At 70.9% G+C, this 55787-nt stretch carries 56 protein-coding genes (2 of these 56 running past the window's edge); 24 read left to right on the top strand and 32 right to left on the bottom strand.

Going from position 1 to position 55787, the window contains the following annotated elements:
- A protein-coding gene (otsB, locus tag FK268_RS12485) for a trehalose-phosphatase (protein WP_146434405.1) crosses the window boundary here: on the top strand, positions 1–656 show its 3' portion. Its footprint begins 109 nt before the window's first position; only the last 656 of its 765 coding nucleotides appear in the window; the start codon falls outside the window, past its left edge; it ends in the stop codon at positions 654–656.
- Positions 657–715: 59 nt separating this feature from the next.
- Here otsB and FK268_RS12480 read toward each other — a convergent pair whose 3' ends face one another.
- Genes FK268_RS12480 through FK268_RS12470 form a run of 3 tightly spaced genes read right to left on the bottom strand, consistent with a single transcriptional unit; the run spans position 716 to position 3796 of the window.
- Complete coding sequence (locus FK268_RS12480; RefSeq protein ID WP_146434403.1) at positions 716–1561, bottom strand: transglutaminase-like domain-containing protein; 846 nt, start codon at positions 1559–1561, stop codon at positions 716–718.
- Entirely contained in the window at positions 1528–2712 is a 1185-nt protein-coding gene (locus FK268_RS12475) for a L,D-transpeptidase (protein WP_231707049.1), read from the bottom strand. The genes FK268_RS12480 and FK268_RS12475 overlap by 34 nt, the downstream gene beginning before the upstream one ends.
- 10 nt (positions 2713–2722) lie before the next feature.
- Positions 2723–3796: a UDP-N-acetylmuramate dehydrogenase gene (locus FK268_RS12470; RefSeq protein ID WP_146434399.1), complete on the bottom strand. Its 1074-nt coding sequence runs from the start codon at positions 3794–3796 to the stop codon at positions 2723–2725.
- Between the two features lie 24 nt (positions 3797–3820).
- Between FK268_RS12470 and FK268_RS12465 the strand changes: the two genes are divergently transcribed.
- The 6 genes from FK268_RS12465 to FK268_RS12440 are packed head-to-tail and all read left to right on the top strand — an operon-like array spanning position 3821 to position 8909.
- Positions 3821–4348, top strand: coding sequence for a DUF2505 domain-containing protein (locus tag FK268_RS12465; protein WP_146434397.1), 528 nt, complete (start codon positions 3821–3823; stop codon positions 4346–4348).
- Between the two features lie 19 nt (positions 4349–4367).
- On the top strand, positions 4368–4874 hold the full coding sequence (locus tag FK268_RS12460; protein WP_146434395.1) for a DUF2505 domain-containing protein: 507 nt from the start codon (positions 4368–4370) through the stop codon (positions 4872–4874).
- Positions 4875–4877: 3 nt separating this feature from the next.
- On the top strand, positions 4878–5660 hold the full coding sequence (locus tag FK268_RS12455; protein WP_146434393.1) for a class I SAM-dependent methyltransferase: 783 nt from the start codon (positions 4878–4880) through the stop codon (positions 5658–5660).
- A 59-nt stretch (positions 5661–5719) separates the two neighbouring features.
- Positions 5720–6526 carry a carbon-nitrogen hydrolase family protein gene (locus tag FK268_RS12450; protein ID WP_193560279.1) on the top strand — a complete coding sequence of 269 codons (807 nt, stop codon included), beginning with the start codon at positions 5720–5722 and terminating at the stop codon, positions 6524–6526.
- A 17-nt stretch (positions 6527–6543) separates the two neighbouring features.
- On the top strand, positions 6544–7617 hold the full coding sequence (locus FK268_RS12445; RefSeq protein ID WP_158636095.1) for an LmeA family phospholipid-binding protein: 1074 nt from the start codon (positions 6544–6546) through the stop codon (positions 7615–7617).
- Positions 7618–7619: 2 nt separating this feature from the next.
- Positions 7620–8909 (top strand): cytochrome P450, encoded by a 1290-nt coding sequence (locus FK268_RS12440; protein WP_146434387.1) that lies wholly within the window; start codon positions 7620–7622, stop codon positions 8907–8909.
- A gap of 32 nt (positions 8910–8941) precedes the next feature.
- On the opposite strand, the gene deoC is transcribed toward FK268_RS12440, so the two are convergent.
- The gene (gene deoC, locus FK268_RS12435) at positions 8942–9658 is read right to left on the bottom strand and encodes a deoxyribose-phosphate aldolase (RefSeq protein ID WP_146434385.1); all 717 of its coding nucleotides are present in this window, start codon (positions 9656–9658) and stop codon (positions 8942–8944) included.
- 7 nt (positions 9659–9665) lie between these two features.
- Between deoC and purU the strand changes: the two genes are divergently transcribed.
- Positions 9666–10532, top strand: coding sequence for a formyltetrahydrofolate deformylase (gene purU, locus FK268_RS12430; protein ID WP_438695985.1), 867 nt, complete (start codon positions 9666–9668; stop codon positions 10530–10532).
- Positions 10533–10559: 27 nt separating this feature from the next.
- Here the strand turns inward: purU and FK268_RS12425 are convergent, their stop codons facing one another.
- The 5 genes from FK268_RS12425 to FK268_RS12405 all read right to left on the bottom strand — a co-directional run bounded on the left by FK268_RS12425 (position 10560) and on the right by FK268_RS12405 (position 14445).
- On the bottom strand, positions 10560–11612 hold the full coding sequence (locus FK268_RS12425; RefSeq protein ID WP_146434383.1) for an alpha/beta fold hydrolase: 1053 nt from the start codon (positions 11610–11612) through the stop codon (positions 10560–10562).
- A gap of 24 nt (positions 11613–11636) precedes the next feature.
- Entirely contained in the window at positions 11637–11936 is a 300-nt protein-coding gene (locus FK268_RS12420) for a DUF2516 family protein (protein WP_146434381.1), read from the bottom strand.
- Positions 11937–12009: 73 nt separating this feature from the next.
- Positions 12010–12639 (bottom strand): heparin-binding hemagglutinin, encoded by a 630-nt coding sequence (locus FK268_RS12415; RefSeq protein ID WP_146434379.1) that lies wholly within the window; start codon positions 12637–12639, stop codon positions 12010–12012.
- Positions 12636–13016 (bottom strand): helix-turn-helix domain-containing protein, encoded by a 381-nt coding sequence (locus FK268_RS12410; RefSeq protein ID WP_146434377.1) that lies wholly within the window; start codon positions 13014–13016, stop codon positions 12636–12638. Before FK268_RS12410 ends, FK268_RS12415 begins: the two co-directional genes overlap by 4 nt.
- 85 nt (positions 13017–13101) lie before the next feature.
- Positions 13102–14445, bottom strand: coding sequence for a DUF445 domain-containing protein (locus tag FK268_RS12405; RefSeq protein ID WP_146434375.1), 1344 nt, complete (start codon positions 14443–14445; stop codon positions 13102–13104).
- Positions 14446–14495: 50 nt separating this feature from the next.
- On the opposite strand from FK268_RS12405, the gene FK268_RS12400 reads away from it, so the two are divergent.
- Positions 14496–15350, top strand: coding sequence for a polyphosphate kinase 2 family protein (locus FK268_RS12400; RefSeq protein WP_146434373.1), 855 nt, complete (start codon positions 14496–14498; stop codon positions 15348–15350).
- A 140-nt stretch (positions 15351–15490) separates the two neighbouring features.
- Here the strand turns inward: FK268_RS12400 and FK268_RS12395 are convergent, their stop codons facing one another.
- Both FK268_RS12395 and FK268_RS12390 read right to left on the bottom strand, forming a co-directional pair.
- Entirely contained in the window at positions 15491–16720 is a 1230-nt protein-coding gene (locus FK268_RS12395) for a low temperature requirement protein A (protein ID WP_146434371.1), read from the bottom strand.
- Between the two features lie 87 nt (positions 16721–16807).
- Positions 16808–17557 carry an SDR family oxidoreductase gene (locus FK268_RS12390; protein WP_146434370.1) on the bottom strand — a complete coding sequence of 250 codons (750 nt, stop codon included), beginning with the start codon at positions 17555–17557 and terminating at the stop codon, positions 16808–16810.
- 117 nt (positions 17558–17674) lie between these two features.
- Between FK268_RS12390 and FK268_RS12385 the strand changes: the two genes are divergently transcribed.
- Positions 17675–18559 (top strand): LysR family transcriptional regulator, encoded by an 885-nt coding sequence (locus FK268_RS12385; RefSeq protein ID WP_146434368.1) that lies wholly within the window; start codon positions 17675–17677, stop codon positions 18557–18559.
- Positions 18560–18566: 7 nt separating this feature from the next.
- Here the strand turns inward: FK268_RS12385 and FK268_RS12380 are convergent, their stop codons facing one another.
- The 4 genes from FK268_RS12380 to aceA form a co-directional block, all read right to left on the bottom strand.
- Positions 18567–19319, bottom strand: coding sequence for a class I SAM-dependent methyltransferase (locus tag FK268_RS12380; RefSeq protein ID WP_146434366.1), 753 nt, complete (start codon positions 19317–19319; stop codon positions 18567–18569).
- An 18-nt stretch (positions 19320–19337) separates the two neighbouring features.
- Positions 19338–20282, bottom strand: a complete 945-nt coding sequence (locus tag FK268_RS12375) for an NAD(P)/FAD-dependent oxidoreductase (protein ID WP_146434364.1) — start codon at positions 20280–20282, stop codon at positions 19338–19340.
- 73 nt (positions 20283–20355) lie between these two features.
- Positions 20356–21225, bottom strand: coding sequence for a 3-hydroxybutyryl-CoA dehydrogenase (locus FK268_RS12370; protein ID WP_146434362.1), 870 nt, complete (start codon positions 21223–21225; stop codon positions 20356–20358).
- 152 nt (positions 21226–21377) lie between these two features.
- Positions 21378–22670 (bottom strand): isocitrate lyase, encoded by a 1293-nt coding sequence (gene aceA, locus FK268_RS12365; protein ID WP_146434360.1) that lies wholly within the window; start codon positions 22668–22670, stop codon positions 21378–21380.
- Positions 22671–23074: 404 nt separating this feature from the next.
- Here aceA and ramB point away from each other — a divergent pair, with 404 nt between their 5' ends.
- From ramB to FK268_RS12350, 3 genes are all read left to right on the top strand, one after another.
- Positions 23075–24475: an acetate metabolism transcriptional regulator RamB gene (gene ramB, locus FK268_RS12360; RefSeq protein ID WP_146434358.1), complete on the top strand. Its 1401-nt coding sequence runs from the start codon at positions 23075–23077 to the stop codon at positions 24473–24475.
- 76 nt (positions 24476–24551) lie between these two features.
- On the top strand, positions 24552–25076 hold the full coding sequence (locus tag FK268_RS12355) for a carboxymuconolactone decarboxylase family protein (RefSeq protein WP_146434356.1): 525 nt from the start codon (positions 24552–24554) through the stop codon (positions 25074–25076).
- 2 nt (positions 25077–25078) lie between these two features.
- Positions 25079–25429, top strand: a complete 351-nt coding sequence (locus FK268_RS12350) for a VOC family protein (RefSeq protein WP_146434589.1) — start codon at positions 25079–25081, stop codon at positions 25427–25429.
- Positions 25430–25513: 84 nt separating this feature from the next.
- On the opposite strand, the gene thpD is transcribed toward FK268_RS12350, so the two are convergent.
- From thpD to lpdA, 3 genes are all read right to left on the bottom strand, one after another.
- The gene (gene thpD / locus FK268_RS12345) at positions 25514–26386 is read right to left on the bottom strand and encodes an ectoine hydroxylase (protein ID WP_146434354.1); all 873 of its coding nucleotides are present in this window, start codon (positions 26384–26386) and stop codon (positions 25514–25516) included.
- Positions 26387–26546: 160 nt separating this feature from the next.
- Positions 26547–27311, bottom strand: a complete 765-nt coding sequence (locus tag FK268_RS12340) for a DUF4253 domain-containing protein (RefSeq protein ID WP_146434352.1) — start codon at positions 27309–27311, stop codon at positions 26547–26549.
- A gap of 84 nt (positions 27312–27395) precedes the next feature.
- Positions 27396–28778 carry a dihydrolipoyl dehydrogenase gene (gene lpdA / locus FK268_RS12335; RefSeq protein WP_146434350.1) on the bottom strand — a complete coding sequence of 461 codons (1383 nt, stop codon included), beginning with the start codon at positions 28776–28778 and terminating at the stop codon, positions 27396–27398.
- Here lpdA and FK268_RS12330 point away from each other — a divergent pair.
- Genes FK268_RS12330 through FK268_RS12310 form a run of 5 tightly spaced genes read left to right on the top strand, consistent with a single transcriptional unit; the run spans position 28767 to position 33897 of the window.
- Positions 28767–30839, top strand: coding sequence for a prolyl oligopeptidase family serine peptidase (locus FK268_RS12330; RefSeq protein ID WP_269434224.1), 2073 nt, complete (start codon positions 28767–28769; stop codon positions 30837–30839). The two genes, lpdA and FK268_RS12330, sit on opposite strands and share 12 nt — an antisense overlap.
- Positions 30839–31408, top strand: coding sequence for a hypothetical protein (locus FK268_RS12325; RefSeq protein ID WP_146434346.1), 570 nt, complete (start codon positions 30839–30841; stop codon positions 31406–31408). The genes FK268_RS12330 and FK268_RS12325 overlap by 1 nt, the downstream gene beginning before the upstream one ends.
- A gap of 11 nt (positions 31409–31419) precedes the next feature.
- Positions 31420–32841, top strand: a complete 1422-nt coding sequence (locus FK268_RS12320; RefSeq protein ID WP_146434344.1) for an amidase — start codon at positions 31420–31422, stop codon at positions 32839–32841.
- Positions 32838–33152 (top strand): thiamine-binding protein, encoded by a 315-nt coding sequence (locus tag FK268_RS12315; protein WP_146434342.1) that lies wholly within the window; start codon positions 32838–32840, stop codon positions 33150–33152. The genes FK268_RS12320 and FK268_RS12315 overlap by 4 nt, the downstream gene beginning before the upstream one ends.
- A gap of 52 nt (positions 33153–33204) precedes the next feature.
- On the top strand, positions 33205–33897 hold the full coding sequence (locus FK268_RS12310; RefSeq protein WP_231707048.1) for a L,D-transpeptidase family protein: 693 nt from the start codon (positions 33205–33207) through the stop codon (positions 33895–33897).
- Positions 33898–34274: 377 nt separating this feature from the next.
- On the opposite strand, the gene FK268_RS12305 is transcribed toward FK268_RS12310, so the two are convergent.
- The 3 genes from FK268_RS12305 to ppk2 are packed head-to-tail and all read right to left on the bottom strand — an operon-like array spanning position 34275 to position 36971.
- Positions 34275–35114: an alpha/beta fold hydrolase gene (locus tag FK268_RS12305; protein ID WP_146434340.1), complete on the bottom strand. Its 840-nt coding sequence runs from the start codon at positions 35112–35114 to the stop codon at positions 34275–34277.
- Positions 35111–35980, bottom strand: coding sequence for a hypothetical protein (locus FK268_RS12300; RefSeq protein ID WP_146434338.1), 870 nt, complete (start codon positions 35978–35980; stop codon positions 35111–35113). The genes FK268_RS12305 and FK268_RS12300 overlap by 4 nt, the downstream gene beginning before the upstream one ends.
- Before the next feature lie 52 nt (positions 35981–36032).
- A complete protein-coding gene (gene ppk2, locus FK268_RS12295; protein ID WP_146434584.1) occupies positions 36033–36971 on the bottom strand; it encodes a polyphosphate kinase 2 in 939 nt (312 codons plus the stop codon).
- 121 nt (positions 36972–37092) lie between these two features.
- Between ppk2 and FK268_RS12290 the strand changes: the two genes are divergently transcribed.
- Positions 37093–37743: a TetR/AcrR family transcriptional regulator gene (locus FK268_RS12290; RefSeq protein WP_146434336.1), complete on the top strand. Its 651-nt coding sequence runs from the start codon at positions 37093–37095 to the stop codon at positions 37741–37743.
- Positions 37744–37770: 27 nt separating this feature from the next.
- On the opposite strand, the gene FK268_RS24205 is transcribed toward FK268_RS12290, so the two are convergent.
- From FK268_RS24205 to FK268_RS12245, 10 genes are read right to left on the bottom strand one after another with little or no spacing between them, the layout of a single operon-like run.
- Positions 37771–37920, bottom strand: coding sequence for a hypothetical protein (locus FK268_RS24205; protein WP_158636094.1), 150 nt, complete (start codon positions 37918–37920; stop codon positions 37771–37773).
- A complete protein-coding gene (locus tag FK268_RS12285) occupies positions 37911–38240 on the bottom strand; it encodes a hypothetical protein (RefSeq protein ID WP_146434334.1) in 330 nt (109 codons plus the stop codon). Before FK268_RS12285 ends, FK268_RS24205 begins: the two co-directional genes overlap by 10 nt.
- Positions 38237–40015, bottom strand: a complete 1779-nt coding sequence (locus FK268_RS12280) for an ABC transporter ATP-binding protein (RefSeq protein ID WP_146434332.1) — start codon at positions 40013–40015, stop codon at positions 38237–38239. The genes FK268_RS12285 and FK268_RS12280 overlap by 4 nt, the downstream gene beginning before the upstream one ends.
- Positions 40012–41721, bottom strand: a complete 1710-nt coding sequence (locus FK268_RS12275; RefSeq protein ID WP_231707047.1) for an ABC transporter transmembrane domain-containing protein — start codon at positions 41719–41721, stop codon at positions 40012–40014. Before FK268_RS12275 ends, FK268_RS12280 begins: the two co-directional genes overlap by 4 nt.
- 2 nt (positions 41722–41723) lie before the next feature.
- A complete protein-coding gene (locus tag FK268_RS12270) occupies positions 41724–42845 on the bottom strand; it encodes an isochorismate synthase (RefSeq protein ID WP_146434330.1) in 1122 nt (373 codons plus the stop codon).
- Positions 42842–43465, bottom strand: coding sequence for an isochorismatase family protein (locus FK268_RS12265; RefSeq protein ID WP_146434328.1), 624 nt, complete (start codon positions 43463–43465; stop codon positions 42842–42844). The genes FK268_RS12270 and FK268_RS12265 overlap by 4 nt, the downstream gene beginning before the upstream one ends.
- Positions 43462–45117, bottom strand: coding sequence for a (2,3-dihydroxybenzoyl)adenylate synthase (locus FK268_RS12260; RefSeq protein WP_146434326.1), 1656 nt, complete (start codon positions 45115–45117; stop codon positions 43462–43464). Before FK268_RS12260 ends, FK268_RS12265 begins: the two co-directional genes overlap by 4 nt.
- Positions 45114–45863 carry an SDR family oxidoreductase gene (locus FK268_RS12255; protein WP_146434324.1) on the bottom strand — a complete coding sequence of 250 codons (750 nt, stop codon included), beginning with the start codon at positions 45861–45863 and terminating at the stop codon, positions 45114–45116. Before FK268_RS12255 ends, FK268_RS12260 begins: the two co-directional genes overlap by 4 nt.
- 15 nt (positions 45864–45878) lie before the next feature.
- A complete protein-coding gene (locus FK268_RS12250; RefSeq protein ID WP_146434580.1) occupies positions 45879–46814 on the bottom strand; it encodes a methionyl-tRNA formyltransferase in 936 nt (311 codons plus the stop codon).
- A complete protein-coding gene (locus tag FK268_RS12245) occupies positions 46814–48115 on the bottom strand; it encodes a lysine N(6)-hydroxylase/L-ornithine N(5)-oxygenase family protein (RefSeq protein WP_146434322.1) in 1302 nt (433 codons plus the stop codon). Before FK268_RS12245 ends, FK268_RS12250 begins: the two co-directional genes overlap by 1 nt.
- A gap of 117 nt (positions 48116–48232) precedes the next feature.
- Between FK268_RS12245 and FK268_RS12240 the strand changes: the two genes are divergently transcribed.
- Positions 48233–49264 (top strand): iron-siderophore ABC transporter substrate-binding protein, encoded by a 1032-nt coding sequence (locus tag FK268_RS12240; protein ID WP_146434320.1) that lies wholly within the window; start codon positions 48233–48235, stop codon positions 49262–49264.
- Positions 49265–49357: 93 nt separating this feature from the next.
- Complete coding sequence (locus FK268_RS12235; RefSeq protein ID WP_146434318.1) at positions 49358–51181, top strand: HNH endonuclease signature motif containing protein; 1824 nt, start codon at positions 49358–49360, stop codon at positions 51179–51181.
- Between the two features lie 59 nt (positions 51182–51240).
- Here FK268_RS12235 and FK268_RS12230 read toward each other — a convergent pair whose 3' ends face one another.
- Positions 51241–52137 carry a siderophore-interacting protein gene (locus FK268_RS12230; protein WP_146434317.1) on the bottom strand — a complete coding sequence of 299 codons (897 nt, stop codon included), beginning with the start codon at positions 52135–52137 and terminating at the stop codon, positions 51241–51243.
- Between the two features lie 157 nt (positions 52138–52294).
- Here FK268_RS12230 and FK268_RS12225 point away from each other — a divergent pair, with 157 nt between their 5' ends.
- The 3 genes in view from FK268_RS12225 to FK268_RS12215 are tightly spaced (at most 28 nt apart) and all read left to right on the top strand, a layout consistent with a single transcriptional unit that may run on beyond the window.
- Positions 52295–52531, top strand: coding sequence for a phosphopantetheine-binding protein (locus tag FK268_RS12225; RefSeq protein WP_146434315.1), 237 nt, complete (start codon positions 52295–52297; stop codon positions 52529–52531).
- Positions 52528–52728, top strand: coding sequence for an MbtH family protein (locus FK268_RS12220; RefSeq protein ID WP_146434313.1), 201 nt, complete (start codon positions 52528–52530; stop codon positions 52726–52728). The genes FK268_RS12225 and FK268_RS12220 overlap by 4 nt, the downstream gene beginning before the upstream one ends.
- Positions 52729–52756: 28 nt before the next feature.
- Positions 52757–55787, top strand: the 5' portion of a protein-coding gene (locus FK268_RS12215) for a non-ribosomal peptide synthetase (protein WP_146434311.1). Its footprint extends 5525 nt past the window's final position; the window shows 3031 of its 8556 coding nt (coding positions 1–3031); the start codon lies at positions 52757–52759; its stop codon lies off the right edge, out of view.

The raw sequence follows: 55787 nt of genomic DNA, 5'->3' as shown, positions 1-55787 counted from the left end.
CCGCCGCCGCGTTCCCGCTGCCGGGAACCGTTGCGGCGCTGGAGGCGCTCGCCGCGCTGCCCGGGGTGACGGTGGCGCTCGTCTCCGGCCGTGACCGGGCGACGCTGGGGCGGCTGTCCGGGGCCGCGGCGCCCCTGGTGACGGTCGGTAGTCACGGCGCCGAATGGGAGGATGGATTCGAGGGCGTCCTGTCCGCGGACCTCGTGGCGCTGCGCGAGGCGGTGCTGGCAGACCTCACCGCGATCGCCGGGCGGTTCCCGGGCGCGGCCGTGGAGCCCAAGCCGCTGGGCGGCGCGCTGCACGTGCGCAACGTCGTGGATCCGTCGGCCGGGCCGCTCGCGCTGGACGAAGCCCGACGGGGCCCCGCCGCCCGGTCCGGCGTGCACGCCACGGACGGCAAGGCCGTGCTGGAACTGACGGTCCTCGACGCCTCGAAGGGCCGGGCCCTGAGCGTCCTGCGTGAGCGCGAGGGCGCCGACGGGGTGCTCTACCTCGGCGACGACGTGACCGACGAGAAGGCCTTCGCCGTGCTCACCGGCGCCGAGGACGTGTCCGTCAAGGTGGGCGACGGTGCCACCGCCGCCCGCTTCCGCGTGGGCGGCCCCGCGGATGCGCGGGCGGTCTTCGAGCAGCTACTGGCCCTGCGTCGCGCCTGAATCGCGGCACCGTCGTACCGCGGCGCTGAGTCGTCCCCGCGCTGCACCGACGCCCCCGCTCAGGCGATGGGGATCAGGGTGTGCGGGTCGTCGGCGGGGAGTGGAGCAGCGGACTCGGCGGTCACGGTGAGGCGTTCGAACCGGATGGAGCCGCCGTGGTTGTCGAGGAAGGCGATGTCGGCGGCGTCGCGACCGGTGGCGATCCGCACCATCGCACCGCGCGGGGCGAGTCCGGTCCCGTCGAGCACCCACCAGCGACCGTCGACCATGACCTCGGCGACGGCGTGGAAGTCCATCGGATCGCAGCCCGGCGCGAAGACCGCGGTCATCCGTGCGGGCAGCTTGAGGGCGCGCAGCAGCGCGATCGTCAGGTGCGCGTAGTCCCGGCACACACCGGCGGAGGCGAGCAGGGTGTCGGAGGCACCGTCGACAGAGCGGCTGGCGCCGGGCAGGTAGTCGAGGCGCCCCGCCACGAACTCGCGCACCGCCACAGCACGTTGTGCATCCCCGGTCACGCCCGCGAACTGCTTCGCGGCGAACCCGTAGAACCGGTCCACCTCGCAGTACCGGGAGGGCCGCAGGTACAGCGAGCGCAGGTACTCGTCGACGGGCTCGGGTGCCGCGAATCCCGCGACCTCCGCACCGTATTCGAGCAGCACCTTCCCGGGCCCGGCCTCGACGCGGTGGATCCGCCCGCCGTGCGGCCCCACGACCTCGTGGACGGGCAAGGGCGCACCGTCGAGCGTGACGGAGAGCGACTCCTGCACCTGCAGCCCGGGCACCCGCGCGACGGTGGCCTGGTACTCGAGCACCGTGGGCGCGAGGACGGTGCACGCCACTCGCGCGGACATCCTCCGCGCGCCGGGGACCACTAGTTCTTCGACAGCGCCGACATCGATTGCCACGTGGGCCAGTCTAGGGTCCAGTCGTAGATGTCCCCGTCGGCCTCCGAGAGCTGGATGGACGTACCCGTGACCTCGACCGGATCGCCGAAGAGTGCGCTCTGGAAGTAGCGCTGCGCGTCCGCGAGCGAGAGGTTGATGCAGCCGTTGGTGACGTTCGACGCGCCCTGGTTCCCGACGGTCTGCGGGTTGGCGTGGATGAACTCGCCGTTGTTCGAGATCCGCACGGCGTACCGCTCGTGCACGTTGAAGTACCCGGCCGCGGGGTTGGACATGTAGAAGTCCTCGTGCTTCTCGCTGACCACGTGGATGCCGGAACGCGTGACGTTGCGCGGCAGATCACCCTCGCCGTAGGAGCAGGGCAGATCGAGGTACACCTGATCGCCGCGCATCACGCGGATCCGGTGCGACGGGGCCGAGGCCTTGACGATCTGCGAGCGGCCGACCACGAACGAGCTGGTCACGTCGCTGGCGCCGTACTTCCCGTCGCCGTGGTCGAGACCGTAGAGCTTGCCCGTCATGGTGACCTTGGTGCCCGGCGTGTAGTACTCGCGGGGGCGCCAGTGCGCGCGGGAGCCGTTGTCCTCGGGCAGCCAGGCCCACGCGCCCTCGGTGTGCGGGGTCGTGGTCACCTCGAGCGCCTTCTCGACGGCGGCCTTGTCCTGGACGGTGCCGGCGAACTTGAGGATCAGGGGCGCCGCGATGCCGACCTCGGCGTCGTCGGCGATGTTGATCTGCACGGACATCGTGGCGTCGGGCGAGACGACGGAGACCTCCCCGTCGAGGCGCGAGAAGGTACCGCCCTCGCCGTCGGCCGTACCGGACCACCGGTAGGTGGCCCCGAAGCCGAGGGGTTCGGCCGTCGAGTAGGTCACACCGTCGGGCGACGCGGTCAGTTCGACCTTTTTGCCCGACTGCGTGTTGGTCAGCGCGACGCCGGGCCGGAAGGTGCCGCCGCGCACGCGCACGGAGACGGTGTCGCGCGGACCGATCTTCTTGCCCGCCGCGGGCGAGTACTCGAACGTGGGGCCATCAGCCCTGGTCTCGGCGGTGCCGCCGTCCCGGGTGCAGGCGGTCGCGACGACGGCCACCGTCGCCGCTGCACCGCCGAGGAAGGCGCGCCGGCCCAGCGGCGCACGGAAGAAGTCGAACACCTCACGAATTCTAGAGGCGCAGTGGGGGCAGCTCCGAACCCACGAGGACCGGCTCCGGACGGAGCTCGACCCCGAATCGGGCGAAAACCCCATCCCGGACTTCGCCGGCCAGCGCGAGCAGCTCCGCGGTCGTGCCCGTGCCGCGGTTGGTGAGCGCGAGGGTGTGCTTCGTCGACAGCGAGACCCCCGCTCGTCCGCCCGAGTAGCCCTTGCGGAAGCCCGCGCGTTCGATCAGCCAGCCGGCCGAGAGTTTCACCCCGTCGGGCGCGGGGTACTGCGGCGTGCTCTCGCCGGTCGCCTCCTCGATCCGCTGCACCGTCGCGGCGGCGGCCGCCGCCGGCACCACCGGGTTGGTGAAGAAGGAGCCGACGCTCCAGGTGTCGTGGTCGGCCGCGTCGAGGACCATGCCCTTGCTCCGGCGCAACGCCAGGACCTGCTCGCGCGCTTCGGCGGGGTCGACGGTTGCTCCGGGTTCCGCGCCCAGCGCCCGCGCCAGCTCGCCGTAGCGGATGGGGGCGGAGGCACCGTCGGACAGAGCGAACCGCACGCGCAGCACGACGTCGGCGGGGCCGGAGCCGGCCGCGCCGGGCGCCTCGTGCTGCTTGAGGCGCGACGTGCGGTACCCCAGGCCCAGGGTCTCCGGCGCGACCCACGCGGTCTCGCCGGTGGCGCGGTGATAGAGCTCGACGGCGTCGAGCCAGGCCGCGACCTCGACGCCGTACGCCCCGACGTTCTGCACCGGCGTCGCGCCCGCGGAACCGGGGATGCCGGACAGGCACTCGAGCCCGCCGAGCCCGGCGTCGACCGACGCGGCGACGACGTCGTCCCAGACGGCGCCCGCGTCGGCGGTGAGGACGGTCCCGTCGATCGTCACGGCGTCGTGCGCCAGATGGACGACGGTGCCGGCGAAACCCTCGTCGGCGATCACCAGGTTCGATCCGCCGCCGACCAGCAGCACCGGCTCGCCGGCGGCATCGCAGCGGGCGACCGCCTCCGCGACCGCGGCGGCGGACTCGCACCGCAGGTAGGCACGGGCGGGGCCGCCGAGGCGCAGCGTGGTCAGCTCCGATAGCAGTTCAGGCACACCGCAACGGTAACGTGTCTCCTCATGACCACCCGTCTCGAGCGCTCGCTCGATTACGCCACCAGTCCGGCCGCGCTGCACGCCGCGTTCACCGACGATGCGTACTGGCCCGCGCGCGTGGCCGAGGTCGGCGGCGAGGGCGCCCGCGTTGCGGAGCTGACCATCACCGGCGAGGGCGCCGGCCGCTCCGTCCGCGTCCTCGTGGTGCACCTGATCGGCGAGGACAAGCTGCCTCCCGTGGTGACCGCTGTCCGGCCCGGCGGCCTGGAGATCCACCGCGTCGAGGAGTGGGGGCCGTTCGACGGCGGCCGCTGCGAGGGCCGCTTCTCCGCCGACATCCAGGGCGTTCCCGCGCAGCTCTCCGGTACGACGGTGCTCGAGGCCGCGCCCGGCTCGGACGGCGCCACCGCGCGCATCACCGCCGACGGTGAGGCCAGCGTGTCGATCCCGTTCGTCGCGAAGAAGGTCGAGTCGCTCGTCGTCGAGAACCTGCAGGAGCTGATGGAGTCCGAGCGCGACTTCACCTTGGCCTGGATCGCCCAGCGGTCCTGACGCGATAGGCTCAGCCCTCATGGCACGACGTCTCAGCTATTCGGCGCGCTTCCCGTTCCCCGCCGAGGTCTTCTACGACGCGTACTCCACCAAGGAGTACTGGACCGAGAAGATGACCGACTTCCGCAACCTCACGCCGCTCTCCGAGCTCACCGAGTTCGACGTCGACGACGAGGGCATCACGGTGGTCCAGAAGCAGAACCTGCCGCACGAGTACCTTCCGCCGATCGCGCAGGGCGTGGTGAAGAAGGACATGATCATCACCCGCGAGGAGTTCTACGGCAAGTGGGACGGGGAGAGCTCGATCGGCGACTACAAGGCGTCGATCCCCGCGGGCCCCGGCTCGCTCAAGGGTGAGGCCTCGCTATTCAACACCGAGACCGGCTGCACCATGCGCTACACCACCGTGGTGAAGGTCTTCGTGCCCTTCGTGGGCACCAAGCTCGAGCAGCTGATCCTCATCAACCTGGTGGATCTCTTCCGCGCCGAGGCCGAGTACCTCAAGTACTGGGTCGACAAGAACTGACCCGTGCCGCCTGAGGGCCGCATCACCCGCGGCACCACGGGACTGAACCGTCTACGCCGCAGCGACCGCTGGTCCGTGCACTCCCCCGACGTGGTGGCCGCGCTCGGCGGACCGTCGCCGCTCGCCGTCGACGTGGGCTACGGCGCCCGCCCCGACACGACCCTCGAGTGGGCCTCCTGGCTGCGGCGCGTCAACCCCGCCGTGCGGGTGACGGGGCTCGAGATCGACCCCGCCCGCGTGGTACCCGGCCGCGACGGCGTCGACTTCGCCCGCGGCGGGTTCGAGCTCGCGGGCCTGCGCCCGAACCTGGTCCGGGCCTTCAACGTGCTGCGCCAGTACGACGAGTCCGAGGTCGCCGACGCCTGGTCGACGGTCGCCTCGCGGCTCGCGCCGGGCGGGGTCTTCGTCGAAGGCACGTGCGACGAGCTGGGCCGACGGTGCTGCTGGCTCACCCTGGCCGCCACGCCGGCCGGTATCGTGCCGACGCCGCGGACGCTGACGCTGGCCTGGCACCCCGGGTACAGCGAGCACCCGTCGGACCTGGCGGAGCGACTGCCGAAGGCGCTGATCCACCACAACGTCCCCGGTGAGCGCATCCACGCCCTGCTGACGCTCGCGGACCGCTGCTGGGACGAGGCCGCCGGCTACGCGACCTACGGCAACCGCATCCGGTGGCGCGCCGCCGCGACCCTCCTGGCGGAGCGGACCGACGGTGCCGCCTGCGCGCCCCGGCGGCCGGTGCGCGACAACCTGCTCACGGTCGACTGGGGGCTCGTCGCGCCGTAGCCGCTGCGCGATGCGCGACCTATCGAATGCGAGTCAGTAGTGTGGTGCGCATGACATCGCTGACCGTCGCGCTGGCCCAGATCGAGGCCACCACCGACCCGTCGGCCAACGCCGCACTGGTCGAGGACGGACTCCGGCGCGCCGCCGAGGCCGGTGCGCGGCTCGCGGTCTTCCCCGAGGCCACGATGTGCCGGTTCGGGGTCTCGCTGAAGCCGGTCGCCGAGCCCCTCGACGGGCCGTGGGCCACGCGCATCGCCGGGGCCGCGCGGGCCACGGGCGTCCACGTCGTGGCGGGCATGTTCACCCCCGCCGCCGATGGCCGCGTCCGCAACACCCTGCTGTCGGCCTCCCCCGACGGGGTGCGCACCGCCTACGACAAGATCCACCTCTACGACGCGTTCGGCTTCGCCGAGTCGCGCACCGTCGAACCGGGTGATCGCGCGGTCACGGTCGACGTCGCCGGCGTCACCGTCGGGCTGAGCACCTGCTACGACCTGCGCTTCCCCACCCTGTACCAGGCGCTCGCCGACGCCGGCGCCCAGGTGATCGTGGCGCCCGCGTCGTGGGGCGACGGCCCCGGCAAGCTCGACGCCTTCACCACGCTGGCCCGCGCGCGGGCCCTCGACTCCACGACCTTCGTCGTCGCCGTCGACCAGGCGCGACCGTCCGATCCGGAGCCCGGCACCGCGCCGCGCGGCGTGGGCGGCTCGCTCGCCGTCGGGCCCGACGGTGCCGTGCTCGCCTCCGCCGGTGTCGCGCCGGAACAGCTCGTCGTGGACCTGCCGCTCGCGCGGGTCGACGAGGTGCGGGCCGCGCTGCCCGTGCTCGCCAACCGCAGGGACTTCACCGTCGCCACCCAGGGATGAGGAACAATCTAACGCCGATGGATACGAACCCGAACGCCCCGCAGAACCCCGGCCCCCAGAACGGCCCGCAGGATCCGAACCTGACGCGGCCGATCACCCCGGCGGACCGGCAGCAGCAGGTCCCGCAGCAGCCGCAGGCGCCCGCCGCGCAGCAGCCGCAGGGCCCCGGCCCGCAGGACGGCCTGACCCGGCCGATCGAGTCGGCGCAGCGTCCGTCGGGCTCGCACGCGCGGCCTGAGGTCGCGGCCCCCGTCGGCGCCGTGCAGCCGGGCCCACAGGGGCAGCCCGGCCAGCCGCCGGTCCCGCCGACGCAGATCCCGCCCACCGGCCCGTCGGGCCCGGGCGGACAGGGCGGCGGCACGCCGGCCAAGAAGCGCTCCACGGGCAAGCTCATCGGGCTGGCCGCAGCGGGCGTCGTCGCGCTGCTCGTGATACTGCTCGTCGGCTCCGAGCTGTACATCCGCAATCACGTGCAGAACTGCCTCGCCGACAACATCAAGAGCGGCACGAAGGCCAACGACGTCAAGGTGTCCTTCGAGAAGACGCCGATGCTGATCCAGAACGCGAGCGGCAAGATCCCGTCCATCGACATCCAGATCGACGGCATGCAGGGCACCTCGGGCCTGAACGCGCACATCCTGCTCAAGGGTGTCGAGCCCGGCGGTGACAACAAGGTCGACGACGCGACGATCCTCGGCACCTTCACCGCCGAGGGCATCAAGAACAAGGTCTCGCAGGTCCAGGTCCTCACCGACCCGAAGGTCACCCTGAACTCCGCTGCGAACCAGATCGAGGTCAGCGGCACCGCCGTCATCTTCCCGGTCACGGTGAACCTCAAGCCCACCATCAAGGACAACAAGGTGGTGCTCACCGCGAGCAAGGCCTCGATCTTCGGCGTCGGCGTGCCCGACGACCTGGCGCAACAGCTCATCACCGCCGTCGCGGACATCCCCACTCCGAACGGGCTGACCGCCAGCGATCTGAAGATGACCGACGAGGGCATCTCGCTGCGCTACTCCGGCCAGAACGTGAACCCGAAGGACATCGAGAGCGGCTCCGACGTGGGCGCCACCAACTGCTCGGTGGTCTGACGATGCTGCCGGCGGCGCTCGCCACCCGCGTGCGCTGGGGGATCCTGCACGGACTCCCCCGGCGCGCGCTGCCGCGCCGCGCCGAGCGCGGCGACCGGATGGCGCAGATGCTGCTCGGCTACGGCGAGCCCGGCTCGCAGTACGCGGTCTTCGACGCGCTGCGCGCCGAGGGGCCGCTCGTGCGCAGCGAGGTCGGTGCCACCACCGCCGATCACGCGGTGTGCCGCGAGGTGCTGCGCGACCAGCGCTTCGGCACGGTGCAGCCGGCCGACTTCGGCTTCCCGCGAGCGTTGCTCCGCGTGCTGGAGCGGACCGACTTGGAGTTGCCCAACCCCGTCGAGCCACCGTCGATGCTGGTGAGCGAGCCACCGGCGCACACGGCCTACCGGCACCCGATCGCGAGAACCTTCACGCCGCGGTCGATCGAGCAGCTCACCGACCGGGCCCGCACGGTGACCGCCTCGCTCCTCGACGCGATGGCCGACGAGCCCTCGCCCGACCTGGTCCGCGATTTCGCGGCGAAGCTGCCCGTCACCATGATCGGACGCCTCCTGGGGCTGCCCGAGGAGGACGACGAGTACATGCTCGAGTGGGGCGAGGCGGCCGCGCCGCTGCTCGACCCGGGCCTGTCCTGGCCGGTCTACCGGCGCTCGCAGGTCGCGCTCACGGGCCTGCGCGAGTACCTCACCGCGCACTTCGCGCGCGTGCGCAGCGATCCCGACGCCGACCACCCGTTCGCGCTGCTGGCCTCGAGCGGTGAGCTGACGGACCGCGAGCTGATGGCCAATGCGGCGCTGCTCATCGGCGCGGGTTTCGAGACCACCGTCAACCTCATCGGCAACGGCATCGTCGACCTGCTGGCGCACCCGGAGCAACTGCAGGTCCTGCGGGAGCGCCCCGAGCTGTGGCCGAACGCCGTCGAGGAGATCCTGCGCTACTCCAGCCCCGTCCAGCGCACGGCCCGCGTCGCGCGGGAGGACGTGGAGATCGCCGGGTTCGCGATCCCGCGCGGCACGATGGTCTCGCTGCAGCTCGCGGGCGCGAACCGCGATCCGAAGGTCTTCGACCGGCCGCACGACTTCGACGTCACGCGCGCCGAGGCGAAGAAGAACGTGAGCTTCGGCTACGGCATCCACGCCTGCATCGGCGCCGCGCTGGCGCGGATGGAGGCCGCCGTCGCCCTGCCCGCCCTGTTCGAGCGGTACCCCGCCGTCACCCTGTCCGACGGTGCGCGGCACCGCGGGCTGTCCACGCTGTACGGCTACGCCTCGCTCCCCGCGCGCCTGACCTGAGCCGGCGCACCGTCGGGCAGCGGAAGCGGGAGCTACTCCGGGAAGCCCGCCAGGACCGCCCGCGAGCCGGAGAGGCCGAGGCGGTTCGCGCCGGCGTCGATCATCTCCTGCGCGGCCTCGGCGGTGCGGATGCCGCCCGAGGCCTTGACGCCCACGTCGGGCCCGACGGCCGCGCGCATGATCCGGACCGCCTCGGCGGACGCCCCGCCCGACGGGTGGAATCCGGTGGAGGTCTTGACGAAGCTGGCGCCGCCCTTGACGGCGCGCTTGCACACCTCGGTGAGCAGGTCGGCGTCGCCGAACTCGAGCAGCGCGGCGGACTCGACGATCACCTTGAGCACCGGGTCGGCGCCGATGGCCTCGCGGACGGTGAGCACATCGGAGAAGACGCGGTCGAGCTCCCCTGCCAGCGCGAGCCCGACGTCGATCACCATGTCGACCTCGTGCGCGCCCTCCTCGATCGCCATCCGCGACTCGGCGGCCTTGATCAGCGTGTGGTGCTTACCCGAGGGGAAGCCGGAGACGACGCAGGTGCGCGGCGCCCAACGGCCCCCGGCCGCGGCGGCCTCCTGCGCGTCGATCGCGGCGCGCAGCGGCAGCATCGACGGGGACAGGCACACGGCGTACACGCCCAGGTCCAGCCCCTCCTGATAGGCCGCGGCCGCGGCGGTCTCGGTGGCCTCGGGCTTGAGCAGCGTGTGATCGACGAGGGCGGCGACTTCGGAGCGTGTGAGCACGTTTGAGACGATACCGTTCGTGACGCGCTACGTTCTGACTCTGGGCTGCCCCGACACCACGGGCATCGTGGCCCGCATCTCGACCTTCCTCGCCGACGTGGGCGGGTGGATCGTGGAGGCCGGGTACCACTCGGATCAGGACTCCGGCTGGTTCTTCACCCGTCAGGCCGTGCGGGCCGATTCGGTGTCCCTGTCGCTGGAGGAGCTGCGGGAGCGGTTCGCGAGCGAGGTGGCCGCGGAGCTCGGCCCCGAGACCGAATGGCGGTTGACCTCCACCGCGGAGCCGAAGGACATCGTCCTGCTGGTGAGCAAGGAGGGGCACTGCCTGCACGACCTCGTCGGCCGGGTGGCGACGGGCGAGCTCAACGCGCGCATCGCGGCGGTGATCGGCAACCACGAGGATCTGCGCGACTTCGTGGAGCGGCTGGACATCCCGTTCCACCACGTGCCCTTCCCCGGCGCCGGCGAGGACAAGTCGGCGGCCTTCGCGGAGGTCGCGGGACTGACCGATCAGTTCGATCCGGATGCCGTTGTGCTGGCCCGCTTCATGCAGGTACTGCCCGCCGAGCTGTGCGAGGCCTGGGCCGGCCGGGCGATCAACATCCACCACAGCTTCCTGCCCAGCTTCGTCGGAGCGCGGCCCTACCACCAGGCCTTCGCGCGCGGCGTGAAGTTGATCGGCGCAACCTGCCACTACGTCACGGCGGACCTCGACGCGGGTCCGATCATCGAGCAGGACGTCGCGCGCGTGGACCACGCCGACGCCGCGGCCGACATGGTGCTGCGCGGCCGCGACATCGAGAAGGTCGTGCTGGCGCGCGGCCTGCGCTGGCACCTCGAGAACCGGGTGCTCGTGCACGGCCGGAAGACGGTCGTCTTCTCCTGACGCCCGCCTCCGCGGCCCGACGGTGCGCTACTCGGGCGCTCCCGAGGCGACGGGGCGGCCGTCGAGGACGGAGTCCAGCAGCGTGTTCAGCTTCTCCGGCTGTTCGAGCGGCAGCATGTGCCCGGAGTCGCGGATCACGGCGAAACGATCCAGCTGCCCGGCGACGCGGAGCTCACCGGCGATGATGTCGGCGTCCGCGGGCGGCGTGAGGTGGTCGAACTGGCCCACCACGACGGACGTGGGGATGGTGATCTTGCGCAGGCCCTCGCTCACGTCGACGTTCGCGAGGACGTGGCCCCACTCGGCGCGCACGTCCGACGGGCACGAGGCGACCATGTCCTCGGTGTAGCGCACGGCGCCGTAGGAGGCGTAGCCGCACAGCGCGGTGTACCGGATCACGGCGGTGTGCAGGCGGTTGTGCCGCACCCTGACGTTGGCGCCGAGAACCCCGTCGCCGAGCTTCTGGGTGAACCGCGGCGCGACGCGCGGGAGCGCGGCCAGCGGGGTGGCGCCGGCGAACCCGGCGACGGCGTCGCGGGCGTAGGTGGAGACGAGCACCGCGTGGTGGGCGCGCTCGGCGACCTCGGCGGTGTACTTGTCGGCCCAGGCCATGATGGTGATCGCGCCCATGCTGTGCCCCACGAGCAGCGCCTTCTTCCCGGCCGGGACGTGGGCGGCGAGCACCGCGTGCAGGTCGTCGGCGAGCACGCCCGCGGAGAAGGCGAAGGCACCCGCCTCGGACTCGCCGTGGCCGCGCTGGTCGTAGGCGACGACGCGGTGGCCGCGCGCGACGAGGTGCTCGACCTGCCGCGGGAAGTTGGTCAGGTTGCAGGTCCAGCCGTGGATGAGCACGGCGATCGGGCCGTCCTCCGGCCCCCACACCCGGGTGTGCAGGCGGGTGCCGTCACCGGAGACGACGGTGCCGTCCTCGAACGGTCCGTCGTAGTCCTCGATCAGCTTGGCGTTCGCCGGCTCGGCCGGGGACGAGAGCGCGTAGGCCGCGACGCCGGCGGCGATGGCGGCGGCACCCGCGCCGAGAGCACCCGCGGCGCCGACGACGAGCTTCCTGGAGATCTTCATGCGGACAACCTTACTAACTAGAGTTCAATACCGCGGGCGTCGGATTTCGTCGAGCTTCGGCTTCACATCGAGCAGGTACACCAGGATCCCGATCGCCCCGACGACGGTGCCCATGTAGTTCAGCCCGGCCAGCACGAGGAGCAGGCAGAAGACCAGGGTGATCGTCCACCCCTTCTTCGTCCACTTCCCCGCGGCCGTGAAGGCGTCGGCCGGGGCACGGAGCGCGTGGACCAGAACGAAGGCGCCCGTCGCGAGGAGGGCGATCGTGACGATGAGTGACGCGAGCAGGCTCACGGTGTTGACTCCGTAGAGGAAAACGTCCATGACACCAGCCTAAAGGTCGGGCGCCCGGCGGCAGTGCCGCCGGGCGCCCGGGTGGAACTCGCAGTGACGCGGATTACGCGTCGGCCTTCTTGGGGGCGGCCTTCGGGGCGGCCTTCTTGACGGCGGCGGTGGCCTTCTCGGTGGCCTCCTTGACGGTGGCCTCGGCCTTGTCGGCAGCGGCCTCGGCCTCGTCGCCCGCGCGGCCGACCAGCTTGGCGGCGCGCTCGCCGACCTGCTTGGTGGCGGTGGCGACCTGGCCCAGCGAGGACTCGGTCAGCTCGACGGCCTGGTTGTAGGCCTTGGTGGCCTGCTCGGTGGCGTCCTCGATCACGGAGCCGGACTTGAGGCGCTCGAAGGCGGTCTCGCCGCGCTCGGCGAGCGACTCGTAGATGTCGGTGGCGACCTGGATGTACGCGGCGGCGACCTTGCGGAGCTCGTCGGCGGTGAACTTGGCGCGCAGCTCGTCGACGTCCTTGGGCAGGCCGTCGGCGGCCTCGGTCAGCTTGGCCTGCGCGGAATCGGCGGCCTCCTCGACCTTGGCCTGGGCCTCCTCGACCTTGGTCTGGAAGTCCTTGGAAGCGTCGGTGGCGGCGGCGCGCAGCTTCTCGACCACCTCGGAGACGGCCTCGTAGGCGTAGTCACCGGCGCCGAGAGCGGCGAACAGCGGGGTCTTCAGGTCGTCGAGGGTGTTCTGCTCGGTCATGGGGTGATCTCCTTCAGTGCAGTCTCGTTCTCGCGGCGGAAGCTCTCGTAGATCTCGAGGAGTGCCTGCTTCTGCCGCTCGGTGATGGTCGTGTCCGCGATCAGCGCGTCGCGCACCGGGGATTCCGGACGCTCCTCGAGGATCCCGGCCTGGACGTAGAGCACCTCCGCCGAGAGCCGCAGCGCTTTGGCGATCTGCCCGAGCACGTCGGCCGACGGTCGTCGGAGCCCCCGCTCGATCTGGCTGAGGTACGGGTTGGAAACCCCCGCCTTCTCGGCCAGCTGCCGGATGGACACCTCCGCCGCAAGACGTTGCGCCCGGATGAACGCTCCGATGTCGGATCCCGAATTCTCTACGGTCTCTTCGTCGCTCGTCATATCCGGTCTCCCGTCTGCGCGGCTGATTCCACGCTAACAGCTAGTGCTAGCTCTTGCAAGCAGTTTGCTAGCAGAGTGATTTCAATCAGAAGAAGATCTGGGTGATCGAGTAGATCACCAGGCCGGCGATGGAGCCCACGACGGTGCCGTTGATCCGGATGAACTGCAGGTCACGTCCCACGGCGAGCTCGATCTTGTCGGAGGCCTCGTCGGCGTCCCAGCGCGCGACGGTGTCCGTGATGATCGATGTGATCTGTCCCGCATAGTTCTCGACGAGGTGCCGTACCGACCGGTCGACCCAGAAATCGACCTTGCCGCGCAGCGCCTGATCGTCACGCAGCCGCACACCGAACCGGGCCGCCGACTCGCTGAACTTCTCCCGCAGCGTCGAGTCGGGATCCTCGACGGAGGCCTCGATCATCCGCTTCGCCGCCCGCCACGCCGCCTGCGCCGCGGTGCGGACCTCCTCGCGGCCCATCAGCTCGGCCTTGACGTCCTCGACCTTGGCGATGGTGCGCGGGTCGTGCTGCAGGTCGGAGGCGAAGTCCCACAGGAAGGTGCTCATCGCCTGCCGCACCTCGTGGTCCGGGTCGCTGCGCACCTTCCAGGTGAACTCGACGAGCTCGCGGTAGATCCGCTCCCCCAGGAGCGAGTTGACGAACTTGGGCGACCACTGCGGACCGTCGGTGTCGACGATCTTGTCGATGACCCCCTGGCTGCCCAGGGCCCAGTGGTGGGCCCGCTCGGCGAGCAGGTTGATCAGCGGCAGCTGGCGCTGCTCCTGCAGCAGGGTCTCGACGAGGCGCCCGATGGGCGGCCCCCACTCCGGCTCGGCGAGCCGCTTGATGATCGTCGAGTTGAGCACCGCCTCGACGTCCTCATCGCGCAGCACCTCGCTCATCACCTTGACCAGCTTCGCGGCCTCGGCGCCCAGCTTCTGCGAGTTGTCGGGGTCGGCCATCCAGTTCGCGACGCGGCCGCTCAGCTCGAGCGAGCCCACCTTCTCGGCGATCACGTCGGGCGTGAGGAAATTGCTCTCGACGAAGCCGCCGAGCGCGTCGCCCAACTGGTCCTTCTTGCGCTTGATGATGGCCGTGTGCGGGATCGGCAGGCCCAGGGGGTGCCGGAACAGCGCGGTCACCGCGAACCAGTCCGCGAGGCCGCCCACCATGCCCGCCTCGGCCGCGGCCTTCACGTAGCCCACCCACGGCCCGGCGATGGAGAGATGCGCGCCCTTCGTGTCGAGGTACTCGCAGAACAGGTAGATGATCGCCGCGCCGATGAGGAAGGAGAGCGCCAGCGCCTTCATCCTGCGCAGGTCGCGCTGCTTCTGCGCGTCGGGCGTGCCGCCGAACGGACCGGCCGGGACGCGGGGCGAGGATTTCGTCCCGGACGACTGCGGGGATCCCGCGGGAGATGACACCGTCACGAGTCGATCTTGCCCGAAGATCCCCCGGGTTCGCCGGATAGGGTGACTCCATGGCGAACGACAAAGGTTGGTCCGGTTCCGCGTCCGCAGCTCTGCGCTGGCGGCCGGGCTCCCTGGTCCAGGACATCGACACCTCCGGCAAGCCCGGTTTCGACGGTGACAAGGCCTTCGGCGAGGAGCTCCTCGCGGAGCGCGGCGAGCGGCTCTCGGAGCTGCAGGAGCTGCTGTACGCGAACGGCCGGTCGGGCGATCACCGCTCGGTCCTGTTGGTGCTGCAGGGCATGGACACCGCCGGCAAGGGCGGCATCGTCCGGCACGTGATCGGCATGGTCGATCCGCAGGGCGTGAAGACGGCCTCCTTCGGCAAGCCGACCGAGGAGGAGCTGGCGCACGACTTCCTCTGGCGCATCCACAAGCAGACGCCCAAGGGCGGGCAGATCGGCGTCTTCGACCGCTCGCACTACGAGGACGTGCTGGTGGTCCGCGTGCACGACCTGGTGCCGCAGAACGTCTGGGAACCGCGCTACGAGATCATCAACAGCTTCGAGGAGGACCTCGCCCAGTCGGGCGTCACCCTCGTCAAGTGCGCGATGTTCGTCTCCCTCGACGAGCAGCGCAAGCGCCTCGCGGAGCGTCTCGACCGCCCCGACAAGTTCTGGAAGTACAACCCGGCCGACATCGACGAGCGCGGCTACTGGCCGAAGTACCAGGAGGCCTACCAGGCCATGCTGGACCGCACGAGCACCGACGGTGCGCCGTGGCACGTCATCCCGGCCGACCGGAAGTGGTTCAGCCGGCTCGCGATCACCGAATTGCTGATCGAGGCGCTCGAGGGCCTGAACCTCGACTGGCCGCCCGCCGACTTCGACGTCGAGCACGAGAAGGCGCGGCTCGAGCAGGCCTGATCCGGGCCGCAGGCCGACGGTGCCGCCCGGCGCGGGCCCGGCACCGTCGGGACTCCCTAGCGGGGCGTTCATCGCGAGATCCCGATGTGCATTCCCCATGTCCATGGACGTAGGGAGTGCGCCGCCCCTATAGGGAGCGGCTAGGCCAGGCGCTCGGCCCGGCGCTTGCCGGACCACAGCTCCTCGACGACGACCTGCACCAGCAGCGCGATCGCGCTCCACACCAGCGCGGCGAGCGGCGTCGCCCCCGCGGCGACCGCCGCCACGCCGGCACCGAGCAGCGCGAGGGTGATGCCCACGGTGAGGGCGCGGTGGCCGTCGAATCCGGTGAGGTAGGCGTCCATGATCTCGATCCCCAGGACCGCGACGACGAGCGGCAGGACGAACGCGCAGGCGACGACTACGTTGCTCACGTGCGCCTCATGCGAGACGCCCAGCGCCTCGACGTGCAGCCCGGCACCGAAGGCCGCGATCGCCAGGAAGATCACCATGTGGCCGTAGCCCCAGGCGAAGCACTTGTTGGTGTTGCGGACGAGCGCCTCCCCGACGGGGATCGAGAAGTAGATCCACCAGATCGACAGGTTGAGCACCATCGCCGCGACGCCGAGGACGGCGATGTCGATGCTCCAACCCTGCGCCTTGAGCAGCGCCTGCAGCGCCACGACCGTGCCCACCACGCCCTCGCCGAGCGTGATGATGGTGAGCAGCCCGTAGCGCTCGGCGATGTGGTGCGGGTTCCAGGGAGTGCGCACGCGCCGCTCGGCGATGTACGGTCCGCCGAGCTCGACGACGAACAGGACGACGCCGATGCCTACGAACTGCGCGAGCGTCAGCGGTGCGAAGGCGCTGAAGAGCCAACCGATCTGGGCGACGGTGATCGCGACGATGTACGTGACGGCGACGGTGCGGTACTGCGGCGAGGAGATCGCCACGCGGGCCCACTGCGAGAGCAGCGCGACACGCATCACCACGTAGCCGATCACCAGCACCGTGTTGTTCGGCTGTTCGTGGGCGGTGATCGAGGCGAAGAAGGGCTCGACGCCGAGGCCCATGATGCAGACACCGATCATCTGCAGCATGGTGACCGCGCGGAAGAGCCAGTCATCGGTGTCGAAGGCCGAGGCCATCCAGGTGAAGTTGATCCACGCCCAGATCGCCGCGAAGGCGCACAGCCCGAAGCCCAGGAAGGCCGCCAGGTAGTGCCCCTCCGCGATCGCGTCCGCCAGCTGTACACCGGCGAGCGAGAAGACCACCACGAAGGTGAGGTCGAAGAACAGCTCCAACGTGGTGGCCGTGCGGCCCTCCTCGTGGGGGTCGCGCCCCGCCATCCGGGTCAAGCGGCGGCGCACCGCCGACGGTCCATCGGTCACGGAAGATCTCCTGCTCGTCGTCCGAATTCGTGATCGCACGAAACGTCGATCATCGTAGGCCGCGTGGATCGGCGGCGCGCGCCGATGTCAGCGCGTGGTGTACCCGCCGTTCGCGAACAGGGTCTGACCGGTGATCCAGTGCCCGTCGGTGGAGAGGAAGTCGACGATGGGCGCGATGTCCGAGGTGTTCGTGAGGCGGTTGCCCATGCCCTGCGACTTGTGGAACTCGACGCGCTCGGGCGTCTCCTGGCCGTAGAAGAAGGGCGTGTCCATCGGTCCGGGCGCGATCGCGTTGACGCTGATCCCGCGCGTACCGAACTCCTTCGCCGCGGCGCGGTTGAAGTGCTCGACGGGCGACTTGCCGCCCGCGTAGGTGGAGTAGCCGTCGGTGAAGGCGCCGAGCAGCGCGGTGACGATGGTGATCAGCGTGCCGTCGTCGTTGAGGGTGCGGCCGGCCTCCTTGATGAAGAAGTACGCCGCCTTCGCGTTGATGTCGAGCATCGAGTCGTACTCCTCCTCGGTGGTCTCGAGGATGGGCTTGCGCAGCACCTTGCCGACGGTGTTCACGGCCACGTCCACGCCGCCGAAGGCCTCCTTGGCCTGGTCGAACAGCGCGGTCACGTTCGCGGGGACGGTGAGGTCGCCCTGGAACAGCAGCGCCTTGCCGCCCGCGGCCTCCACGGCGGCCGCGGTCTCGCGGGCCTCCGCCTCGGACGACGGGCTGTTGTAGTGCACGGCGACGTTCGCGCCCAGCCCGGCCAGGTGGCGGCTGACCAGGCCACCGAGGTTCTTGCCGCCACCGGCCACGACGGCGGACTTACCGGCGAGCTTCGTCATGTTTCTTCTCCTTGCGTCGGGGAATGTGTGCAATCTCCAAGGTAGGGCGGGAACAGACAACCAACAATCGAATCTTTCGGTTCTATTCACTACTTCTGCTTGTGAGATGCTGGTCGGGTGACCACCCCCGACCTCCGACGGCTCGAGCAGTTCGTGGCCGCGATGGAGGAGCCCTCACTGGCCGCCGCGGCGGCCCGCCTCCACCTGAGCCAGCAGGCGCTCTCGGCCGCGCTGCGCCAGCTCGAGCGCGAGCTCGGCACGCCGCTGTTCACCCGGTCCGGGCGGCGCCTCGCCCCCACCGCCGCCGCCCGCTCGCTGTACGACGGTGCGCCGTCCGTCCTGTCCGGCGCCCGGCTGCTCGCGGCGCGGGCGCGGGCCGCGGGCGCCGAGCGGCCGCGGGTCTTCGTCGTGGGCCGCAGCCCCGCCGTCACCGCCGACGAGGCCTACGAGCTGCTCGAACCGCTCATCGCACAGGAGGATTCACCGTCGATCACGGTGCGGGAGCTGTTCCCGTCTGCGATGGTCGAGGAGCTGCAGGAAGGCACCGTCGACCTGGTGCTCCGACGGGGCGTCGCGCTGCCCGAGCGGCTGGCCGGGGTGACGATCACCTACCACCGGATGCGCGTCGCGCTGCATCGCGACCACCCGCTCGCCGGTCGGGAGTCGCTCGCGCTGGCGGACCTCGCAGCGTCGCCCATCGTGGTGTGGGCACCGCCGCACGCCTCGTTCTACACGGACTTCCTCGTCGCGCAGTGCCGGCGCGCGGGCTTCGAACCGGACCTGCTGGTGAACCGGGTGCAGGGCACGCCGCCCGCGACGGCCGTGCTGACCTCGCCGCACGCCGCCGCCTTCGTCACCGACCCGGCCGGGCCGCGGTTCGGAGGCCGGGTCACGGTGGTGGAGCTCGACGACGCTCCGCAGGTCCCGGTGCAGGCGCTGTGGCTCCCGCACACCGTCGACCCGCTGCGTGCCGCGCTCCTCGCGGCCTATCCCCCGGCCTGAGTGCCGATCACCGCGGCTTGCGGGCCGTCACGAACTGCCCCTGCCCGCTGACGGTCTGCTGCACGTCGGCGAGACCGTAGTCGCGCAGCCAGCCGGTGATCTCGTCCTTGCCGAACCAGCGGAAACCCGAGACCCGCTCCGCGGTCGACGATCCGAGGACGGAGGTGAGCGGCGTCTGCAGCGAGGTGAACAGCGCCACGCGACCGCCCGGCTTCGTCACCCGGCAGATCTCCCGCACGGCGAGACGCGGCGCGGGGATCAGATACAGCGCGGCCAGGCAGACCACGGTGTCGAAGGTGTCGTCGGGGAAGGGCAGTTCGAGGGCGCTGCCGCGCACGTAGGCGACGCGATCGCCCGCGTTGTCGCGGACGGCCCGCTGCAGCATCGCGTCGGAGACGTCGAGCCCCACCACCACGCCCTCGCCACTGAGCTTGCGGGCCAACGGTTTCGTGTACAGCCCGGGGCCGCAGGCGACGTCGAGCAGCTTCTGATCACCGCGGCCCGTGAGCTCGTCGAGCAGCACGTCCGTGCGGCTCAGCGTGCCGGTGCCGCCGAGGCTGAACAGGCGGGTGAACGCGGGGCGCCACGCCTTCTCGTACACCGCGGCCAGCGCGGGGTTGTGCATGAGGGCGTTGCTCAGCCCCGTCGGCTTGGCACTCTCGGGTGCGAGCACGTCGAGGTAGCCGTGGCTGCGGTCGGGCTCGCGGCCGAGCCGCTCGGGGTCGAGCAGGGCCTGCACCCGGTCCAGTGCGCTGGTCATGGGGATGACGCTAGCGCCCTACTGCGCGCCCCGGGCCAGGTCGGTCGCGATGTCGCGCTCGAGCAGGTGCGCGCTGATCGCCGTGGCCGCGACGGAACCGGCTCCGGCCGCGACGATCACCTGCGCCATCGGATTCACGACGTTGCCCGCCGCCCACACGCCGGACTGCCCGGCGACGGCGCCCATCGGGTCGACGGGGACCGTCGGGAACGGCCCGGCGGCCACCCGCTCGGCGCCCAGTACCCGCAGGAGCTCGTCCTGCGGCTCCAGCCGCGGGCCGACGAAGACGGCCTCCCGCTCGATCTCGGTGCCGTCGGCGAGCCGGACCGCGCGCAGGGCGTCGTCCTCGACGACCAGGCCGGCGACGGCACCGTCGACGATGCGGGTGCCGCGCGCGGAGATCCTCGCGCGGTCGGCGTCGTCGACCTCGAGACCGTTGGTGAAGAAGACCAGGTCGCGCGACCACTGCGGGATGAGCAGGGCCTGGTGCACCGACATCGCGGCGATCTCACCGCCGATGACGGCGAGCGGCCGGTCGCGCACCTCGTAACCGTGGCAGAAGGGGCAGTGGAGCGCATCGCGGCCGAAGCGTTCGACGACGCCCTCGATCGCGGGCAGCACGTCGCGCAGGCCCGTCGCGACCAGCAGGGTGCGGGCGCGCAGTTGCTCGTCGCCGACGGTGACGACGAGGACCTCGCCCTCCCGGCGCACCGCGGTCGCGGCGCCCGCCAGGATGCGCACGCCGTAGGCCTGCGCCTCGCGCCGGCCGATCGCCAGCAGCTCGGCGGGGTTCAGGCCGTCGTGGCCGAGATAGCCGTGCATGTGCTCGGCGGGGGCGTTGCGGGGCGCGCCCGCATCGACGACGGTGACCGCCGGTCGCGCCCGGCCGAGGACCTGCGCGGCGGTGAGCCCGGCGGCCCCGCCGCCGACGATGACGGTGTCCAGGATCTGCGTTTCGTTCATGGATCCACCGTGCTCCAGAAACGGCTGAACCGGCAAGTTTCCTTGCCGGTTCAGCAAACGTTGCGGGCGTGGACTACTTCGCGGGGTACTCGTAGATACCGCGGCCGGACTTCTTCCCGACGTAGCCGGCCTCCACCAGGCGCAGCAGCAGCGGCGGCGCGGCGTAGGTGGGCTCCTTGTACTCGGCGTACATCGCGTCGGCGATGAACTTCACGGTGTCGAGGCCCACGAGGTCGGCCAGCTTGAGCGGCCCCATGGGGTGCGCGCAGCCCAGCATCATGCCCTTGTCGATGTCCTCGGCGGTCGCGAAGCCCGACTCGTACATGCGGATCGCCGAGAGCAGGTACGGCACCAGCAGGGCGTTGACGATGAAGCCGGACCGGTCCGTCGCGCGCACGACCTGCTTGCCCAGCACCTCGGACGCGAACTGCTCGGCGCGGGCTGCGGCCGCCTCCGACGTCGACAGCGAGCTGATCACCTCGACCAGCGGCAGCACGGGCACCGGGTTGAAGAAGTGCAGGCCCAGCACGCGGCCGGGGTTCTTCGTGGCGGTGGCGATGCGCTGGATCGGCAGCGAGCTGGTGTTGGACGCGAGCACGGCCTCGGGGTCGGTGACGACCTCGTCGAGCTTGCCGAAGATCTCCGCCTTGACGGCCTCGTTCTCGACGATGGCCTCGACCACCAGTTGGCGGTCGGCGAAGTCGGCGAGATCGGTGGTGAAGCGCAGCCGCTCGGCGGCCTGATCGCGCTCGCGCTCGGTGATCTTGCCGCTGGACACGGCGCGGTCCAGCGACTTGAGGATGCGCGCGCGACCGCCGGCCGCGAGCTCCTCGGTGGCCTCCCAGACCAGCACGTCGGCACCGGCGCGCGCCGACACCTCGGCGATCCCGCCACCCATCTGGCCGGCGCCCACGACGCCGACCCTGGAAACACTCTCGGACATGAATATTCCTAACGTAAGAACCGCTCGAAGCGAGATGAGGGTAACTCTGCTGGGGTACGCCCAAAACGTACCCACCTACGCCACAGGCGGCCCGCGACGAAAGTCACGGACCGCCTGCGATCGGCTAGATCCCCGGGGAGGCGGAACAGTTCCTAGTGGAACTGGCCCTCCTCGGTGGAGCCCTTCAGGGCGGCCGTCGAGGTGTTGGGATCGACGGTGGTGGCGATGCGGTCGAAGTAGCCGGCGCCGACCTCACGCTGGTGCTTGGTGGCGGTGTAGCCACGGGCCTCCGACGCGAACTCGCGCTCCTGCAGGTCGACGTAGGCCGTCATGCCCTCGCGAGCGTAGCCGTAGGCCAGGTCGAACATCGAGTGGTTGAGGGCGTGGAAGCCGGCCAGCGTGATGAACTGGAAGGTGAAGCCCATCGCGCCGAGCTCCTTCTGGAACTTGGCGATGGTCGCGTCGTCCAGCGCCTGCTTCCAGTTGAAGGACGGCGAGCAGTTGTAGGACAGCAGCTGGTCCGGGAACTCGGCCTTGACGCCCTCGGCGAACTTCTTGGCGACCTCGAGGTCCGGAACGCCGGTCTCCATCCAGATCATGTCCGCGTACGGCGCGTAGGCCTTGGCGCGGGCGATGCAGGGCTCGATGCCGTTCTTGATGTTGTAGAAGCCCTCGGCGGTGCGCTCACCGGTCACGAAGGGCTTGTCGCGATCGTCGACGTCCGAGGTGATCAGGGTCGCGGCCTCGGCGTCGGTGCGCGCGATGACGACGGTGGGCGTGTTCGCCACGTCGGCGGCCAGACGGGCCGAGGTCAGGGTGCGGATGTGCTGCTGGGTGGGGATGAGCACCTTGCCACCGAGGTGGCCGCACTTCTTCTCCGAGGCGAGCTGATCCTCCCAGTGGGTACCGGCGGCACCCGCGGCGATCATGGCCTTCTGCAGCTCGTAGACGTTCAGCGCGCCACCGAAGCCGGCCTCGCCGTCGGCCACGATCGGCACGACCCAGTTGTCGACGGACTTGTCACCCTCGACGCGGGCGATCTCGTCGGCGCGGAGCATGGCGTTGTTGATGCGACGCACGACCGACGGCACCGAGTTGGCCGGGTACAGCGACTGGTCGGGGTAGGTGTGGCCCGAGAGGTTCGCGTCGCCGGCGACCTGCCAGCCGGAGAGGTAGATGGCCTTGAGGCCGGCGCGCACCTGCTGCACGGCCATGTTGCCGGTGAGGGCGCCCAGGGCGTTGATGTAGGAGCCGTCACCCTTGGTGACGCCGTCCCACAGGATCTCCGCGCCGCGGCGAGCGAGGGTGTTCTCCTCGACGACGCTGCCCTGCAGCTCAGCGACCTGCTCAGCGGTGTACTCGCGCGTGATGCCCTTCCAGCGCGGGTTGGTGTCCCAATCCTGCTGGATCTCTGCGGCGGTCCTCGGCTGTCCGACGGTGCTCATTGGCTCCCCGTTCTTCTTTGCGTCGATGTGGATCTGATCGGCCACCAGGCGGCTGAGCGAGGGGCTATCGCTAACCCGATTCGCAGTCCCGGCGTTGCGCCTTCACCTACTGTGCCACACCTAAAGCCGCAGGCCAAGGCGGTCGGCAATGCCAAAGCAAGCCATGAATTCATCGTGAACTTGCTAATTTTGCGAAGGCTGAGGGCGAAGGTCGACGGAAAAAGTACGCCCGTACTGGGAGTTTGCCGGCGTGGGCCGCCGGGCCCCTCCGCCCGGTTTTCGACGGTACGGTGCCGCCGCGCCGCGCGCCGTCGACACGGTCCTGTGACGCACCTCACTGCTAAGGCGTCGGTGAACGCCCGGAACCCGACGGTAGCTGGGCTTCCGCGACTAATATTCGCTCCATGTCCAAGACCTTCGTGGGGGCACGACTGCGCGGCCTGCGCAAGGAGCGCGGGCTGTCGCAAGCGTCCCTCGCGGAGGCGCTCGAGATCTCACCGTCGTACCTGAATCAGATCGAGCACGACGTCCGCCCGCTCAGCGTGCCGGTGCTGCTCAAGATCACCGACGTCTTCGGCGTCGACACCTCGTTCTTCAACTCCCAGGACCAGACGCGCCTGATCGCGGAGCTGCGCGAGGTCACCATGGACGTCGACGCCCCCACCAGCACCGACGAGCTGTCCGAACTCGCGCGCGATCACCCCGGCTTCGCCCGCGCCATGGTCGCGCTGCACCGCCGCTACCTCGGCGCCGCGGATCAGCTGGCCCAGGTGACCGACGGCCGCAACGACCCCGGGGCCCGTGGCGCCATCCCGAACCCGCACGAGGAGGTGCGCGACTTCTTCTACCAGCGGCAGAACTACTTCCACGAGCTCGACGTGGCCGCCGAGGAACTCACCGCGCGGATGCGCATGCACAACGCCGACGTGCGCACCGAGATCGTCACCCGGCTCGAGGCCGTGCACAACGTCTCCATCCGCCGCCGCGTCGACCTCGGCGAGACGGTGCTCCACCGCTACGACCCGCGCACCCGCGTGCTCGAGATCAACCGCCACCTCTCCGGCGGGCAGCAGGTCTTCAAGATGGCGGCCGAGCTCGCCTACCTCGAGTGCGGCCGCGAGATCGAGTCCCTGGTCGACGGTGCCGGGTTCGGCTCCGAGGAGGCCGGCCGGCTCGCGCGCCTGGGGCTCGCGAACTACTACGCCGCCGCCGTCGTGCTGCCGTACACGCAGTTCCACGGCGCCGCGGAGGAGTTCGAGTACGACATCGAGCGGCTCTCCGCGTTCTTCTCGGTGAGCTACGAGACCATCGCGCACCGGCTGTCGACGCTGCAGCGCCCCAACCTGCGCGGCGTGCCGCTGTCCTTCGTCCGCGTGGACCGAGCGGGCAACATGAGCAAGCGGCAGAGTTCCACGGGCTTCCACTTCTCCGCGTCCGGCGGCACCTGCCCGCTGTGGAACGTCTACGAGACCTTCGCCTGGCCGGGCAAGATCATCACGCAGATCGTCGAGATGCCCGACGGCCGCAACTACCTGTGGGTCGCGCGCACCGTCGAGCGGCGGGCCGCGCGGTACGGGCAGCCCGGAAAGACCTTCGCCATCGGCATCGGCTGCGAGCTGCGCCACGCGCACCGGCTCGTCTACGCCCGCGGCATGGACCTGTCCGACGTGAACGCCACCCCCATCGGTGCCGGCTGCCGCGTGTGCGAGCGGGCCGGTTGCCCCCAGCGCGCCTTCCCCGCTATCGGCAAGGCTCTCGACATCGACGAACACCGCTCGACGGTGTCCCCCTACCTCGTCCGCTGAGGACGTGCCCTCGACATCGCCGCCAACCGCTCGACGGTGTCCCCCTCCCTCGTCCGGTAGGCGGTAGCGTCGGGTCATGACACCGCGCGTGACACCCGGCGGACTCCGCCAGCTCGGTCCGATCAACTACGCCATCGCCCGGATCGGTGCGAAGGCCATCCGCGCCGACGACATGCACCTCTTCTCCACGCTCGGCCGCACCAAACGGCTCTTCGTCGGCTGGCTCGGCTACTCGGGCATGCTCATGCCCTTCGGTGCGCTCAAGCGGTCGGAGTCCGAGACCGTGATCGTGCGCGTGGCGTACCTGCGGGGAAGCGACTACGAGCTGGGCCACCACCGGCGGATCGGCGCGCGAGCCGGCCTCACGGACGTGCAGTTCGAGCGCATCTTCGACGGCTCCGGTTGGGACGAGCGCAGCGCGGCACTCCTCGACGTGGTCACCGAGCTCGTCGAGGACAAGGAGGTCTCCGACGGCGCGTGGGCCCGCCTCGCCGAGTTCTACGACGATCGCAGGCTCGTCGAGATCGTCATGCTGGCGACCAACTACGACGGCCTCGCCACCGCGATCGACGTCCTCGGCATCCAGCCGGAGCGGCAGTGACCGTGAAGGTGCACAAGGTGATCACCAACATCGCGGTCGACGACATCGACTCGGCCCGCGGCTTCTACGCGGACTTCCTGGGCCTGTCCGACGAGGAGTTCAACCTCGGCTGGGTGGCCCGCTTCTCCTCGCCCGATCACGGCGCCAGCGTGCAACTGGTCACCGGTGACCGGACCGCGCAGATCGACTCCGACATCTCCGTCATGACCGACGACGTCGACGCCGCGTACGCCGAGGCGCAGCGGTCCGGCTACGAGATCGTGCACCCGCTCACCAGCGAGGAGTGGGGCCCGCGCCGGTTCTTCGTCCGCGCCCCCGACGGCACGGTCGTCAACGTCGTCGGCCACCACTGACACGCTTTTCGAACGTCGGGTTCTGCGGCGGTACGAGGCACGATTCGGCCTCGTCCGTCCGCAGAACCCGACGTTCGAAACGCATCAGCGGGTCGCCAGGTACTCCGGGCGCCGCGCGTCGGCGGCGAAGGGCTCCTGCAGCGCGTTGGACACGGCGTTGAACACCACGAACAGGTTCGACCGCGGGTACGGCGAGATGTTCCCCGCCGACGCGTGCAGGCAGTTGCAGTCGAAGTACAGCGCGCTGCCCGCACCCCCGGTGACCTGCTCGATCCCGTAGCGATCGGCCATGTCGGCGATGTCCGACTCCTCGGGCGTGCCGAAGGGCGGCCGGTAGGACTTCAGCGACTCCCGATGGTAGTCGCCGGGTGTGCGGCCCACGCAGGAGACGAACTTGCGGTGCGAGCCCGGCATGATCATCAGCGAGCCGTTGAACGCCGTGTTCGGCGTGAGCGCCAGCGAGACGCTCACCGCACGGGGTGTGGGCATGCCGTCCTCGGCGTGCCAGGTCTCGAAGTCGCTGTGCCAGTAGAAGGGCCCGCCGGCGAAGCCGGGCTTGAGGTTGACCCGGCTCTGATGCACGTAGACCTCGTCGCCGAGCAGCTGCCGTGCGACTCCGGCGATCTCCTCCCGCGCGATGATCGACGCGATGCGGTCGCTGAGCTCGTGCACTGCGAACAGCGATCGCACGCTACCGTCCGAGGTCTCGCGGATCAGGCGCTCGTCGTCGCCGAGCAGCTCCGCGAATCGGTCGATCTCCGCGCGCACGTCACGGATGTCGGCGGCGCCGAGCACGCCCTCCACGCTGCGGAAGCCGTTCGTCGCGAAGCGGTCCACGGCATCGTCGGACCAGGGACCGGAGCGGCCGGGCCAGACGACGGGGTCGGGCCGATCGATGACGTCGCTGGAGTCGACGCGGGTGGTGTAGGGGTCGGCAAGTGTCGCAGAATGATTCATCGATACCTTCCGTCCGGGCAGTGCCTCTTGTTCCGCACTGCACTCCTGACGGCGCGGGCACCCGTCGCCACCGACGCCCCTGCTCGACTCGGCGCCGTGGGTGGACCACGCCGCGGCCCCGACCATGCCAGGGTCCGGGACGAGTGTCCAATTCAGCCGGTCAGTCCCACCAGAAGTGCCAGTGGGTCCACTCGGTGAGGCCGGCGCGGTACCCGTCCACCGGCTCGCCCTGATCGATGTTGTCCGGGCAGTACGCGTAGTGCTCGCGAAGAAGTCCGTCGATCTGCTCCTGCGTCTGCGGCCGCCGCCCGGCCTGGACCAGGAGTGTGTCGAAGCCGATGCCGACCAGCACCGCACCGAAGCGGTCCTCCCAGGAGCGCAGCACCGCGGCGTGGTCGGCACCGGTGTAGTCGTAGTTCACAGCGCCCCACCACCCGAGGGCCGCAGGGACGTCCGCGGGCCGGGCGACCGGCACGAGCATCAGCGCGCCGTCCTCACCGGTCTGCAGCGAGCCCGCCTCCGTGTCGGGCCCCGCGACCGCAGGCGCCAGTGCGGTCACCGGCGGCACCGTCGGCGCCTCCGCATCGGGGTACTCGGCCGCGAACTCGGCGTCGCCCCGCGTCAGGACTGCGAGCGCGTCGGGGATCTCGGTGATCGGCCCGTCCATCTCGCCGTCGCCCCAGGGCCGCGCGAGGTTGCCGTCCTCGAGGCCGACGGCGCGCACCGGCCACAGCCCGGATGTGGGGAAGGCATCGGCCAGGCCTCTGATCAGGACGTCCAGTCGCGCCGCCGGCAGGATCTCGTCGCTGATCCAGGCCACGGCCGCCCCGTCGCCCTCTTCGGCGGTGACCATGTGGCCCGGCGGGAGTCCGTTGCCTGCGAGGTTCTGTACTGAGGCGAGGTTTCCGGGAGTGGCTCGGAACATCGTCGAACTCCTTGACGCGAGGGGGGAAGGGCACGTCGGCCCGGCACCGTCGAGAACGGTGCCGGGCCGACGGGAAAGCGGTACCTACAGGTTGATCATGTGGCCGGCGAGGCCGTGGATGGACTCCTGCAGCGCCTCCGACAGGGTCGGGTGCGTGTGCACGTTGCGCGCGAGCTCGTTGACGGTGAGGTCCCACTTCTGCGCGAGGGTCAGCTCGGGCAGAAGCTCGGAGACGTCGGGGCCGATGAGGTGGCCGCCGAGCAGCTCGCCGTACTTGGCGTCGGAGACCAGCTTGACGAAGCCCACGGCGTCGCCGAGACCCTGGGCCTTGCCGTTCGCCGTGTACGGGAAGGTCGCGGTCTTGACGTCGTAGCCCTCGTCCTTGGCCTGCTGCTCGGTGAGGCCGAACGAGGCGACCTGCGGCTGGCAGAAGGTGGCGCGCGGCATCATGCGGTAGTCGCCCAGCGCCTGGGTCTCGGCGCCCGCGATCGTCTCGGCCGCGACGACACCCTGCGCCTCGGCGACGTGCGCGAGCTGCAGCTTCGCGGTGACGTCGCCGATGGCGTAGACGCCCGGCACGTTGGTGCGCATGTAGTCGTCGATGGCGATGGCGCCGCGCTCGGTGAGGGCGACGCCCGTCTTCTCGAGGCCGAAGCCCTCGACGCGGGGCGCGAAGCCGATGCTCATGAGCACCTTGGAGACGGTGATCTCGCCCGGGCCCTTGGGGCCGGTGTACTTCACGACGACCTGCGAGTCCTGATCGTCGACCGACTCGACCTTGGTGGAGGTCAGGATGTTCACGCCCAGCTTCTTGTACTGCTTGGCGATCTCCTTGGAGACGTCGGCGTCCTCGTTGGGCAGCGCGCGGTCGAGGAACTCGATGATGGTGACGTCCACGCCGTAGTTCTTGAGAACGTAGGCGAACTCCATGCCGATCGCGCCGGCACCGACGATGGCGATCGACTCGGGGAGGTCGCGGGTGAGGATCTGCTCCTCGTAGGTGACCACGTTGTCGGACAGCGTGACGCCCGGGAGCAGGCGGACCGTCGAACCCGTGTCGATGATGATGTTGTCGCCCGTCACCGTCTGATCGCCCACCTGGATGGTGTGGGCGTCCACGAAGGTGCCGTAGCCGTTGATCTCGGTGATCTTGTTCTTCTTCATCAGGAAGTGAACGCCCTTGACGATCCCCTCCGATACCTTGCGGCTGCGGTCGAAGGCGGCGCCGAAGTCGAACGAGACGTCACCGGAGATGCCGAAGAGCTGCGCCTTGTGCGTGAAGGTGTGCGCCAGCTCGGCGTTCTTCAGGAGCGCCTTCGACGGGATGCAGCCCACGTTCAGGCACACACCGCCCCAGTACTTCTCCTCGATGACCGCGACCTTCTGCCCGAGTTGGGCGGCGCGAATAGCAGCGACGTAGCCTCCTGGGCCTGCGCCGAGAACAACAGTGTCAAAGTGATCAGCCACGGCTTTCAGCCTAGCCCTAGTGTGGAGTCCATGGACCAGTACGCATGGCTCGAAGAAGTGGAATCCGCCACTGCCCTCGATTGGGCGAGGGAGCAGGGCGCCGCGAGTACCGCACGCCTGACCGGACCGCGGTTCGAGGAGATCCAGTCGGGCGTGCTCGCCATTCTGGACACCGACCAGCGCATCCCCTATCCGGTGCGGCGCGGCGAGTACCTGTGGAACTTCTGGCGCGACGCCGACCACCCGTACGGGCTGTGGCGCCGCACCACCCTGGAGTCCTTCCGCACCGACAGCCCCGAGTGGGACGTGGTCATCGACGTCGACGCCCTCCGCGAGGCCGAGGGCGAGAACTGGGTGTGGGGCGGGGCCGCCGTCCTCCGCGCCGAGTCGCCCGACGGTGCGCGGTACGACCGCGCACTCGTCTCCCTCTCCCGCGGTGGCGCCGACGCGACGGTGGTGCGGGAGTTCTCCATCTCCCGCCGCGAATTCGTGGGCGACGGTTTCTCCCTCCCGGAGGCGAAGAGCCGGATCTCGTGGATCGACAAGGACACCGTCTACGTGGGCACCGACTTCGGCCCCGGATCGCTCACCGATTCCGGCTACCCCCGTGTGGTGAAGCGGTGGCGCCGCGGCACCCCGCTCGGCCACGCGGACATCGTCTACGAGGGCCACCACTCGGACGTCTCCATCGGCGCCGGCTACGACGACACCCCCGGTTACGAGCGGCATTTCGTCACGCGCGCCATCGACTTCTACAACAGCGAGATCTACCTGCTCGAGCCGGAGACGCTGGCGCTGGAGCGGATCGACGTCCCGACCGATTCCGATGCGGACGTGCACGAGTCGCGGCTGCTGGTGCGCCCGAAGTCCGAGTGGGAACTGCCGACGGGGACCGTTCCCCCGGGTGCCTTGGTGGCCTTCGACTTCGACGCCTACCGCGCCGGCTCGCGCGAGTACAGCACCGTCTTCACGCCGGATGCGCACACCGCCCTGGCCGGGTACGCGTGGACTAAGTCGTATCTGCTGCTGTCGACGATGCGGGACGTGCGCTCGGAGCTGCACACCCTGGAGCCGGGGACGTGGGAGAAGCGGGAGACGCGGGGTTTCCCGGAACTCGCCGAGATCGGCGTCTACTACACGGATCCGCGCGAAGGCGACGAGATCTTCGCCACCGCGAGCGGTTTCACCCTGCCGCCGACGCTGCTGCACGGCACGGCGGGCGGTTCGGTGGAGCCGCTGAAGTCGGCACCCGCGTTCTACGACGCCGAGGGCGTGACCGCGGAGCAGTTCTTCGCGACCAGCGAGGACGGCACGCAGATCCCCTACTTCGTGGTGCGCAAGCCCGCGGACGGGCCGCAGCCGACCCTGCTCTACGGCTACGGCGGCTTCGAGGTCTCGCTGACGCCGGACTACACCGCGGTGTCGGGCAGTTCGTGGATCGCTCGCGGCGGCGTCTACGTGCTGGCGAACATCCGCGGCGGCGGCGAGTACGGACCCGACTGGCACACGGCCGCGCTCAAGGAGAACCGCCTGCGCGCGTACGAGGACTTCGCCGCGGTCGCGAAGGATCTCGTGGAACGGGGCATCACGACGCGGGCGCAGCTGGGCGCGCAGGGCGGGTCGAACGGCGGGCTGCTCATGGGTGTGATGTACACGCGCTACCCGGAGTTGTTCGGCGCCATCGTCTGCCAGGTTCCGCTGCTCGACATGCGGCGCTACCACCAGCTCCTCGCGGGCGCCTCGTGGATGGCGGAGTACGGCGATCCGGACGATCCCGCGCAGTGGGCGTACATCAGCGAGTACTCGCCGTACCACAATCTTCCCGGCGGTCCCGGCGACCTGCCCGCGCTGCTGGTCACCACGTCGACCCGCGACGACCGGGTGCATCCCGGCCACGCCCGCAAGTTCGTCGCCGCACTGCAGGCGCGCGGCATCGACGTGGACTACTACGAGAACATCGAGGGCGGCCACGGCGGCGCTGCCGACAACAAGCAGGCGGCGTTCAAGTCCGCTCTCGCCTACGAGTTCCTGTGGCGCGAGCTGGGTTCGGACGATAAGTGATGCCCGTCCGGACGGCGAGGTGGCTCGCGATCTTCATGGGCGCGATGACGGTGCTGTGGTCGCTCATGGGCCTGACCGCGTTTCCCGTGGCCGCGGTGGTGGTCGTGCTGCTCGGCGTGGCACTCGTCGCCGGTGCGGTCGTGGCCGCCGGACGGGGCCCCGTCGCGCCGTCCGCCTCGGACGAGCCCGCAGCCGGGGAGCCACGCAGGACCCAGCGGGTGTTCCGGACCGCCGTGGCGCTGGAGTTCGTGGGAGCCATCGCCGCGATCGTGGTGCTCGGCAAGACCGGGCACCCGGCGTACATCATGCCCGCCATCGCACTGGTGGTCGGGCTGCACTTCTTCGTCCTCGTCCTCGCCCACCCGCAGTTCCGCCTGCACATCGCGACCGGGGTGGTCGGCACCGTCGGACCGTCCGTGGCGATCGTGCTGATGGCGACCGGTTCCCTCAGCACCGGCGCCGGTCATGCGCTCGCCGGCCTCGCCCTCGCGCTCTGCACGATCACCTACGGCGCGAGCGCTCTTCGCGTCCTGCTGACGACCACCACTTCCGGCACCAGCACGACCTGAGAGGAATCATCATGACGATCGATCCGCTGTACTCCTCCACGCGCGACCTGCTGGACGCCTTCCGCAGGCGCGAGACGTCACCCGTCGAGGTGCTTCAGGCGCAGTTGGACCGGATCGACCGCGTCGACGGTCGGCTCGGCGCGATCGTGGAGCGGCTCGACGATTCGGCGCTCGCCGCGGCCGCCGCGGCCGAGCGGCGTTATCGCGACGGTGATCCGCTGCCGCTCGACGGCATCACGGTCGCGGTGAAGGAGAAGCATGCGATCGCGGGGCACCGGATCACGGAGGGCTCCCTGGCCTGGGACGGCTACGTGCCGGAGGAGGACCACCCGGTCGTCGAACGCCTGCGCGCCGCGGGTGCGATCTTCCACGCCCGCACCGCGACCCCGGAGTTCTGCATCGCCACCTTCACGCACACGATCAAGTGGGGTGTGAGCCGCAATCCGTGGAACACGGAGTATTCGCCGGGCGGCTCGTCCGGCGGTTCGGCGGCGGCCGTCGCCGCCGGCATGACCACCCTGGCGACCGTCTCCGACATCGGCGGATCCACCCGCGGTCCTGCGTCTTTCACCGGCACCGTCGGCTACAAGGCGCCGTACGGACGTGTGCCGGCCACCGGGCCGAGCACTCTGGACTACTACCGCGGCGACGGCGTCCTGGGCCGCACGATGGACGACATGCTGCTCGGCACCCGGCTGATCGCTGGGCGGCACAAACGCGATCAGTCATCGCTGCCGGCCGTCCCGCTCAGCGCCGACCGCGACGTGCGCGGCATGCGCATCGCGTTCTCCCCCGACCTCGACGGCTACACCGTGGGCCCCGAGGTGATCGCGAACGCCCGCGCCGCGGCCGACGACCTCGCCGCGGCAGGGGCCACCGTCGAACAGGTGCGGATGGGGTGGGATCTGGACGTCATGCGCACCGGCCTCGCCGCGCACTTCGCCCAGATGACGGCGTCCATGATGGGCACAATTGTGGGCGATCGCACCGCCGAGATGACCGACTACGCGCGCGACTTCCTCACCCTGGCGTCGTCTGCGCGCGAGCACTTCACGATGTTCGACGCGGCCCGCGCGGAGTACGCCTTCCAGCAGGGCCTCGCCGAGGCGATGACGGGCTTCGACGCGCTGATCTGCCCGACCAGTGCCGCAGTCGGTTTCCCCGCCGGCGAGACGATGGCGGACGGCATCGAGATCGACGGCCGCACCGTCCCGTGGACCGACGGCCTGCTGACGATGCCCTTCAACGTCAACAATCGCTGCCCGGTACTCGCGGTGCCCAGCGGCTTCGCGACGTGCGGTATGCCGACGGGCATCCAGATCGTCGGGCATCCGTACGACGATGACGTGGTGCTCTCGCTCGGCAGCGCGCTCGAGGAACGACGCGGACGACTCTTCGACTCGCACCGCCCTGAACTGGAAGGAAAGCAATGATCGCTGCATTCTCGATCAGCCCGATGGGTGGCGACCACGACGATCCCGACGGTGGTGTCGCCGCCGCCGTCGCGGAGGCCGTCGCCATCGTCCGCGCCAGTGGCCTGCCCAACGAGACCAACGCGATGTTCACCAACATCGAGGGCGAGTGGGACGAGGTGATGGCGGTGATCAAGGCGTGCGTCGATCGCCTCGCAGAGTCCGCGCCGCGCGTCTCCCTCGTGGTCAAGTGCGACATCCGCCCCGGCCACACCGGCCAGCTCACCGCCAAGGTCGAGCGCGTGGAGCAGCACCTGCGGACTGGCACGTAGGCACTCCAGCACACCGCGGTGTGCGGACCCATTCTGTGCCATACTGTGACGCATGTTTCTCAAGAGGCGTCAGGTGCTGGTGGGACTCGCTGCCCTCCCTGCCGCAGCGCTCGCCTCATCGCTGACGCTCCCGCAGGCGATGGCGGCCGACGCCGACAAGGCGCTGCTCGACGCCGCGGTCGCGGCCGCGCCGGCGGCCAGGGAGATCATCACGGTGGCGGCACCGTCGTTCTCCTCGACCGACGTGCAGGTCTCGGCCTGGGCACTGCTCGCGCAGGGCTGGACGAAGGTCTACGGCCCGGTCCCGGGCAAGGTCGGGTCGCAGGGCATCGGCGAGGGCAAGGACGGCGTGCCCCGCACCCCGTTCGGCGTCTTCACCCTCGACCTGGCGTTCGGCCGGCAGGACAACCCCGGCACCGCGCTCCCGTACACCAAGGTGACGAATCAGCACTGGTGGGACGGCAACGTCGCCTCGCCGACCTACGACCGGATGATCGTACAGGCCGCCAGCCCCGGCCCGCAGAGCGAGAACCTCTACGACGCGGGCCCCGTGTACGACTACGCCGTGCACTTCGACAACAACCCGAGCCACACGCCGGGCAAGGGCGGCGCGATGTTCCTGCACGTCACCGACGGTCAGCCGACCCTCGGCTGCGTGGCCATCGGCCGCGACGACTTGATCACCCTGCTGAAATGGCTGGCACCCGCGCACAACCCGGTGCTGGTCACCGGCCTCGCGGGCTGACCTCCAGCACTCACCGCCAGCAGCGCCCCGGCGCCCAGCAGGGGAGGAAATGCCGCGCGGGGGTGGACCGGTCCCCTACCAACCTTGTCCGGCGTCCAGCGGGGGACGGAACGCGGCGCGGGGGTAGGCCGGTCCCCTACCGCACGAACGGCTTCCCGTCGGGGAGCGAACGGCGGGCCTGCGGATCGGCGTCGCGCAGGGGACGAACACGGATACCCGACCATCGATGACGGCTGCGCCGCTCACGCCGACACGGAAGCGATGCGTCGCACGCATCGCCCCACCCTCAAATACCTTACTGAACTGCCCTTTCGTAGGGGTATACGCCGGACGCATCGCTGTCGCGACCGACTACACCCATCCGGCGGCGACCGCCCTCAGCCGCGCGACAGGGACTGCGCGATCCACCCCGACAACGCCGGGATCACCGCATCGGGCGAGAGGATCCACTGGTTGTGCCCCAGCGACTCCTCGATCCGCAGGTGCTCGGACGCGGCGAACTTCTCCCCCACGAACCGCGACTGCCGATCCGACACCAGCTCGTCGCCGGCGATCGCCACCGTCAGCACCGGCGTGCGCGTGCCGGCCAGCCTGGCCTCGTAGTCCACATCCGCACCGGCGACGTTGAAGTCGCCGGTCTGCACGAGGTGATCGAAATCGGCGACGATCCCGGCGGGAACCTCGCCCAGTCCGTCCGGACCGGACCAGTGGCCCCGTCGGGCTGCGGCACGCGCGGCCACCGACGTCCCGATCCGGCGAGCCGTCCCCGAGAGGCCGTCGAGCTTGTAATACCCCGTGCCACAGGCGATCAGGATCACGCCGGCGAGATTCCGTCGGGCCCGCGCCGCGTACATCGTGCCCATCAGGCCACCCAGGCTGTGCCCCAGCAGGATTCGTGGAGCGTCGGGGAACTTCTGGCGAGCCAGGGCCGACACGGCGGGATAGTCCTCGACCACCACGTCCTGGAAACCGTGGGTGCCTGCGGCACCGCGGGGCCGCGAATCCCCCTGCCCCCGAAGCTCGGAGACCAGCGCGTTGAACCCGGCGTCGATCAGTCCGCGGCCGAAGTCGTCGAAGTACCCGGCCGGTACGTTCACGCCCGGCCAGATCATCAGCACGGGCGCCGCAGGATCCGGTCCCCGGAAGATCCGGACGGGGTTCGTGGTGCCGTCCTTGTAGGTCAAGGTCGCGACGGTGGGCCGCGCCGTCGACCTCACCAGGCCCGCCGTTCCGCACGGCGCGCGGCGACCGCCCCCAAACCGCCGAAGATCAGCCCCAACAGCGCCAGGGCACCGCCCACCGCGGCCTCGGTCACGATCCACGGCGTCAGGCTCTTCGTCACCTGCGCGATCGCCGCGTCGAGCACCGTCGGGCTCAGGCCGCCGGACCCGCTGCGGCTCGTCACGTACGACGGCGCGGCCACGCACAGCATCCAGGTGACTCCCGCCGCCACCGCGACGCCGAGCCCCAGGTAGAACAGCATGAATCCCCGACGGTGCGCGGCCAGGAGCGCGAGCAGCGCGGCGGCGATCGCCGTCAGGGGCGCGATCCACGCCGCCTGCCGGATCGTGTCGGCGACGGAGGCGTACCGTCCGGCCCGGAACAGGTCCCGGTTGGCGCCGGTGCCGGACAGGTCGATGGTGACCCGCTCGGGGACGTTCACCTTGACGTTGTTGGCGGCCGCCACGTCGCGGATCATCGGCGCGAGATCGATCTCGGCGGTGGTGGCGCCGCGCAGGCGCTGCTCCGCGGTGGGCCGCACCAGTAGCCAGGTGTGGACCTGGCCCACGGCCTCGGTGAACGCGGCGGGGAACTGCGGCCCGTGCACGTAGGTCGAGACGTAGGGAGTGATCGCCTCGAGCGGCGGCCGGGCATCGCCCTGCTCGGTGAGCAAGCGCTGCACCTGCTGGGCGATCTCCTGCGCCATCGCGTCCTGCACGCCGGCGTCGCGGCCCAGCGGTTCCATGAGCGTGGTGAACTCGGCGCGGTCGAGCACCGTGTTCTTCGCCCAGGCGGCGGGGACCGCCACGAACGTGGCAGCGATCGCCACGAGCACGAGGAGGAAAGCCGTCAGAGAACGCACGGCGACAACGGTACTCGACGGACCCGGCGCACCCGCTCCGCTCCGCTGCCGATCAGTCGCTGATCAGGTCGCGGCCGCGCCCGACGATGAGCGGGTCCGGCCCGGTGGAGAGGACGTCCATGTCCTTGTTGTCGTAGTCGAACTTGTCCAGGATGTAGCGCATGGCGTTGAGGCGGGCGCGCTTCTTGTCGTTGCTCTTCACCACGGTCCACGGCGCGTAGTCGGTGTCCGTCGCGGTGAACATCTCCTCCTTCGCCGCGGTGTAGCCGTCCCACTTGTCCAGCGAGGCGAGGTCCATCGGCGAGAGCTTCCACTGCCGCACGGGGTCGATCTGGCGGATCGCGAAGCGGGTGCGCTGCTCGAGCTGCGTCACGGAGAACCAGAACTTGGTCACGTCGATGCCGTCCTCGACCAGCATCTTCTCGAACAGCGGCACCTGGTGCATCCAGCGCTCGTGCTGCTCATCCGAGCAGAAGCCCATGACCCGCTCGACGCCGCCGCGGTTGTACCAGGAGCGGTCGAACAGGACGATCTCGCCCTTGGTCGGGAAGTGATCGATGTAGCGCTGGAAGTACCACTCGCCGGCCTCGCGCTCGGTGGGCTTGACCAGCGCCACCACGCGCGCGCCACGCGGGTTGAGGTGCTCCATGAAGCGCTTGATGGTGCCGCCCTTGCCCGCGGCGTCGCGGCCCTCGAAGACGATGACCAGCCGCTGGCCGGTGTCCTTGACCCAGCGCTGCAGCTTGAGCAGCTCGATCTGCAGCAGGCGCTTGTCCCGCTCGTACTCGGACCGGGCCAGCCGCTCCGTGTACGGGTAGCCCTCGCGCCACGTGTCGACGACATGACGCTCGGGGGTGAGCAGAACCGGATCGTCGTCATCGTCGTCGTTCACCGAGAAGCCCTCGGTCGCCCGGAGGTCGACGATCTTCTGCAGCGCCTCGCGGCCGCTGACCGCACTCAAATCGATGCCCACGGGCAGGTCGAGATCCATCACGGGGCGAAGGCTACGGGTAGGCGCGGACCGGATGGTGAACGTCGCATGAACGGGCGGTGCGGACCTCCGGCGCGCCGGGACGGGCCACCGAGCAGCCCACCCGCGTAAAATGTGCGGAATGCCTACCACCGCGAACCGCGGACGCCGCCGTGCCGAACACCTCGGGCCCGAGCGCCGCCGCCCCCAGGTCCTCGACGCCGCGCTGGAGATCGCAGCGCGTGACGGCCTGCCCGCCGTCACGATCGGCACCGTCGCCGACCGCCTGCAGGTGACCCGGCCCGTGATCTACTCCTGTTTCCCGGATCGCGTCGCGCTCATCACCGAGCTGCTCGACCGCGAGACCGAGACGATGATGACCTACGTCCTCACGTCGCTGCACAGCGCGCACGGCGAGGACCCCGAGACGGCCTTCATCATCGGCATGCGCGGCCTCCTCGACGCGGTCAACGAGCGCGCCGACACCTGGCAGCTGCTGTTCTCCGGCGTCACCGATCCGGAGGTCGTGCACCGGGTGCGCGGCGCCCGCGCGACGCTCGCGAAGCAGGCCGAGGAATGGATCCGGCCCGCCCTCATCCGCTGGTGGGACATGCAGGACCTCGACGAGAAGCTGCCCATGCTGATGGAGCTCTTCGTCTCGGCGTGCGAGGCCGCGGTGCGTTCCATGCTCGACGGCCGGCCGGACGACGCCGGTCCGCAGTGGCGGGGCGACTCGCAGCGGATCGGCGCGTTCTACGGCTCGGCGGTCTACCGCGCCTTCCACGGCGCCTGACGCCCGGACGAGTTCACCCGGGCGGAGCTACGGAAGGTCGCGCAGATCGCCCTCGAGCACCGCGTACTCGACCTCCTCGCCGCCCTGCTCCACGACGACGACGCCGGTCCGCTGCAGGCCGAGCCCTGTCGACAGCCGAAGACTGCGGGCGTTCCACGCCTGGACCACTACACGCACGCGGGTGGCGCCGTCGGCGCGCAGGTGGGCGATGACGGCGCGCGCGAAACCCGCGCCGCGCCCGGCCCCGGTGCGATCCGGAGCCATGCCGACCCCGAGGTCGACGACTCCGCGGCGAGGCCGGGGACGCGGGCCTCCTCCCCGGTGCAGAAGAAGCCGAGCAGGACGTCGCCGTCGTAGACGCCGAGGTAGCCCTCGTCCGCGGTCGGGGCCTCGTCGGGCGCGAGGTCGTAGACGTCCCAGGGCGGTTCGTACCGCCATGCCGCGATCGCCTCTCCGTCACCGGGGCGGAGGGGGCCGATCGCGTACTCCACGCTCACCGGTGTCGGCTCCACGCGGACCACAGCGCGGCGTACCGTCCGCCGGAACGCCGCAGTTCGTCGTGCGTGCCCTGTTCGACGACGGCGCCGCGTTCCATCACCAGGATCCGATCGGCCCGCGCGGCCTGGCTGAGCCGGTGCGCCACGACGAGGGCGGTGCGTCCGGCGAGCGCGGCCTGCGCGGCCTCCTCCAGCACGTCGGCGTCGGCACTGTCGGCGTCGGCGGTGGCCTCGTCGAGGATCGCGACGGGCGGGTCGAGCAGGACCAGGCGGGCCAGCGCGAGCTGCTGCTCGCGCTGCGGCGTGAGCGCGTGCCCGCCGGCGCCGACGACGGTCTCCAGGCCGGCCTCGAATCCACCGCCGAGCTCCGCCACCCACTCGCCCGCGCCCACCCGTTCGAGTGCGGCGCGCAGCTCCTCGTCGGTGGCCGACGGTGCCGCCATGCGCAGGTCCTCGGCGAGGGTGCCGGCGAAGACGTGCACGTCCTGGGTGAGCAACACCGGCGCCGCGGCGTCCGGCAGCGTCGCGAGGTCCGTCCCGCCGATCCGCACGACGCCCGCGTCGGGCGTGTGCACTCCGGCGATGAGCGCGGCGAGAGTGCTCTTGCCCGCGCCCGACGTTCCGACCACGGCGACCGTCTCCCCCGGCGCGATGCGGACGCTGACGGCGTCGAGCACGCGGCGCCCGGTGCCGTAGCCGAACGCGACGGCGTCGACCTCGACCGCGGGCGGCCCGTCGCGCACGGGCACCTCGCCCGACGGTGCGCTCGACGCGTCGTCGTCGGCGAGCGTGATGACGCCGACGATGCGGGCCAGCGAGGCGCCCGCCGACTGGATGTCGTCCATGACCATGAGCAGCGCGCCGATCGGCCCGAACAGGCGCAGGAAGAGCAGCATCGCGGTGGTGACGGCGCCGACGGTGACGAGACGCGCGTCGACCAGGGCGAAGCCGAGCACGAGGATCGCGGCCATGCCGACGAACTCGGCGAGGTTGACCCGTCCGAAGAGGCGGTTCTGCACGATGCGGGCGCGCATCGTCCACCGCACCACGCGCCAGGATCCGTCGCTGACGCGCAGGCCGGCGCGGTCCATCAGGTCGTAGGCGTGGACGGTGGGCAGTCCGCGGATGGAGCCGAGCATGTGGTGCGCGCGCTCGGCCATCGCGACCCGCTCGGCGCGGTAGACGGGCGGAGCGGCGCGCACGTACATCCGCGCGCCGAGCACGTAGACGGGCAGCACCACGACGACGACGAGCAGGAACCGCCAGTCCAGCGCCGCGAAACCCGCGATGGTCACCGCGACGGCGAATCCCGACCGGGCGAGGGCGGGCACGCCGCGGGAGATGGCCTGGCTGACCACGCCGACGTCGTCGGTGGCCCGCGAGACCAGGTCGCCGGAACCGGCCTCCTCGACCCGCGCCTGCGAGAGACGGAGCGCGGCGCCGACCATCGATTCGCGCAGGCGCGCCAGCGCGGTCTCGAAGAGCTGCGCGGTCAGCGCGATGCCGAGGCCGGTGAACGCCGCGGAGGCGATCGCCGCGGCCGCCATGAGCCCGCCGATCCGCAGCACGTCGCGGTAGCCGCCGTCCTCGATCGCCACGTCCACCATCGCGCCGAAACCCCAGGGCACGGCGAGGCCGAGCGCGGCACCCGCGAGTAGCACCGCGAAGACCACGGCGAGCGCACCACGCTCGCCCGCGAGCAGCCCGCGGGCGTACCGGAAGGTGGCGGCACCCGTCGCGATCGGCAGCGTTCCCGTGGTCGTGGGCGCGGTCATACGCGGACCTCCGCTCCGGCGGGGGTCACGGTGAGCACTGTGTCGGCCGCGGCGATGAGTGTGGGGGACGCGGTGAAGACGACGGTGGCGAGGCCCTCGCGGGCCGCGCCCAGCCGGCCGGCGATCGTGGCCTCGGTGACGGAGTCGACCGCGCTGGTGGGGTCGACGAGCACGAGCGTGCGGGTGTCGCTGGCGAGGGCGCGAGCCAGCGCGACGCGCTGCCGCTGGCCGCCGGAGAGCAGCCGCCCGGCCTCGCCGACCGAGGTCCGCAGTCCGTCGGGCAGGACATCCAGGACGTCGTCGCAGGCGGCGGCGAGGAGCGCGGCGGCGACGCGGTCCGGCGCTCCGCCCGCGGCGACGTTCTCCTCGACGGTGCCCTCGAACAGCGTGGTGGCATGCGGCGCGACGCGGACCGTCCGCAGCGCGGCGGGCTGGATGAGGTCGTACAGATCGGTGTCACCGACGGTGACCGACGCACCGGGGCGCGGCGCCCCGGTCCGCGCCAGCAGCGCGGTCGCGGCCGCGGTGGTCTCGGCGCCGCATACGACGGCGGTGACGCCGGTGGACGGGAACTCCAGGTCGACGACGCCGTCGCCCGCGGGGATCCCCGTGATGCGCACGGGCACCGCGTCGCCGTCGTGCGCGTGCAGAGCGCCCTCGTCGCGCGCGAAGGGCGCCTGCAAGACCATGAGCACGCGCTTCGCGGAGGCGTTCCCCGCGACCCAGAACTTGCCGACGTTGGTGCCCATCGCCTGCAGCGGCGCCATGACCACCTGGGTGAGGCCCACGACGGTGATGAGCTGTCCGACGGTGAGGTCGCCGTGCACGGTCTTGATGCCTGCCAGCACGCCCACGAGCACGACGAAGACGGCGGCGACGGCCTCCATCGCCCCGACGTAGACGCCCTCGGAACGGCGGGCCTTGATGACGGCGGCGAGGGCGCGGGCGCTCGCGGACCGGTAGCGACGGTCCGCCTCGGCCTCGGCGTGCATGCCCTTGACCACGCGGAACCCGGCGACGAGATCGGCCGCGGCCCCGGCTGCCTCGCCGGCGGCGCGCTGTTCGGCCTCGCTACGCGCGCGCAGCGACCCGCCCGCCTTGTCGAGGCACCACAGCATCGCGGGCGCACCGAGCAGAACCAGCAGGCCCAGCTGCCAGGAGATCGACAGCAGCACCACGCCGCAGAAGACGATGGCCGCGAGCTCACCCACGGGGTAGAGCCCGAGCGCGACCGACATCGCCAGCCGCTGCACGTCGGACGTGGCGATGGAGAGCAGCACCCCGGGCGGATGCCCGCCGCCGAGACCGCGCGGATCGAGGATCCGGTCGGTCACCTGGGTGCGCAGCCGGTGCTGCACCGTGTTCATGCCGAGGAAGCCGATGCGCGAACCGAACCGGTAGCTGAACGAGAGGAAGGCGAACAGGACCGCCAGCACCAGCACCCAGCGGATCGTGGCCGCCCAGTCGCCGGTCTGGACGGCCCGGTCGATCGCGAGGCCCATCACCACCGGCACCAGCGCCTCGCCCACCTGGTGCCCGATGATGAGCAGGCCCGCGGGCAGCGTGCGCGACGGGTTGCCGAACGTCGTGCGCAGCACCAGCTGCCGCGGCGTGGTCGCGGCGTCGACCGCGATCGGCCGGTGGTCGGGCTGCTGTTCGAGCGCCTCGAAGAACACCGGCAGCCTGCTGCCGGTCCAGTCCGCCACCCTCAGCTCCGCGCGGTCTCGGTGAGCCGGAACGGGCCCAGCACGGTGCGCAGCTTGTTGCGGGTCTCCACGAGCTCGGCCTGCGGATCGGAGGCGCCGACGATGCCGCCGCCCGCGTAGGCGCGCAGCCGCGCACCGTCGAGCTCGGCGCACCGGATGCTGACGCGCCAGTGCCCGTCGCCGTTCGCCGTGGTCCAGCCGACGGCCCCGGCGTAGAAGCCCCGCTCGCCCTCGATGTCGGCGATGGCGCGGGCGGCGGTGCGCCGCGGGAAACCGCAGACGGCGGGGGTGGGGTGCAGCGCGAGCGCGAGGTCGAGCGCGGTGGTCGACGGATCGGCCAGGCGGCCCTCGATCTTGGTGCCGAGGTGCCACACGGGCCCGGCCCGGGTGACCGACGGTGCGGCGGGCACGTCGAGCTCCGCGCACAGCGGCGCGAGCGCGGACGCGATCTCGTCGACGACGTAGGCGTGCTCCTCGCGGTCCTTCGATGAGTCCAACAGCCCGTCGGGCGAGGTCGCGGTCCCCGCGAAGGGGTGGCAGAAGACGGTGCCGCCCATCCGGCCGACGAGGATCTCGGGACTCGAGCCGACCAGCCAGCGGCCGCGGTAGGTCTCCCCCGCAGCGCCGAGGTCCACGGCGAAGGCGTTGCCCTCGAGGTCGCGCTGCTCCAGCGCGGCGGCCACGGCGATCGGGGCGAGCGGCGCATCGGCCTCGAAGTCGACGGCGCGCGCCAGCACGACTTTCTGCAGCTCGGAGTCGCCGATGAGCGCGATGGCGCGGCGCACCCGGTCGACGTGCTCGGCCGGCGCGGGGTGCTGCGCGGTCTGGGTCAGCGTCGGCAGCTCGGCGGCGGTGCCGGCGGCCCGGGCATCGGCCCCGCTCGCTCCGCTTCCGGTGGCCACCGCCACGTCACCGAAGTGCTCGGGCACCGTCAGCGCGGCGGGATCGGCCAGGTCGAAGGGCAGCGCACCCACCACTGCGGGCACGCTGCCGGCGCGCAGCGCGGCCGCCGCGGCGTACGGGTCGGTGAAGGTCCCCGCGGTGCCCCGCGCCGCCAGGCGCTGGCCGGCCGCGGTCAGCAGGAAGTGCTGATGGTCGCTCTCCCCGCTCGTGCTCGCCGTCATCGCATTGCCTCCAGAACCGTGCCCGTGGTCTCCACTCTGCCGCATCGGCCCGAGACGTAGGTGAGAGCGCCCGCGTGATCCTCGGCGGAGAAGTCGGCGACGGCGTCGCGCACCACGTAGGGCTGCACGTCGCGCATGAAGGCGTCGAGCGCCGTCGTCATGATCCCGATGTGCGCGTAGATGCCCACGATCACCAGCTGATCGCGGCCCCAGGCGCGCATCCGCTCGGCGAGGTCCGACTTGGCGAAGGCGCTGTAGCGCCACTTGGTGAGCAGCACGTCGTCATCGGCGGGGCTCAGCTCGCCGATGATGTCCTGGTTCGCCGTCGTCAGGCCCGGGCCCCAGAAGTCGGTGAGCAGGGCGCGCTCCTCCGGGTCCTGATCGCCCGGTTGCGCCGTGTAGACGACGGGCACGCCGGCGGCGCGGGCCGCGGCGCGCAGGGCCACGATGTTCGGGACGACGGTGCGCAGCGGCTCGGCGTCGCGCTCGAAGGGGCCCACGAAGTGCTCCTGCATGTCGTGGATCAGGAGCACGGCGCGGGACGGTTCGACCGTCCAGTCGACGGTGTCGGCGCATTCGATCTCGGGCAGGTCGTAGACGACCGTCTTCGGCAGGCTCACAGCTTCTCCTCGTTCGTGCGCGCGTCGTCCTCGCGTCGGAGGCGATCCGCCAGCGCGCGCCGCAGTTCACGGCGACTGATCTTGCCGACGCCCGTCGTGGGGAACTCGTCGACGAACTCCACCCGGTCGGGCACCTTGTACTCGGCCACGCCGCGCGAGCGGACGAACTTCTTCAGCTCGGGCACGGTGGGCCGCTCGCCCCCGCCCGTGAGGACGACGGCGCAGGTCCGCTCCCCCAGGAAGTCGTCGGCCACGGCCACGACGGCCGCGTCGATGACGAGCGGATGGGCGAGGAGGTGGTTCTCCACCTCCTCGGCGGCGATCTTCTCGCCGCCGCGGTTGATCTGGTCCTTGGCGCGCCCCTCGACCACGAGGTGGCCGCTCGGCAGCCGCCGCACGATGTCGCCGGTGCGGTAGAAGCCCTCCGCGTCGAAGGACTCGGCGTCCACGCCGCCCAGGTAGCCGCGGATGGTGTACGGCCCCCGGGTCCACAGCAGTCCCGGCTCACCGGGCGCGACGGGCGTGCCGTCCTCGTCGAGGACGCGCACTTCGTCGTCGGGCGAGATGGCGCGGCCCTGCGTGCCGAGCACGAGCTCCTCGGGGTCGTCGTCGCGCGTGTAGTTGACCAGTCCCTCGGCCATCCCGAAGACCTGCTGCAGGCGACAGCCGAGCTCGGGGGTCACGCGCCGCGCGGCCTCGGGCGGGAACTTCGCGCCCCCGACCTGCAGCACGTCCAGACTGGACAGGTCGGCAGTGGTACCGGCGCCCCCACCTGCCCTGGCCTGCAGCCAGAGCATCGCGAGCGGCGGCACGAGCGAGGTCATCGTCACCCGCTCGGCCTCAATCAGCGGGAAGGCCGTCGACGGTGCGGGATCCGTCCCGAGAACGACGGTGCCGCCCACCCACAGCACCCCGAGGATGCCGGGGCTGCTCATCGGGAAGTTGTGCGCCACGGGCAGGACCACCAGGAAGCGCGTGCCGGGGCCGAGGCCGCAGATCTTCGCGGACTCGCGCACCGAGTACAGGTAGTCCGCGTGCGTCCGCGGGATCAGCTTCGGCACACCCGTGGTGCCGCCGGAGAGCTGTAGGAAGGCCAGGGATTCCGGGTCGACGGCAACCGGCGCCCCGCTCGTAGCGCCGTTCTCGCCGGCCCCGAACGGCTCGTCGTCGACGACGAGCGCTTCGACGCCGGTCTCCGCGGCCACCTCGGCGGCGAGGCCACGGTGGTCGAAGCGGTTGATCGTGTCGGCGGTGATCAGGGCCCTGGCCCCGGACGTCGACACGAAGTGCACGAGCTCGCTACGCCGGTGCGCGGGCAGCGCGAACACGGGAACGGCGCCGATCCGGAAGAGCCCGAACAGCACCGTCACGAATTCGGCCGTGTTCGGCAATTGCAGCACGACGCGGTCTCCCGCGGCGATCCCCTTGGCGCGCAGCCCCACGGCGGTCACGGCCGCCGCCCTGTCCAGCTCGCGGTAGCTCAGTCGCACCGGTGTGCCGGTGTGGTCCTGCGCGACCAGCGCCTCGGCATCGCCGAAGCGGGCAACCGCGTCGGGCAGGAAGTCCGCGAAGGTCTCTGAAGTCCAGTAGCCCGCCGCGCGGTACCGCGCGGCGAACTCCTCCGGGAAGTACCTGGTCTGCGTGCTGGTCATACGGTGGCGCCTCCGTCGACGGTGAGTACGTGCGCGGTCACGTGCCGCGCATCGGGCGAGAGCAGATAGTCGATCGCGCCGGCGATGTCCTCGGGATCGGCGATGCGCCCCAACGGGATCGCGAGCCGGTGCCGCGAGAGATCGCCCGCGATCGCCGCCTCGGCTGCGGCCGCACCCCCGAAGGCGGTCTGCATGGGCGTGGCGGTCGAGCCGGGTGCGACCACGTTGATCCGCACGCCGCTGCCGGCCAGTTCGAGGGCAAGCGTCAGGGTCGCGTTGTGCGCGGCGGCCTTCGACGCCCCGTAGGCGCCGAGGCCCACCCGCGGGCCGTTGCCCGCGTTGGAGCCGACGACGACGGCCGCGCCCGCTCCCCGGTCCGCCATGCGGCGGGCGGCGGCGGTGAGCACGTTCACCGTGCCCGTGAGATTCACTGCCAACGCGGCGGCCCAATCGGCGGCAGCCGTCTCGAGGAGTGGCCCGGCCACGAGGATCCCGGCACAGTGCGCGAGCGCATCGACCGGTCCACCCGCCTTCTCCGCGGCGTCGAGGGCGGCCTCGACGGCGTCGGCGTCGGTCACGTCGACGACGTGCGAGGTGACCGTTCCACCGGCGGCGGTGACGGCCCGCGCGGTGTCGACCAGTCCGTCGGCGTCGCGGTCGGCGATGGCGACGGGCCCGCGGCGCGCGAGCCGCAGGGCGGTCGCGGCGCCGATCCCGGAAGCGGCGCCGGTGATGAAAGCGTGCATGTTCGCTCCCACCGTTCAGCCGAGATAGGCGCCGGAGTCGCCCAGGATCTTCGCGGCGGGGTGCTCGGCACCGTCAGCGGTGCGGACGGTCTCGACGATGAGCGCCGGGTTCCCGGCGCGCCAGGCGTCGGGGCCGGCGACGACGGCGATGCCGTCACCGTCGGGTACGCAGACGCGGCCGGGTGTGCCCCCGTACCGCTTGGTGGAGACCGAGGCCGCGGTGATCGCGAGGCGTTCGCCGCGGAAGATGGTGTGCGCGTTCGGGTACGGGTCCGACTGCGCGCGGATCAGCCGCTCGATGGCGTCGGCGGGCCACGACCAGTCGATGCGGCTGTCGGCATCGGAGCGCTTGTGGAAGTACGTCGCGGCGGCGGGATCCTGCGGGATCGGCTGCGCCGTGCCTGCTTCCAGCTCGCCGAGCGCGCGGGCCACCAGCGGGCCGATCAGGTCCACGGTGCGGTGGAACAGGTCGACGGTGCGGTCGGCCGGGCCGACGGCGACGGACTCCTGCGCGATGATCGGCCCGGTGTCCAGGCCCTCGTCCATGAGGTGCGCGGTGACGCCCACGTGCGTCTCGCCTTTGATGAGCGCCCAGATCAGCGGCGAGAAGCCGGCGTACTTCGGGAGCAGCGAGTCGTGGATGTTGAGGGTGCCGAGCCGCGGCATCGAGTAGATCGATTTCGGCAGCCAGGTGCGCCAGTTGTTGGCGACGATGATGTCCGGCGCTGCGGCCGAGACCGCCTCGTAGAGAGCCTCGTCCGGCTTCTTGGCGAGGTGCACGGGGACGCCCCGCGAGGCGGCGAGCTCCTCGACGGAGTCGTTCCACATCATCTCGTACGGGTTGTTCGAGACCGGATGGGTCACGGCGAGCGTGACCTCGTGGCCGGCATCGAGGACGGCGGACAGCGTGCGGTGACCCCACGTCTGGAAGCCGAAGGTGACGACGCGCATCATGCTCCCTTCGCGGCCACGAAGCCGCTGCTCAGGCTGGTGTCGGCGACGATCCCGTCGAGGATCTCGCCGGCGCGGACGGCCACGTTCGACAGCAGCGTCGAGCCGAGGCCGTGGGTGGATTCGGTGGCTCCCTGGACGTACAGGCCGTCCAGTGGCTCACCGTCGACGGTGAGTACGTAGTCGCGGCCGACCCGCATCCGCTCGGGCGCGACGTCCCACCCGGCGAGCACGTCGGAGACGCCGGTGGAGCTGAAGCCGGTGGCGCACACCACGGCCGAGTAGTCCTGACCGCTCGTCGCATCGGCGATCCGGTCACGCAGGGTGACCCGCACCCCTGTCGCGGACGCCACCGCCGAGGTGACGATCGTGGCAGGGCGCATCAGCAGACGGCGATGGCCGGACACCTTCTCCTGGTACTCGACGGCGTAGAGCTCGTTGATCAGCTCGAGGTCGACGCAGCCGTAGTTGGTTGTGGCGTGCCGCGCCATGAGCTCGCTGCGCACCTCGTCGGGGGCGTCGTAGAAGTCGTCGACGGCGGCGGGGTCGAAGACCTTGTTGGCGTACGGACTGTCGTCTGCGGGTTGGAAGCCGTAGGAGTTGAAGACGCTCTCCACGACGGAGTTCGGGTAGTTCCGGTGCAGGTACTGCGCGACTTCGGCGGCGCTCTGCCCGCCGCCCACGACCAAGAAGCGGTGCGGCGCCGTGGGATCCAGGTCGGCCACCGCGAGGTGCTCGAGCAGCCGGTGATTGTGGAACAGGCGCGGGCCGGCCTTGGCCCACTCGGGCAGCCGCTCGCGCAGGCCGGTCGCCACGACGACCGACCGGGCGCGGAGGGCGCCCTCTCCGTCGGGCCCCGTGTACCGGACGAGCCACCGCGCACCGTCGACGGCCGGGTCCACGGGCTCGACGGCCGTGACGGTGGTGCCGTAGTCGATCCGGGCGGAGACGCTCTCGGCGATCCACGCGAGGTAGTCGGTGAATTCGACGCGCGTCGGGAAGAAGGTCTGGTGGTTGATGAAGTCGACGAGTCGGCCGCGCGCCTCGAGGTAGCTCAGGAAGGTGAACGGGCTGCGCGGGTTGCGGAGCGTCACCAGGTCCTTGAGGAACGCGATCTGCATGGTGGCGCCGTCGAGCAGCATGCCCGGGTGCCAGGCGAAGGACGGTTTGCGTTCGAGGATCGTCATCGACAGCGGCGGCAGGCCCGTTCGGTTCCGCTCATCGAGGGCCGCGGCGAGCCCCAGATTCGACGGCCCCGCCCCGATCCCGACCACATCGGCGATCGCGTGCTGCTGTCCCATGTATCTCCCTCGTCGACAACCTAGATAGGATAGGCATACCTGAAATCAAGGCCAGTTCGCCAGTCATGCGAATGTCTGTGTCCATCGACACAGACACCCCGTCGAAGAGGAGAAACCGTGTTCGGGTCATCCCGTATCACTCGTACCGCCCTGACCATCGCCACCGCCGCCGCCCTGGTCACGGGCACTGCGGCCTGCGGCTCCGGCCCGTCGAACACCGAGCACTCGCAGCACGACGCGGGCTTCCCCGTGTCGATCACCTCCGCACTCGGCACCACCGAGATCACGGCGCGGCCCGAGCGCGTGGTCACCCTCGGCTGGGGCAGCACCGAGGCGGCGATCGCGCTGGGCGTGACGCCGGTGGGCATGCGCGACATGAAGTCGGAGTTGGGCAAGGACGGCGGCGGCATCATGCCGTGGGTCCAGGAGAAGCTCGGCGACGCGAAGCCGGTCCTGCTACCCGAGTCGAGCCAGTCGCTGCCACTCGAGCAGATCGCCGCCCTCAAACCCGACGTGATCCTCTCGGTGCAGGCCGGTCTCACCGCCGACCAGTACGCGCAGTTGAGCAAGATCGCGCCCACCGTGGCGCAGCCGGGCCGCAACTGGCAGACCTCGTGGCAGGACCAGACCACGCTGGTCGGCAAGGCCCTGGGCCGCGAGGCCGCAGCGAAGACGCTGATCGCGAACACCGACAAGCGCATCGCCGAGGTCAAGACCGCGCACCCCGAGTTCGCCGGCAAGACCGTCGCGGCCGCCAGCGCCACCACGACGGAGAGCCTCAACTTCTACTTCGACACCGATCCGCGGGTTCGGCTCCTGCAGGGCTTCGGCTTCACCGTCCTGCCCGAGCTGGCGGCGCTGCGCGAGGCGACGCCTCCCGGCAAGTTCGCGGCGCCGGTGAGCTGGGAGAACGTGCCGAAGTACAACGCCGACGTGCTCACCTCGTGGTATCTCGACGCCGCCAAGCGCGAGGCGACGGAGGCCAACCCGTCGTTCACGAGCCTGAAGGCCGTGCAGCGCAAGGCCTATGTGCCCCTGACCGATCCGCCGCTCGTGTACGCGGTCAGCTCGCCCAACGTGCTCGACGTGCCGTGGCTGCTGGATCGCTACGTGCCCCTGCTGTCCGCCGCCGCCAAGAACGCGGGGTGATCCCGGGGCAGCGCCGCCGACTCGAAAATGTCGCTCTAGAAATAGCTTGTCAAGATCTGTTTTCGTTCGATATCGGTCGATAGAATCGAAGGTATGAATCATTCGGACGACGCGTTCACGCTGGGGCGGCGGGTGTTCTCCCCGTTGCCGTCGGTGTTCGACGGTGCGGTGTCCGGGTTGAGTGCTGCGGGTGCACTCTCGCGGTTGCGGGTGTTGACGGTCGAGCAGAATCGGTTGGAGGCGGAGCGGTCGGCGGCGCTGACCAGGCTGTACGAGTTGCGTGATGATGCGCGGCGGGTGCGGGAGCAGTCCTCGCGGCGGTTCGTCGATGACTGGGATGAGCTGGTCGCGGAGGTCGGCGCCGCGCTCGGAACAGGGCGGGGTGCTGCGGGGGCGGCGGTGCATCGGGGGTTGGATCTGCGGGAGCGCTGCCCGCAATTGTTCGAACTGTTCGCCGCAGGGAAAGTCTCGCTGCCGTTGGTGCGGGAGGTACTCCGCGCATCGGCCGCCGTGATTGATGAGCCGGTGGCGAAGGTTTTCGATGAACAGGTCACCGGGTGGCTCGCAGCCCGCTCCGGTGAGGCGGTCACCACGCGGGCGGTGACGGATGCCGCGAAAGCGATGCTGGTCCGCCTGGATGCGGACGCCGCGCGGCAGACACCTCCCCCGGCGCCGCGGGAGCGGCTCGAGTTCCATGCCCGCGCCGATGGGCTGGTCGATCTGGAAGCGGTGATGGGCAAGGATCAGGCGATCCGCTTGTCGGCGGCAGTAGCGCCCGTCGCGCGATCGGTATGCCGGGAAGATGGCCGGACGCTCGGGCAGCGGCAGGTCGCCGCGCTGCTCGCGCTGGCCGAGGGCTACGAGAGTCTGGGCTGTCTGTGCGGGCGTGAGGGCTGTGACCTGCAGGAGGCTCGGCGCCGGACTGGGGCCATGTCGCAGGAGGTCACCGCGTTGGCGGTGATCGTCCTCAACGAAACCGACCTGGCCGAGGTCACCACCACCGATAGCGAGACCGCGAGCGCGAGCCGAACCGGCGCGGACACGCCATGTGAGCCCGACCTCTTCACGGATTCGGCCGACGCCGAGGCCCATACCGGCACGGACGAAGTTGCCCTTGCCCCGGACGGCGCGCACCAGCCGGTCCCGCGGCTGCAGCCCGCTGAAGCTCAGAGCACCGGCGCGGTGGTCCTCACCGACGATCCGGGGATTTCCGGTCCGGTCACCGTCGCGCAGGCCGGGGAGTTGATCAGGGCGAGCCGGACGCAGTGGCGGGTCCTCGGCAGGCGCGACCCCGGCACAGGTGAGGTGCACGTGCGGGGCGCCGGCGGGTACCGGCCCACCTGGTACCAACTGCTGATCATGCGCCTGACCTACCCCACCTGCGTCTTCCCCGGCTGCAGCACCCCCTCCGGCCGCTGCCAAGCCGATCACGTCGCCGAGTACGACCACGACGACCCCGCCACGGGCGGACCGACCACCGTCGCCGGCAAGAACACGGCGGGGAACCTGGTACCGCTGTGCGGATTTCACCACCGGATCAAGACCGAAACCGGCTGGATCTCCGACATCCTGCCCGACGGCACCATCGAATGGCGCCACCCCACCGGCGGCAACTACACCGTGCCACCGGGCACCGCCCGTGAGTTGCTCCCCGGACTCGAGAAGATCATCTGGGACGCGCCGGAACCCACGCGGCCACCGACACCGAAGAACCCCGACGGACTGGCGACCGCCGCCAAACGCCGTGCCAAAGCCCGCATCGCACTCCGCGCCCAGAACCGACTCCTACGCCACCAACGCCACGAACAACGCAACACCGACGCCGAAACCCGAGCCCGCGACCACGAACGCGCTCAGGCCGAAGCCGCAGGCGAGGCCTACGACGCCACCCGGCCGCTCAAACCCCCACCCTTCTAGCGGCCAGCGGTCGCCGTGCTGCGCGCGAATCACCCGACACGACAATAGAAAACGACCGACTACAAGCCCGCCGCCTCGAGAGCCTGCTCGTAGAGGTCGGTGGCCTCATCCCGGGACTTGCCCGCGGCGAGCGCCTCGGCGAAGACCGCGCGCAGACGCTCCTCGCCCGCGGCCTCGAAGCGCTGGGTCCAGGCCTCGGCGTCGTGCCGCCAGTAGCCGACCACGTCAGCGCGGTCGCGCGACCAGCCCAGCCCGCGCACGTGCTTCTTCGCGGCACGGGTGTCCGCCGCCTCCCCCGCGAGCCACAGGTACCCGTCGATCGGCAGGTCGACGGTGCGCAGCACCTCCGGCAGGCGGCTGGGCGCTGCACCGTTGCCGGTCCCGATGATCTCGATCACCGCGGTACCCGGTCGCTCGGGAAGGTAGGCGATCTCGCTGCGATCCAGGACTTCCGCGATCACCGTCACGTCGATACCCTCCGGCGTCTCCTCCAGAACACGGGCGAGCGCGGGCAGCGCCGCGAGGTCACCGGCGAGAACGTGGCACGAAGCGTCGGAGGCCGGCTCGTACCAGGATCGCGGCCCCGCTGCGAGCAGACGCCAGCCGGGCCGTGCGGCGCGGAACCACTCGATAGCGGGACCATGGTCGTGCTCGGCCACGTCGACCGTCATGCGCCGGGTCTCAGGATCGTAGGCACGCACCGAGTAGTTGCGATGGCCCTGGCTGCGCTCGGGATCGGCGATCTCCCACCCGCCGAGGGCGCCGGGATCGTCCGAGGGACGGGCATGCAACGCCTCGCCGTCGGGCGAGAAGTAGAAGGCGACCGACTCGTCACCGGGCGTGATGGGAACGTAGCCGCCGCCTGTGCCGCCGCCCACCTCGAACTCGAGGCGCAGCAGATTCTCCGCGACCCGCGAGGTCTCGGCGAGGGTGAGGACGAAATCGTTCCACTTCATGGGTCTCTCCCAACAGTCGGGCCACGGCGCTGATCGGGAGCGTGCTGCGCGGCGAACGGGACGGCGGCATGGTCCGGCACGCAGGACCTACTTCCAGCAAAGTGTAGGCTTACCTACCTGACCGCATCGCAGATTACCCCAAGGAGACGGTTTCGAGATGTCCACCTTCCCGCTGACCGCAGACCGCGTGCGCGCCGACGTCGCCGAACTGCTCCAGGTGCCCCCGCAATCGATCGCGGACGACGAGAACCTCTTCGACCTGGGCCTGGACTCGGTGCGGGTCATGACGCTCATCCAGCGCTGGCGCGACGCGGGCGCCGCCGATCTGGAGTTCCCGGACCTCGCGGAACAGCCCGAACTGGCGCACTGGCAGCAGCTCGTGGTGGGCGGATGAATCCGTTCGACGACCCGGACGGCGGCTTCCTCGTGCTCCGCAACGCCCTCGAACAGCGCTCGCTGTGGCCTCGCTTCGCCGACGTACCCGCCGGATGGACCGTCGAATTCGGTCCCGCCTCCCGCGAGGACTGCCGCAACCACATCGAGGCCGCGTGGACTGACCTCCGTCCGCGGCGCGCCGACCTCCCCCGCTAGCCGAACCACTGCCCAGGAGCCCCCCGACGTGACCCTCGCAGAGGCCGCCCCTTCGCCTGCTCCGGCCGGCACCGACGCCCCGGACCTGCTGCCGCTCACCGCGGCCCAGCTCGGGATCTGGAACGCCCAACGGCTGGAACCGGATTCGCCCTACTACGTGGTGGGCGACGTGCTGGAGATCGCCGGCGACGCACCCGTCGACGTCGCGGCCCTCCGCACAGCGATCGCGCGCACCGTCACCGAGGCCGGCAGCCTGCGATTGCGGGTGGCCCTGACCCCGGACGGGCCGCGACAATGGATCGACGACGATGCGGACCTCGAGCCGGACGTCGTCGACCTGCAGGGCGAGGCCGATCCGCGCGCGGCGGCGGAGGAGGCCATCACCGTCGAACGCGCCCGCCTGGCGGCGCACTGCGCCGCGATGACCGACCGGGACCTCTTCGCCTTCCGCATCCTGCGTCTCTCGGACACGGAGGTCTGGTACACGCAGCTGGGCCACCATCTGGTCTTCGACGGCTACTCCGCCGCGATGCTCTCGCGCCGCGTCGCGGCCCAGTACACGGCCCTGCTCGCCGGCACCGAGCCGCCGAAATCCCCGTTCGGCTCCTTCGCCGATTTCGTCGCGGCCGATCGCGAGTACCGGGAGAGCGAGCGGCACGAGATCGACCGCGCCTACTGGCGCGACGAGCTGACGCCCCTGCCGGAACTGCCGGAGCGCCCGGCGTTCGACGGGCCCGCGGGCGCGGTACACGTGGCCCGCACGGAGCTGCCCGTCGAGGTCTTCGACGCCCTGCGCCGCGTGGCGGACGAGTCCGGGACCACGTGGGGCGAGGTCCTGATCGGCTGCTACGCCGCCTTCCTCCATCGCACGCTCGGGGAGTCCGACGTGGTCTTCGCGATGCCGCTCATGTGCCGCAGCGGCGGTGTCGCCCTGCGCACCCCCGCCATGGCGGTGAACGTACTTCCCTTGCGCATCACCGTGCGCGCAGTGGACCGCCTCGCGGACCTGAGCACCCGGGTGGCGGAGACGATGCGCCGCATGCGGAAGCATCAGCGCTACCGTGGGGAGGACCTGCCCCGCGATCTGGGTGCCCCGAACGTGGGTGCGCTGCTGCACGGTCGTGGCATCAACCTCAAGGCCTTCGATCTGACCCTCGACTTCGCGGGGTCCGCGGGCACCATGCGCAATGTGGCGGGCGGACCGCCGGAGGACTACGGCCTCAGCGTGATCCCCACAACCTCGGGTGGACTCCTCGTGGGCTTCGAGGTGGACGCGCGGTCCGCGTCGGCCGAGCAGGTGCAGGGCCGCCTGGACACCGTGACCGCGCTCATCACCGCGCTGACCTCGATTGCGGCACCCGCGCTCGGCGAGGTCGAGCTCCTCCCCACCGACCTGCGGGACGCCCTCATCGACCGGGCTCGTACCCCGGAAGCCCAGCATCCCCCGCAGGACGTCCCGGCCGCGCTCGACGCGCAGGCCCGGCGCGATCCCGCGGCGCTCGCGCTGGTCCACGGCGCCGAGCGGCTCACCTTCGGCGAGCTCGCGGACCGCGTGCACCGCACCGCGCGGCTGCTGCGCGCGGAGGGCATCGGCGCCGACGACGTGGTGGCACTCGCACTACCGCGGAGCGTCGACCTGGTCGTAGCTCTGCTGGCGGTGCTCGACGCGGGTGCCGCGTACCAGTACCTGGACCCCGCACACCCCGCCGCGCGGCACGCGGAACTCGTCGACGATTCACGGCCCGCTCTGCTCCTCACTCGGTCCGGTTCCGCTGCACCCGAGGGCGCTCCGTCGCTGCAGCTCGACGACGCGGGAGTCCGCGCGCGCCTCGACGCCCTGTCGGGCGATCCGCTCGCCGAGTCCGAGCTCGCCGCACCGCGGCATCCGGACCACCTCGCGTACGTCATTCACACCTCCGGCTCCACCGGTCGCCCGAAGGGCGTCGCGGCCCGCGTCGGCGGGCTCACCAGCCTGCTGCGGCACCATCGCGCGACGCTCGCGGATCTCGCGACTGCGGGCGAGCCGGATCGGCGCCTGCACTGCGCACACACCTATTCCTTCTCCTTCGACGCCTCGCTCGACCAGCTGTTGTGGCTGTTGAGCGGGCATACGCTGCACCTCTACGACACCGACACGGCCCGGGACGCCGACGCGCTCCTGGCCGCGTACCGCGCGGACCGGATCGACGTGGTCGACACGACCCCGTCGATGGCGGCCCCGCTCATCGACGCCGGACTGCTCGACGGCGACCACCGCCCGGCGCTGCTCATCCTGGGCGGCGAGGCCACCGGCCCCGCGCTGTGGCGACGGATCGCGGACACCGGTGTGCCCGCGGTGAACGTCTACGGCCCCACCGAGGCCGCGGTGGACGCCACCGCCGCGGTCGTGACCGGCGAGACGCCCGTCATCGGCCGGGCCGTTCCCGGCACCGCGGCCTACGCGCTCGACGGTGCGCTGCAACCGGTCCGGGACGGCGAGATCGGCGAGCTGTACCTCGCCGGACCGCACCTGGCGCGGGGCTACCTCAATCTGCCCACCGCGACCGCCGAGCGCTTCGTCGCGGATCCCTTCGGCGAGCCCGGTTCGCGCATGTACCGCACCGGCGATCGCGTGCGGTGGCACGGCGACGCCGGCTACGAGTACCTCGGCCGCGGCGACGGCCAGGTCAAGATCCGCGGCTACCGGATCGAGCTGGCGGAGGTCGAGACCGCGCTGGCGGCCGTCGCGGGCGTGACGAGCGCCGCTGCCGTGGTCCGCACCGATGCCGGCCGGGATCGCCTGGTGGGCTACGTGACCGGTGCCGTGATCGGCGACGGCGTGCGGGAAGCCCTGACCGCCGCCGCGCCCGATCACATGGTGCCGTCGGCGGTGATGGTGCTCGACGAGCTGCCGGTGACGATCAACGGCAAGCTCGACCGCGCCGCCCTCCCGGCGCCGGCCGCCGCGTCCGGTGGGCGCGCGCCGCGCACCGACCGCGAACGCATCCTCTGCGCGGTCGTCGCGGCCGCCTTCGACGTCACCGAGGTGAGCGTCGACGACGACTTCTTCAGCCTGGGCG

It is taken from the genome of Tsukamurella sputi (assembly GCF_007858445.1).
GTDB classification, from domain to species: domain Bacteria; phylum Actinomycetota; class Actinomycetes; order Mycobacteriales; family Mycobacteriaceae; genus Tsukamurella; species Tsukamurella sputi.
Note: the sequence above shows the minus strand (reverse complement) of the source record. Positions and strands in the feature narration are given on the sequence as shown.

What these genes read in the sequence shown, in the direction of transcription:
- FK268_RS12370 (WP_146434362.1), bottom strand. Translation starts at nt 21,225, where the DNA reads ATGTCCGAGAGTGTTTCCAGGGTCGGCGTCGTGGGCGCCGGCCAGATG.
- FK268_RS12440 (WP_146434387.1), top strand. Translation starts at nt 7,620, where the DNA reads ATGCTGCCGGCGGCGCTCGCCACCCGCGTGCGCTGGGGGATCCTGCAC.
- FK268_RS12410 (WP_146434377.1), bottom strand. Translation starts at nt 13,016, where the DNA reads ATGACGAGCGACGAAGAGACCGTAGAGAATTCGGGATCCGACATCGGA.
- FK268_RS12325 (WP_146434346.1), top strand. Translation starts at nt 30,839, where the DNA reads ATGCCCGTCCGGACGGCGAGGTGGCTCGCGATCTTCATGGGCGCGATG.
- FK268_RS12310 (WP_231707048.1), top strand. Translation starts at nt 33,205, where the DNA reads ATGTTTCTCAAGAGGCGTCAGGTGCTGGTGGGACTCGCTGCCCTCCCT.
- FK268_RS12380 (WP_146434366.1), bottom strand. Translation starts at nt 19,319, where the DNA reads ATGACCAGCGCACTGGACCGGGTGCAGGCCCTGCTCGACCCCGAGCGG.
- FK268_RS12220 (WP_146434313.1), top strand. Translation starts at nt 52,528, where the DNA reads ATGAATCCGTTCGACGACCCGGACGGCGGCTTCCTCGTGCTCCGCAAC.
- FK268_RS12400 (WP_146434373.1), top strand. Translation starts at nt 14,496, where the DNA reads ATGGCGAACGACAAAGGTTGGTCCGGTTCCGCGTCCGCAGCTCTGCGC.
- thpD (WP_146434354.1), bottom strand. Translation starts at nt 26,386, where the DNA reads ATGAATCATTCTGCGACACTTGCCGACCCCTACACCACCCGCGTCGAC.
- FK268_RS12250 (WP_146434580.1), bottom strand. Translation starts at nt 46,814, where the DNA reads ATGCGCGTCGTCACCTTCGGCTTCCAGACGTGGGGTCACCGCACGCTG.
- FK268_RS12340 (WP_146434352.1), bottom strand. Translation starts at nt 27,311, where the DNA reads ATGTTCCGAGCCACTCCCGGAAACCTCGCCTCAGTACAGAACCTCGCA.
- FK268_RS12290 (WP_146434336.1), top strand. Translation starts at nt 37,093, where the DNA reads ATGCCTACCACCGCGAACCGCGGACGCCGCCGTGCCGAACACCTCGGG.
- FK268_RS12230 (WP_146434317.1), bottom strand. Translation starts at nt 52,137, where the DNA reads ATGAAGTGGAACGATTTCGTCCTCACCCTCGCCGAGACCTCGCGGGTC.
- FK268_RS12225 (WP_146434315.1), top strand. Translation starts at nt 52,295, where the DNA reads ATGTCCACCTTCCCGCTGACCGCAGACCGCGTGCGCGCCGACGTCGCC.
- FK268_RS12235 (WP_146434318.1), top strand. Translation starts at nt 49,358, where the DNA reads ATGAATCATTCGGACGACGCGTTCACGCTGGGGCGGCGGGTGTTCTCC.
- FK268_RS12280 (WP_146434332.1), bottom strand. Translation starts at nt 40,015, where the DNA reads ATGACCGCGCCCACGACCACGGGAACGCTGCCGATCGCGACGGGTGCC.
- FK268_RS12445 (WP_158636095.1), top strand. Translation starts at nt 6,544, where the DNA reads ATGGATACGAACCCGAACGCCCCGCAGAACCCCGGCCCCCAGAACGGC.
- FK268_RS12420 (WP_146434381.1), bottom strand. Translation starts at nt 11,936, where the DNA reads ATGGACGTTTTCCTCTACGGAGTCAACACCGTGAGCCTGCTCGCGTCA.
- FK268_RS12390 (WP_146434370.1), bottom strand. Translation starts at nt 17,557, where the DNA reads ATGACGAAGCTCGCCGGTAAGTCCGCCGTCGTGGCCGGTGGCGGCAAG.
- FK268_RS12260 (WP_146434326.1), bottom strand. Translation starts at nt 45,117, where the DNA reads ATGACCAGCACGCAGACCAGGTACTTCCCGGAGGAGTTCGCCGCGCGG.
- ramB (WP_146434358.1), top strand. Translation starts at nt 23,075, where the DNA reads ATGTCCAAGACCTTCGTGGGGGCACGACTGCGCGGCCTGCGCAAGGAG.
- FK268_RS12465 (WP_146434397.1), top strand. Translation starts at nt 3,821, where the DNA reads ATGACCACCCGTCTCGAGCGCTCGCTCGATTACGCCACCAGTCCGGCC.
- FK268_RS12255 (WP_146434324.1), bottom strand. Translation starts at nt 45,863, where the DNA reads ATGCACGCTTTCATCACCGGCGCCGCTTCCGGGATCGGCGCCGCGACC.
- FK268_RS12315 (WP_146434342.1), top strand. Translation starts at nt 32,838, where the DNA reads ATGATCGCTGCATTCTCGATCAGCCCGATGGGTGGCGACCACGACGAT.
- FK268_RS12425 (WP_146434383.1), bottom strand. Translation starts at nt 11,612, where the DNA reads ATGAAGATCTCCAGGAAGCTCGTCGTCGGCGCCGCGGGTGCTCTCGGC.
- FK268_RS12460 (WP_146434395.1), top strand. Translation starts at nt 4,368, where the DNA reads ATGGCACGACGTCTCAGCTATTCGGCGCGCTTCCCGTTCCCCGCCGAG.
- aceA (WP_146434360.1), bottom strand. Translation starts at nt 22,670, where the DNA reads ATGAGCACCGTCGGACAGCCGAGGACCGCCGCAGAGATCCAGCAGGAT.
- FK268_RS12245 (WP_146434322.1), bottom strand. Translation starts at nt 48,115, where the DNA reads ATGGGACAGCAGCACGCGATCGCCGATGTGGTCGGGATCGGGGCGGGG.
- FK268_RS12320 (WP_146434344.1), top strand. Translation starts at nt 31,420, where the DNA reads ATGACGATCGATCCGCTGTACTCCTCCACGCGCGACCTGCTGGACGCC.
- FK268_RS12355 (WP_146434356.1), top strand. Translation starts at nt 24,552, where the DNA reads ATGACACCGCGCGTGACACCCGGCGGACTCCGCCAGCTCGGTCCGATC.
- FK268_RS12375 (WP_146434364.1), bottom strand. Translation starts at nt 20,282, where the DNA reads ATGAACGAAACGCAGATCCTGGACACCGTCATCGTCGGCGGCGGGGCC.
- FK268_RS12415 (WP_146434379.1), bottom strand. Translation starts at nt 12,639, where the DNA reads ATGACCGAGCAGAACACCCTCGACGACCTGAAGACCCCGCTGTTCGCC.
- ppk2 (WP_146434584.1), bottom strand. Translation starts at nt 36,971, where the DNA reads ATGGATCTCGACCTGCCCGTGGGCATCGATTTGAGTGCGGTCAGCGGC.
- FK268_RS12270 (WP_146434330.1), bottom strand. Translation starts at nt 42,845, where the DNA reads ATGACGGCGAGCACGAGCGGGGAGAGCGACCATCAGCACTTCCTGCTG.